The sequence below is a fragment of the Streptomyces sp. NPDC006385 genome (genome assembly GCF_040612485.1).
Lineage (GTDB): Bacteria > Actinomycetota > Actinomycetes > Streptomycetales > Streptomycetaceae > Streptomyces.
Genome location: NZ_JBEXQG010000029.1, coordinates 1 through 56,100 on the forward strand (window position 1 = coordinate 1; position 56,100 = coordinate 56,100).

Annotated in this window: 54 protein-coding genes and 5 pseudogenes (1 of these 59 only partly in view); 38 read left to right on the forward strand and 21 right to left on the reverse strand. The window is 69.6% G+C overall.

From position 1 onward, the window contains the following. The first annotated feature begins 105 nt into the window (after positions 1-105). Both ABZ078_RS22310 and ABZ078_RS22315 read left to right on the forward strand, forming a co-directional pair. Positions 106-594 carry a signal peptidase II gene (locus ABZ078_RS22310; RefSeq protein ID WP_356577690.1) on the forward strand — a complete coding sequence of 163 codons (489 nt, stop codon included), beginning with the start codon at positions 106-108 and terminating at the stop codon, positions 592-594. 148 nt (positions 595-742) lie between these two features. Next, positions 743-1,471 carry a ZIP family metal transporter gene (locus ABZ078_RS22315; RefSeq protein WP_356577692.1) on the forward strand — a complete coding sequence of 243 codons (729 nt, stop codon included), beginning with the start codon at positions 743-745 and terminating at the stop codon, positions 1,469-1,471. Between the two features lie 203 nt (positions 1,472-1,674). Here ABZ078_RS22315 and ABZ078_RS22320 read toward each other — a convergent pair whose 3' ends face one another. From ABZ078_RS22320 to ABZ078_RS22355, 8 genes and pseudogenes are all read right to left on the reverse strand, one after another. Continuing rightward, positions 1,675-2,364, reverse strand: coding sequence for a DUF305 domain-containing protein (locus ABZ078_RS22320; RefSeq protein WP_356577694.1), 690 nt, complete (start codon positions 2,362-2,364; stop codon positions 1,675-1,677). Then, a complete protein-coding gene (locus ABZ078_RS22325) occupies positions 2,361-3,017 on the reverse strand; it encodes a DUF3105 domain-containing protein (protein ID WP_356577696.1) in 657 nt (218 codons plus the stop codon). Before ABZ078_RS22325 ends, ABZ078_RS22320 begins: the two co-directional genes overlap by 4 nt. 117 nt (positions 3,018-3,134) lie before the next feature. Then, on the reverse strand, positions 3,135-3,584 hold the full coding sequence (locus ABZ078_RS22330; protein ID WP_356577697.1) for a hypothetical protein: 450 nt from the start codon (positions 3,582-3,584) through the stop codon (positions 3,135-3,137). A gap of 113 nt (positions 3,585-3,697) precedes the next feature. Beyond that, positions 3,698-4,957, reverse strand: coding sequence for an MFS transporter (locus tag ABZ078_RS22335; RefSeq protein WP_356577699.1), 1,260 nt, complete (start codon positions 4,955-4,957; stop codon positions 3,698-3,700). Continuing rightward, the gene (locus tag ABZ078_RS22340; RefSeq protein WP_356577701.1) at positions 4,954-6,108 is read right to left on the reverse strand and encodes a PLP-dependent cysteine synthase family protein; all 1,155 of its coding nucleotides are present in this window, start codon (positions 6,106-6,108) and stop codon (positions 4,954-4,956) included. The genes ABZ078_RS22335 and ABZ078_RS22340 overlap by 4 nt, the downstream gene beginning before the upstream one ends. Positions 6,109-6,225: 117 nt before the next feature. Next, positions 6,226-6,666: a hypothetical protein gene (locus ABZ078_RS22345; protein ID WP_356577703.1), complete on the reverse strand. Its 441-nt coding sequence runs from the start codon at positions 6,664-6,666 to the stop codon at positions 6,226-6,228. Positions 6,667-6,952: 286 nt separating this feature from the next. Further along, a pseudogene (locus ABZ078_RS22350) lies at positions 6,953-7,421 on the reverse strand (MFS transporter); the annotation flags it as partial. Positions 7,422-7,633: 212 nt separating this feature from the next. Further along, a complete protein-coding gene (locus tag ABZ078_RS22355; RefSeq protein ID WP_356577704.1) occupies positions 7,634-7,918 on the reverse strand; it encodes a hypothetical protein in 285 nt (94 codons plus the stop codon). 418 nt (positions 7,919-8,336) lie between these two features. Between ABZ078_RS22355 and ABZ078_RS22360 the strand changes: the two genes are divergently transcribed. Further along, positions 8,337-8,915, forward strand: coding sequence for a TetR/AcrR family transcriptional regulator (locus tag ABZ078_RS22360; protein WP_356577706.1), 579 nt, complete (start codon positions 8,337-8,339; stop codon positions 8,913-8,915). 302 nt (positions 8,916-9,217) lie between these two features. Here the strand turns inward: ABZ078_RS22360 and ABZ078_RS22365 are convergent, their stop codons facing one another. Further along, entirely contained in the window at positions 9,218-9,862 is a 645-nt protein-coding gene (locus tag ABZ078_RS22365) for an IS6 family transposase (protein ID WP_356577806.1), read from the reverse strand. On the opposite strand from ABZ078_RS22365, the gene ABZ078_RS22370 reads away from it, so the two are divergent. The 8 genes and pseudogenes from ABZ078_RS22370 to ABZ078_RS22405 all read left to right on the forward strand — a co-directional run bounded on the left by ABZ078_RS22370 (position 9,791) and on the right by ABZ078_RS22405 (position 18,823). Further along, the gene (locus ABZ078_RS22370; RefSeq protein ID WP_356577708.1) at positions 9,791-10,114 is read left to right on the forward strand and encodes a hypothetical protein; all 324 of its coding nucleotides are present in this window, start codon (positions 9,791-9,793) and stop codon (positions 10,112-10,114) included. The two genes, ABZ078_RS22365 and ABZ078_RS22370, sit on opposite strands and share 72 nt — an antisense overlap. Beyond that, positions 10,111-11,105: pseudogene (gene trxB / locus ABZ078_RS22375) on the forward strand (thioredoxin-disulfide reductase). Before ABZ078_RS22370 ends, trxB begins: the two are co-directional and overlap by 4 nt. 327 nt (positions 11,106-11,432) lie before the next feature. Continuing rightward, entirely contained in the window at positions 11,433-11,972 is a 540-nt protein-coding gene (locus tag ABZ078_RS22380) for a winged helix-turn-helix domain-containing protein (RefSeq protein ID WP_215188986.1), read from the forward strand. Next, on the forward strand, positions 11,969-12,496 hold the full coding sequence (locus ABZ078_RS22385) for a transposase (RefSeq protein WP_251100277.1): 528 nt from the start codon (positions 11,969-11,971) through the stop codon (positions 12,494-12,496). Before ABZ078_RS22380 ends, ABZ078_RS22385 begins: the two co-directional genes overlap by 4 nt. A 1,487-nt stretch (positions 12,497-13,983) precedes the next feature. Beyond that, positions 13,984-14,592 (forward strand): carbonic anhydrase, encoded by a 609-nt coding sequence (locus ABZ078_RS22390; protein ID WP_356577710.1) that lies wholly within the window; start codon positions 13,984-13,986, stop codon positions 14,590-14,592. 68 nt (positions 14,593-14,660) lie between these two features. Further along, positions 14,661-16,170 (forward strand): annotated as a pseudogene (locus tag ABZ078_RS22395) (SulP family inorganic anion transporter). A gap of 176 nt (positions 16,171-16,346) precedes the next feature. Then, the gene (locus ABZ078_RS22400) at positions 16,347-16,790 is read left to right on the forward strand and encodes a hypothetical protein (RefSeq protein ID WP_356577808.1); all 444 of its coding nucleotides are present in this window, start codon (positions 16,347-16,349) and stop codon (positions 16,788-16,790) included. 71 nt (positions 16,791-16,861) lie between these two features. After that, complete coding sequence (locus tag ABZ078_RS22405; protein ID WP_356577712.1) at positions 16,862-18,823, forward strand: copper resistance protein CopC; 1,962 nt, start codon at positions 16,862-16,864, stop codon at positions 18,821-18,823. Between the two features lie 323 nt (positions 18,824-19,146). On the opposite strand, the gene ABZ078_RS22410 is transcribed toward ABZ078_RS22405, so the two are convergent. After that, positions 19,147-19,896, reverse strand: coding sequence for a DUF1775 domain-containing protein (locus tag ABZ078_RS22410; RefSeq protein WP_356577714.1), 750 nt, complete (start codon positions 19,894-19,896; stop codon positions 19,147-19,149). Between the two features lie 227 nt (positions 19,897-20,123). Here ABZ078_RS22410 and ABZ078_RS22415 point away from each other — a divergent pair, with 227 nt between their 5' ends. Next, a complete protein-coding gene (locus tag ABZ078_RS22415) occupies positions 20,124-20,258 on the forward strand; it encodes a hypothetical protein (protein ID WP_275404711.1) in 135 nt (44 codons plus the stop codon). A 455-nt stretch (positions 20,259-20,713) separates the two neighbouring features. Here ABZ078_RS22415 and ABZ078_RS22420 read toward each other — a convergent pair whose 3' ends face one another. The 6 genes from ABZ078_RS22420 to ABZ078_RS22445 form a co-directional block, all read right to left on the reverse strand. After that, complete coding sequence (locus ABZ078_RS22420; protein ID WP_356577716.1) at positions 20,714-21,169, reverse strand: DUF3093 domain-containing protein; 456 nt, start codon at positions 21,167-21,169, stop codon at positions 20,714-20,716. Positions 21,170-21,211: 42 nt separating this feature from the next. Then, positions 21,212-21,778, reverse strand: coding sequence for a carbonic anhydrase (locus ABZ078_RS22425; protein ID WP_356577718.1), 567 nt, complete (start codon positions 21,776-21,778; stop codon positions 21,212-21,214). Positions 21,779-21,870: 92 nt separating this feature from the next. Next, positions 21,871-22,539 (reverse strand): hypothetical protein, encoded by a 669-nt coding sequence (locus tag ABZ078_RS22430; RefSeq protein ID WP_356577719.1) that lies wholly within the window; start codon positions 22,537-22,539, stop codon positions 21,871-21,873. Between the two features lie 520 nt (positions 22,540-23,059). Further along, positions 23,060-23,650: a group II intron maturase-specific domain-containing protein gene (locus tag ABZ078_RS22435; protein ID WP_356577721.1), complete on the reverse strand. Its 591-nt coding sequence runs from the start codon at positions 23,648-23,650 to the stop codon at positions 23,060-23,062. Beyond that, the gene (locus ABZ078_RS22440) at positions 23,640-24,413 is read right to left on the reverse strand and encodes a reverse transcriptase domain-containing protein (protein ID WP_356577723.1); all 774 of its coding nucleotides are present in this window, start codon (positions 24,411-24,413) and stop codon (positions 23,640-23,642) included. Before ABZ078_RS22440 ends, ABZ078_RS22435 begins: the two co-directional genes overlap by 11 nt. Before the next feature lie 115 nt (positions 24,414-24,528). Continuing rightward, on the reverse strand, positions 24,529-26,355 hold the full coding sequence (locus ABZ078_RS22445; protein WP_356577725.1) for a reverse transcriptase domain-containing protein: 1,827 nt from the start codon (positions 26,353-26,355) through the stop codon (positions 24,529-24,531). Positions 26,356-26,946: 591 nt separating this feature from the next. Between ABZ078_RS22445 and ABZ078_RS22450 the strand changes: the two genes are divergently transcribed. Next, positions 26,947-27,486 carry a winged helix-turn-helix domain-containing protein gene (locus ABZ078_RS22450; RefSeq protein ID WP_215188986.1) on the forward strand — a complete coding sequence of 180 codons (540 nt, stop codon included), beginning with the start codon at positions 26,947-26,949 and terminating at the stop codon, positions 27,484-27,486. Then, positions 27,483-28,010, forward strand: a complete 528-nt coding sequence (locus ABZ078_RS22455; RefSeq protein WP_251100277.1) for a transposase — start codon at positions 27,483-27,485, stop codon at positions 28,008-28,010. Before ABZ078_RS22450 ends, ABZ078_RS22455 begins: the two co-directional genes overlap by 4 nt. 581 nt (positions 28,011-28,591) lie before the next feature. Here ABZ078_RS22455 and ABZ078_RS22460 read toward each other — a convergent pair. The 4 genes from ABZ078_RS22460 to ABZ078_RS22475 all read right to left on the reverse strand — a co-directional run bounded on the left by ABZ078_RS22460 (position 28,592) and on the right by ABZ078_RS22475 (position 31,134). Then, positions 28,592-28,918, reverse strand: a complete 327-nt coding sequence (locus ABZ078_RS22460) for a hypothetical protein (protein WP_356577726.1) — start codon at positions 28,916-28,918, stop codon at positions 28,592-28,594. A 202-nt stretch (positions 28,919-29,120) separates the two neighbouring features. Continuing rightward, positions 29,121-29,630, reverse strand: coding sequence for an N-acetyltransferase family protein (locus ABZ078_RS22465; RefSeq protein WP_356577728.1), 510 nt, complete (start codon positions 29,628-29,630; stop codon positions 29,121-29,123). 31 nt (positions 29,631-29,661) lie between these two features. Further along, positions 29,662-30,033, reverse strand: coding sequence for a metalloregulator ArsR/SmtB family transcription factor (locus tag ABZ078_RS22470; protein ID WP_356577729.1), 372 nt, complete (start codon positions 30,031-30,033; stop codon positions 29,662-29,664). Between the two features lie 39 nt (positions 30,034-30,072). Beyond that, positions 30,073-31,134 carry an NAD(P)/FAD-dependent oxidoreductase gene (locus ABZ078_RS22475; RefSeq protein WP_356577731.1) on the reverse strand — a complete coding sequence of 354 codons (1,062 nt, stop codon included), beginning with the start codon at positions 31,132-31,134 and terminating at the stop codon, positions 30,073-30,075. Between the two features lie 109 nt (positions 31,135-31,243). Between ABZ078_RS22475 and ABZ078_RS22480 the strand changes: the two are divergent. The 20 genes and pseudogenes from ABZ078_RS22480 to ABZ078_RS22575 all read left to right on the forward strand — a co-directional run bounded on the left by ABZ078_RS22480 (position 31,244) and on the right by ABZ078_RS22575 (position 50,578). Further along, positions 31,244-32,557: pseudogene (locus tag ABZ078_RS22480) on the forward strand (NAD(P)-binding domain-containing protein). A gap of 40 nt (positions 32,558-32,597) precedes the next feature. Next, positions 32,598-33,047, forward strand: coding sequence for an ArsI/CadI family heavy metal resistance metalloenzyme (locus ABZ078_RS22485; protein ID WP_356577733.1), 450 nt, complete (start codon positions 32,598-32,600; stop codon positions 33,045-33,047). Positions 33,048-33,053: 6 nt separating this feature from the next. Further along, on the forward strand, positions 33,054-34,289 hold the full coding sequence (locus ABZ078_RS22490; protein WP_356577735.1) for an MFS transporter: 1,236 nt from the start codon (positions 33,054-33,056) through the stop codon (positions 34,287-34,289). Positions 34,290-34,419: 130 nt separating this feature from the next. Then, a pseudogene (locus tag ABZ078_RS22495) lies at positions 34,420-34,824 on the forward strand (DUF6884 domain-containing protein); the annotation flags it as partial. After that, positions 34,821-35,753, forward strand: a complete 933-nt coding sequence (locus ABZ078_RS22500; protein ID WP_356577737.1) for a hypothetical protein — start codon at positions 34,821-34,823, stop codon at positions 35,751-35,753. The pseudogene ABZ078_RS22495 and the gene ABZ078_RS22500, both read left to right, overlap by 4 nt. A 103-nt stretch (positions 35,754-35,856) precedes the next feature. After that, complete coding sequence (locus ABZ078_RS22505; RefSeq protein ID WP_051707805.1) at positions 35,857-36,438, forward strand: hypothetical protein; 582 nt, start codon at positions 35,857-35,859, stop codon at positions 36,436-36,438. 369 nt (positions 36,439-36,807) lie between these two features. Further along, positions 36,808-37,371 (forward strand): hypothetical protein, encoded by a 564-nt coding sequence (locus ABZ078_RS22510; protein ID WP_356577739.1) that lies wholly within the window; start codon positions 36,808-36,810, stop codon positions 37,369-37,371. Next, on the forward strand, positions 37,368-38,273 hold the full coding sequence (locus ABZ078_RS22515) for an N-6 DNA methylase (protein ID WP_030819404.1): 906 nt from the start codon (positions 37,368-37,370) through the stop codon (positions 38,271-38,273). The genes ABZ078_RS22510 and ABZ078_RS22515 overlap by 4 nt, the downstream gene beginning before the upstream one ends. Positions 38,274-38,350: 77 nt before the next feature. Then, complete coding sequence (locus ABZ078_RS22520) at positions 38,351-39,010, forward strand: hypothetical protein (RefSeq protein ID WP_355272746.1); 660 nt, start codon at positions 38,351-38,353, stop codon at positions 39,008-39,010. 346 nt (positions 39,011-39,356) lie between these two features. Next, a complete protein-coding gene (locus tag ABZ078_RS22525; protein WP_356577741.1) occupies positions 39,357-40,325 on the forward strand; it encodes an SAV_2336 N-terminal domain-related protein in 969 nt (322 codons plus the stop codon). Positions 40,326-40,518: 193 nt separating this feature from the next. Continuing rightward, positions 40,519-42,579 carry an NAD-dependent DNA ligase LigA gene (gene ligA, locus ABZ078_RS22530; RefSeq protein ID WP_356577743.1) on the forward strand — a complete coding sequence of 687 codons (2,061 nt, stop codon included), beginning with the start codon at positions 40,519-40,521 and terminating at the stop codon, positions 42,577-42,579. Between the two features lie 239 nt (positions 42,580-42,818). After that, the gene (locus ABZ078_RS22535) at positions 42,819-44,567 is read left to right on the forward strand and encodes a hypothetical protein (RefSeq protein WP_356577745.1); all 1,749 of its coding nucleotides are present in this window, start codon (positions 42,819-42,821) and stop codon (positions 44,565-44,567) included. A gap of 98 nt (positions 44,568-44,665) precedes the next feature. Continuing rightward, the gene (locus tag ABZ078_RS22540; protein WP_355272734.1) at positions 44,666-45,124 is read left to right on the forward strand and encodes a hypothetical protein; all 459 of its coding nucleotides are present in this window, start codon (positions 44,666-44,668) and stop codon (positions 45,122-45,124) included. Positions 45,125-45,614: 490 nt separating this feature from the next. Then, positions 45,615-46,229, forward strand: a complete 615-nt coding sequence (locus tag ABZ078_RS22545) for a TetR/AcrR family transcriptional regulator (RefSeq protein WP_030380988.1) — start codon at positions 45,615-45,617, stop codon at positions 46,227-46,229. Between the two features lie 47 nt (positions 46,230-46,276). Further along, positions 46,277-46,666, forward strand: coding sequence for a hypothetical protein (locus ABZ078_RS22550; protein ID WP_356577747.1), 390 nt, complete (start codon positions 46,277-46,279; stop codon positions 46,664-46,666). A gap of 108 nt (positions 46,667-46,774) precedes the next feature. Beyond that, positions 46,775-47,173: a hypothetical protein gene (locus ABZ078_RS22555; RefSeq protein ID WP_356577749.1), complete on the forward strand. Its 399-nt coding sequence runs from the start codon at positions 46,775-46,777 to the stop codon at positions 47,171-47,173. Between the two features lie 28 nt (positions 47,174-47,201). Beyond that, positions 47,202-47,558 (forward strand): hypothetical protein, encoded by a 357-nt coding sequence (locus tag ABZ078_RS22560; RefSeq protein WP_030819418.1) that lies wholly within the window; start codon positions 47,202-47,204, stop codon positions 47,556-47,558. An 88-nt stretch (positions 47,559-47,646) separates the two neighbouring features. Then, a complete protein-coding gene (locus tag ABZ078_RS22565) occupies positions 47,647-47,976 on the forward strand; it encodes a hypothetical protein (protein WP_356577751.1) in 330 nt (109 codons plus the stop codon). 216 nt (positions 47,977-48,192) lie between these two features. Beyond that, positions 48,193-49,179 (forward strand): hypothetical protein, encoded by a 987-nt coding sequence (locus ABZ078_RS22570; RefSeq protein ID WP_356577753.1) that lies wholly within the window; start codon positions 48,193-48,195, stop codon positions 49,177-49,179. 283 nt (positions 49,180-49,462) lie between these two features. Beyond that, entirely contained in the window at positions 49,463-50,578 is a 1,116-nt protein-coding gene (locus ABZ078_RS22575) for a hypothetical protein (protein WP_356577754.1), read from the forward strand. Positions 50,579-51,067: 489 nt separating this feature from the next. On the opposite strand, the gene ABZ078_RS22580 is transcribed toward ABZ078_RS22575, so the two are convergent. Beyond that, positions 51,068-52,558 (reverse strand): hypothetical protein, encoded by a 1,491-nt coding sequence (locus ABZ078_RS22580; RefSeq protein ID WP_356577756.1) that lies wholly within the window; start codon positions 52,556-52,558, stop codon positions 51,068-51,070. Positions 52,559-53,283: 725 nt separating this feature from the next. Here ABZ078_RS22580 and ABZ078_RS22585 point away from each other — a divergent pair. The 4 genes from ABZ078_RS22585 to ABZ078_RS22600 form a co-directional block, all read left to right on the forward strand. Then, on the forward strand, positions 53,284-53,766 hold the full coding sequence (locus ABZ078_RS22585) for a hypothetical protein (RefSeq protein WP_356577758.1): 483 nt from the start codon (positions 53,284-53,286) through the stop codon (positions 53,764-53,766). After that, complete coding sequence (locus tag ABZ078_RS22590) at positions 53,763-54,320, forward strand: hypothetical protein (RefSeq protein WP_356577760.1); 558 nt, start codon at positions 53,763-53,765, stop codon at positions 54,318-54,320. Before ABZ078_RS22585 ends, ABZ078_RS22590 begins: the two co-directional genes overlap by 4 nt. 242 nt (positions 54,321-54,562) lie before the next feature. Continuing rightward, a complete protein-coding gene (locus ABZ078_RS22595) occupies positions 54,563-55,276 on the forward strand; it encodes an HNH endonuclease family protein (RefSeq protein ID WP_356577761.1) in 714 nt (237 codons plus the stop codon). Then, on the forward strand, positions 55,273-56,100 hold the 5' portion of the coding sequence (locus ABZ078_RS22600) for a hypothetical protein (RefSeq protein ID WP_356577763.1). Its footprint extends 168 nt past the window's final position; 828 of the gene's 996 nt are visible here — the first part of the coding sequence; the start codon lies at positions 55,273-55,275; its stop codon lies off the right edge, out of view. The genes ABZ078_RS22595 and ABZ078_RS22600 overlap by 4 nt, the downstream gene beginning before the upstream one ends.

Here is a 56,100-nt window from a genome sequence, read left to right on the forward strand (position 1 = left end):
CTGCTCAGCAGGACTTCACCCTCGGGAAGGACCACAGGCTCCGTTCCGAAGTTGGTGACGCAGTGCCACTCGCCGGGGCGCCGGAAGTGGAGGACCCCGGCAGCGGTGGCTGCCGGGCGGACCCGGCGCCGCCTGGGGCTGCTGCTGGCGGCCGCCGCGATCGCCGGAACCGACCTGGGCCTGAAGGCGTGGGCCACCACCGCCCTCGACGGCCGGCCGATCGAGGGCGGGCCGGTGGACCTGCAACTCGCCTTCAACCCCGGCGTCGCCTTCTCCCTGGGAGCGAATGCGCCCGGCTGGATCGTGCTCGCCGTCACCGGACTGATCACCGCGGGCGTGGCCGTCGCTCTGTGGCGCACCGCGCCCGCCGGGCGGCTGCTGTGGGGGGTCGCGCTCGCCGCCATCCTCGGCGGCGCCGCAGCCAACCTCCTCGACCGGGGCGCCGACGGCGTCGTCACCGACTACCTGCACACCGGCTGGTGGCCCACCTTCAACCTCGCGGACGTCTTTATCGTCTGCGGCGGTCTGCTCCTCGTCGCCCTGTCCTGGCGCGCCGACCACCCCGGGCCCGCCAACGAGACACATGATCGGTAAGCGTGACCGGCAACCGGTTGCTCTGGCATCCAGACCCTGGCCGGGAAACCCGTGACCGCAAAGCGCCTCACTTGCCCCGGCGAAAGGCGAAATACCCCATGACATCCATCCACGGCGCGCCGCCGACCGGCTGTCCGGGGAGCCCGGGATGAACGGGCTGACTACCGTGCTGCTGCTGGCCCTGATTCCCGCCGTGGCCAACTTCCTTGGAGGGCTGCTGTCGGAGGTCGTGCCGTCGTCCGGGCGGATCCTCAGCGCCGCGCTGCACCTGGCCACCGGCATCGTCATTGCCGTGGTCGGCCTGGAGCTGATGCCCCGGGCACTGGAGGCCGATCCCGCCTGGGTGCCCATGCTCGCGTTCATCGCCGGTGCCGGGCTCTTCCTCGGCGTCGATTACTTCGCGGGCTATCTGCAGGCCCGCAGCTCTGACGGGGGCAGTGCCGCCCCGTACGCCATCTACGGCGGCACTGCCCTGGACCTGTTCAGCGACGGCGTCCTGATCGGCACCGGCAGCACCATCAACCCCACCCTCGGTCTGCTGCTGGCTCTCGGTCAGGCCCCCGCCGATGTGCCCGAGGGCTTCGCCACCACCGCCGCCCTGCGCCGCGCCCGCGTCTCCCGCCGGGGACGGCTGCTCTCCGCGGCCGGCTTCGCCCTGCCCATCCTTTTCGGCGCCACCTTGGGCTACCTCGCCCTGCGCAACGCCCCTGACCTGCTCACCCTCTCCGTCCTGGCCTTCACCGGCGGCGCCCTGCTCAGCGTCGTCATCGAGGAGATGATCCCCGAGGCCCACGAAGCCGCCGAAACCCGCTGGGACAGCTTCTACCTCGTCACAGGCTTCACCGTCTTCGCGGCTGTCACCACCTACCTCGGCTGACTCCCGGTACGCGAGTCCGCCACCGGCCTTGGTGCATGCGGCAGACAGCCCGGATGCCGCACGCGCCGCTCCACTCGCACGCCAAGGACTGGATGGCCCTTCCCGGAACCTTGAAAGGAGGAAGGGCCGCATCCTGACCAGCGGCGAGCCTGTGGGACCTTCCCGCCTTGATTGGAGGGAAGGTCCCATGAGTTGCGGCAGGATTACCTTGGCGCGGCCCCGCGCTCCTTCAGCAAGGCGGTCATCAACTCCACCTCCGACTGCTGGCCCTCGACCATGCTCTGCGCCAGCTTCCGCTCGGTGCCCACCTCGCACTGCGAGACACAGGCACGGGCCATGTCGACGCCGCTGATGTGGTGGTCGATCATGAGCTGGAGGTAGAGAATCTCCGCCTGAGCGTCTTCGAGCTCGCCGAGCCGGCCGAGTTCCGCGGGCGTGGCCATGCCCGGCATCAGGGCCCCGCCCTTCGGCTCGTGGCCCTCGTGGCCACCGGGCATCCACGTCATGTACCCGTCGGGCGAGATTTTCGGCAGCTCCCACAGATCGAGCCAGCCGAGCAGCATGCCGCGCTGGTTGGCCTGAGTCTGTGCGATGTCGTACGCGAGACGCCGGATGTCCTCGTCGGCCGTGCGGTCGCGGACGATGTAGGACATCTCCACCGCCTGCTGGTGGTGGACGGCCATGTCGCGAGCGAACCCCGCGTCGGCGGAGTCCGCAGCCGGAACGCCGGCCGTCCGCTCGTCCTCCTCGCTCACCACGACCAGGACCGACAGGGCCACGACCACGGCGACGAGGGCCGCCGCGCCGACGGCCAGCCAGCGGGTGAGGCCGGGCCGTGGGCCGGGTGCCCCTTCCGGCGCCGTGGCTCGTTCCGTCATGAGCGTGCCGGTCATGACGCCATCAGGCCGCCCGAGCAGGCGGCACCCGGCTCGGGGGTCTGGGGCCCTTGGACGTACTTGGTGAAGAACCGGTCGATCCGCGGATCCGATGCCTCGTCCACGGTGAGCTGGCGCCCCCAGGCCGACAGCATGATCGCCCCGGACTGGCCCTGGACCGGGCTCATCAGGCTGTACGGGGTCTTGGCGACCTTGTCCCCGAGAGTCTTGACGTCGGCGTCGGCGGCCTTGTCGTTGTAGGTGACCCAGACCGCGCCGTGCTCGAGCGAGTGGACGGCGTTCTCGTTCGCTATCGCCTCGGTGTAGACGGTGCCCTCGCAGGTCATCCATGCCTGGCTGTGGTCGCCGCCGACCGGCGGGCTCATCGCGTACTTCACGGTGCCGGGGACGTGGTTGCGGGTGAGCTTCTTCGCCTCCCAGGTCTTCTCACCCTGGACGGGCTTCTTCGCCTCGGCCGCCTGCTGCTCGCTCTTCTCGTTGGCGCTGTTGAGGGCGTACCCGCCCCAGCCGACCAGCCCGGCGACGATGACCGTGCTGAGCGTGATGGTGAGGATGCGGTTGCGGCGCTCCCGGGCTCGCTCGGCGCGACGCATCGCCTCGATGCGCTCCTTCCGGCTGGCGGCGGCGGCCTTCTTGCTGGTCTTGCTCATGAGTGAGTGTCCTCTTCTCCGCCTTGGTGTGGTCGTGCGGCGGCGGTGGGTGCGACGGGAGAGCGGATGGTGCTCGGTGCCCAGGTACGCGCGAGCGTGCGGGGCCCAGGCATCCGATCAGGTCCGCTGCACCTGCAGGACGTGGAGATCAGGAGCCTCGTCGGGCGGGGGGCGCGCGGCGAGGAGTGTGGGGCTGTCCGGTGGTTTGGGAAGACCCGGCGTGCGGGGCAGGATTGCCGGCACGGACTGGACGGGGGTGGCGAACACTGCGCCGCCGATGTGGACGGCCGGAGCACAGCACACGTCACCGGCAGGACAGTCGTACTGCTGCACGGACGACAGGGCGTGGTGCCCGGTCGAGCCGCCTGTCGGCGCCTGCCCGGACGAAACGCTGGTCATGGCCGTCATGGGGCTTGCGTGGCCGCCGACCCCGCCGTGCGCCCCGTACCCCAGGCACATGACCAGCGCGGCGAGCAGCAAAGCCAGGGCAGGGCCGAGCGCCGCGGGAGGAGTGGTCCACCACGCTCCGCGGTTGTTGCGCTGCGCCAGCGGCGCCCGGCTCTTCATCAGGGGAGATGCTAAGCGGTTCCTGGGGGTGATGGGGCAGCCCGGGCCAGAACATCGTTGAGCTTGACCGTGTACACGGTCTCCGGCCAGACGGCGCCGCGACCAGCCGCAGGTCAGGCGGGCGCGAGTTGCGGTTCCTGGCGTACGGCCAGGCGCCCGCTGCGGGCGAGCGCTGCGACGGATGACGCGCACGCCAGCCCGGTGGCGGTCAGGGCGCACCAGGTCAGCCAGAGGGCGTCGTGGCTTGCGGCGAAGTCCCAGAGAGCGCCGGTGGCGAGGTTGCCCAGGGTGATACCCACACCGGAGACGGTGTTGTACAGGCCGTAGTGCGTGGCGACGAGACGGTTGCCGGCGAGCGTGACGACGGTGTCCATCTCGAACGGGTAGACCACCGAGCTGCCGGCCGCGAGCAGTGCCACCGCCATCACAAGGGCGGCCAGGACGGCGGCTGTGGCGCCTGACGGAGTGAGAGCCAGGGGCAGGAAGGCCAGGCCCATCGCGGCCAGTCCGCGTACCAATGCCTGGGCGGGACTCCAGCGCTTCTTCGCCCAACCGGTCAGCCGTAGCTGGCCGCCGACCGCGACGGCCGCGGAGACCACGAACAGTCCGCTGGTCACCCACGTGCCCCTTGAGCCGAGCGCACCCTGCGCGGCCAGGGGCAGGGCGAGGTAGACCTGGAAGGTCAGCACGTACGAGCCGATCATCGCCGTGGAGAAGAGCAGGAAGGGCCGGTTGGCCACGATGGTGCGCCACTGTGCGAGCACCCCTCCCGGCGCGGCCGTGGCATCGGCGGTGTCGCCGCGGCGTACGGGCAGTGCCCGCCACTGCAGCACGGTCAGTACGGCGAAGACGGCAGCGGCCACCGTGCACACGAGGCGGAAGTCGGCAGCCAGGAGGGCGATTCCGACCAGCGGGCCGAGCAGCATGCCGGCCTGGTAGTAGACGTTGAAGGTGGCGAAGGCGTCCACGCGCCGGTCCCCGGCCTCGGCGGCGAGATAGGCACGGACGGCCGGATTGAACAGCGCGCCGGCGAAGCCGGTGGCCGCCGAGGCGGCGATCAGGGCGGGCAGGTTGTCGACCCAGCCGAGCAGGCCGAAGCCGACGGTGCGCAGCAGGCAGCCCGCCATGATCGGAGCCTTGTAGCCGAAGCGGTCGGCGATGGTGCCGCCGATCAGGAACATGCCCTGCTGGGAGAAGTTGCGCACGCCCAGGACGAGGCCAACTGCCCAGGCCGCCAGTCCGAGCCCGCCGGACAGGTGGGCGGCGAGGTAGGGCATGAGCATGTAGAAGGCGAGGTTGATGGCGAACTGGTTGGCCATCAGCAGTCGGGCCGCGGGCGAGAAGGAGCGGGTCTGCCGCAACAGGGTCATCATCGGGCAGCCCCCGCGAGGGCCTGCTCGATCGGCTGCTTCTGACCGGTCGCGGTGAGAGGGTTCGTGACGTGGGTGCAGCGGGTCCAGCGGGTGACGATTCGGTCGCCGGGGTGGGCGATCTCGTCCGGCTCGTCGGCGGGCAGGTGGCCGAGGATGCGCTGCTCGTGGCAGTAGGAGTCGTTGAAGACGGTGCCGACGTAGCGTTGCGGGCCGTCGGGGAAGACGGCGACGATCCGGTCCTCGGCGGGCAGTGTGCGGGACAGCCAGCGAGCCACGAGCGCCACCGCCCCGACACTCCAGCCACCGGTGGCGTAGTGGTCACGGGCCAGGCGCCGCGCCGCCCACACGGCCTCGGGGGCGGCGACCCAATGCACCTCGTCGAACAGGTCGTAGGCGACGTTGCCGGGGTGGATGCTGCTGCCCAGACCGCGCATCAGGCGTGGGGAGGCGGGCTGGCCGAAGATGGTCGATCCGGTGGTGTCGACGCCCACCACTCGCAGGCGAGGGAAGAAACCGCGGAGCACGGAGGCGATGCCGGCGGAGTGGCCGCCAGTGCCCACGGAGACGACGAGCGTGTCGATCCGGCCGAGTTGGGCGACGAGTTCGTGGGCCAGTGGGGCGTAGGCGGCCACGTTGTCGGGGTTGTTGTATTGGTCGGGGCACCAGGCGTCCGGGTGTTGCGTGAGGATCTCCTCGACGCGGCGGCGGCGTGCCTGCTGCCAGCCGCCGGTGGGGTGCGGGGTGTCGACGATTTCGATCTCGGCGCCGTATGCGGTGAGGAGCCCGGTCATGAGGGGTTCCATGCCGGGGTCGGTGACGACGGTGACCGGGTGGCCGTAGGTGGCACCGGCGAGCGCCAGGCCGAGGCCCAGGGTGCCGGAGGTGGACTCGACGATCCGTGCGCCGGGCAGCAGTTGTCCGCGCCCCAGGGCGGCGCGGACCATGTGCAGGGCGGTGCGGTCCTTGATGCCGCCGGGGTTGTGTCCTTCGAGCTTGGCCCAGAAGCCGCGTCCGGCGGCGGTGAAGGGTTCACCGATCCACAGCACCGGGGTGTCGCCGACCAGTCCGGCGGGCGTGTGCATCGGGCGCTTGGCGTCGGCCAGCAGCTGGGCGGGTGAGGCGGGGACAGCAGTGCGAGTGACGTCGTTCATGGCGTGCGTCTCCTGCGACCGCAGCCGCAGGGCGGCAGCCGGCCGTACGTGGGGGAAAGACGGACCTGATCGGGTGTCGCGCCGGAGCCATGGGGGAGGGCTCGGCAACAGGTCCGATCAGGTCCGCCACACGCCGAAGCAGGCCCGCGTCTGCCCGGCGGATGGCAGGCCGGGCATGAGGGACAAGGACTGCAGGGCTGGAGCAGCGGGTGGTAGCTGAACGCCGAGGTGCTCGGCGGCCGGGTCGTCGTGGACCGCGGGCCCGGCAACGGCGATATCTCGTGGGGGCTGGACCGTCGGCTCGTCCATCCCCCAGCAGTGCACACCGCTGTTGTGCGCTGGAGCCGTCTGCTGGGCCGTCGTCTGCTCCGGCCGCTCATGTGCCTGCCCGCAGGCGGCGGAGGAGACCAGCAGCAGGGAATCGGCGCGTCCCGCCGCACCGGCTGTCGGGCCGTGTGCGCACGCCAGCACATGCACGAGCGCGGCCAGAATCACCAGAAGTGCCGCTCCGGCCCGTGCCGTGGAGCGGCTGCTTCGAGAAATCGAGCCAGCCCGCATGAGCGCAAAGAGTAATCAAGCATGCGCATAAAGTTCCTGTCAGGGAGGCGGGTGGCCAGGCGGCCACGCACCGGCCCAAGCCTTGAGAATCCCCGCGTCGCCTGGATCCGTGCGCATCTTGGGTGCACGGCCGTACGGGCATCTCCCGTTGCCGAGGATCACCGCATCGGGTGAATCCGGGTTCCGGTCAGCGGTGTAACGACGCAGCACAGTTGGCAGATCAGCACGCTTGTTGGCACAGCGCTGCCAATCTTCTGTGGTTACTCAGCGGAGTGATCAGTTGTGGTCAACGACTGCGGGGCCGTCGTCCGGATCGGCGGCGTACGGCGCCGGTGGCTGTCCACGGTGCGATGAGCGCGGCGGCCACGGAGACGGTGGCCAGGAGGAAAGAAGAGTGGTCCGTAGCCGCCGAGGGACACGGCCAGGGCGGCGCCGGCGAACGGCGCGAGTGCTGCTGTGTGGGCGGGTGCGGCAAGGAGTCCGGAGAGGCGCCCGTAGTGGGCGGTGCCCCAGCGGTCGGTGACGGCGGTGGCCTGGAGCAGGGTGAGGTTGCCGCGGACCATGCCGGCCACGACCGACACGGCGATGAGCAGGGCGTACGGGCCGGGGGCGGCGGTGGTCAGTCCGCCGAGCGTGATCAGGATCGTGGTGCGGGCCGTGGCGGTGCGGCGGGCGAGGGCGGCGTACAGGGTGCGGCCGAGGGTCTGTCCCGCGCCGCCGATACCGAGGGCCCAGGCGGCCTGGCTGGTGGTACCCGCGTTCCAGGAGGACGGTTCGATAGACGTTGGTCAGGAGAAGCCTCCACTTTTAGAGGCCTCCGCTCTCGGCTCCGACGGCCTCCTAATGCCGGACGCCGTGCTGCACCTGCGCTACCCGAACCTGCCGCAAGTGTTACCGACGCCGTCCGGGCTACTGCGGCGAATCTCCGCGCCGGAAGGCGCGGAGATTCGCCATGTATGACCGACCGTCAGTCGTGGTCGCGGCCGTTGTCGTAGTGGTCGCGGCCGTTGTCGTGATCGCGGTCCTTATGGTCGCGGTCCCTGTCGTAGTTGGAGTAGGACCCGCGGTCGTGGCCGTTGTCGTGATCGCGGTCCTTATGGTCGCGGTCCCTGTCGTAGTTGGAGTAGGACCCGCGGTCGTGGCCGTTGTCCCCATCGCCAGCACTGGCCACGGTGGCCCCTGTGAAGGCCAGGACGCCCGAGGTGAACAGTACGGCGGCCAGACGTCCGATCCTGGACGCAGTTGCGCTCATGGTGCTCCCCCTTCTGGGGATCGTGAATGGGATTGTGCGGTCCGGTAGCTCCGGCCCCGCATGCATCGGACCTAGCGCAGAAGCCTGACGCAGGGATGCATTCGCGGGCCCTGCCCACGATCCGCCACTCACGCGGCGACGTGGTGAACGCGACACCCCCGCTGGCGTTGCCGCCCGAAACGGGCACAAGTCGGCGACTACAACCCGCCATCGCCCCGCGACATCCACACGGCTCCCGATGGTGATCCAGACGCTTGCACCGAAACAAGTCGTCTCGTTTACGCCACGCAAGACGCGGTGTGGCGCATAAGTCAATAATCATTCTAAAGCCTCTTAAAAAGGACAACGGATGATCAGTTCGTGGCCACGAGGGGAAAACGAAGTTCGGGCCTGCCCGCGCGGCGGCAGGCCACGCAGCGTGGAGTCCCACAACGCCATCATCGAGGCGACCCTGACCCTCGTCGGCGAGGTGGGCTACCAGCGGCTCACTCTGGACGCCGTGGCCCGTCGCGCGGGTGTGGGGAAGGCCACCATCTACCGATGGTGGCCAAACAAGTGCGCTCTGGTGGCCGAATCCCTGAAGAGCGGTATCCCTCAGCGTGAGATCATGGAGACGGGCGATCTGGCCACCGACCTGCGTACCGAGGGCCGGCTGGCGCTAGCGATGGCGTGGGCCCCGCACCTGCAGGCGATCACCCCCGCGCTTATCGCCGACATGCTGGAGGACCCGGCCGAGGCCGGGCACTGCCTAGAATTCCTTCAGCCGTGCCGCGCCACCCTGCTGCAGCTTATGGAGAACGCGCGAGACAGTGGACGGCTGCCACCCGAGGCAGACACCGCCCTCATGGCGGACATCTACGCGGGCACCGTCGCCTACCGCGCACTGCTCAGGAGGGAACCGCTCACCGAGACCACCATCGACCAGATAGTCGATCTCCTCCTGCACGGCACTGCCCCCACTCACCAAGACGGCGAGACCCGCACCGGCTGGGGGTGAGAACTGCCCGCCGAAGCGGGTAGGCCGTCACTGGAACCGTAGTGGACAATTAGGCTACAATAGTGGTTGTTCGCATGGAGTTGAGGGCCGGAACTATGGAAGTTCCGGCCCTCAAACCCATGCGGCGGGCGTTTCGCATGGCCCATACGCTCGTACCGTCATTACCGCCAGGACGTGCGGTATCGCTGGTCCTCAACGGGGACTTCGACTCCGTGACGCTGAAGAAGATCGAGTGGGGGCGTTGTCACGTTGGTGGGGTGTTGATCGGTTGAGGGCGCGTCAGGGGCGGGCGGGGGCCTGGGTCACGCTGTGGTGGGCGGGGCGATGGCGCCGGTGATCTGGTCCCAAATGGCGAAGCGGGCGCTCATCTCGGTGCGGTAGCGGGCGGCGGTCATCAGGTGGCGGGGCCGGAAGCGGGGTGAGATGCCACTGAACGCGGCCAGGAACCCCTGGGCTCCGCCGACGCTGCGGAAGCCTTTCATGGCGTGTTCGCGCCGGCGGGTGGGCTGGTGGCTGTTCTCGGCCCGATTGTTCAAGCCCTCGTGGGAACGGTGCTCGACCGAGGGCATGACCTCGCGGTGGGCCGAGCCGTAGGAGCGGAGCCTGTCCGTGACGATCACCCGTGGCACCGTGCGGGTCGCCTTCAGCAGGCGGCGGAAGAAGCGCCGGGCTGCGGCTTTGTCCCTTCGGCCCCGGACCAGAATGTCGAGCACGGTGCCGTCGGCGTCGACAGCCCGCCACAGGTACTTCGGCTCTCCGGTGATCTTGATGAAGACCTTGTCCAGGAGCCATTTGTCCCCAGGCCGGGGCCGGCAGCGGCGTAGGCCGTTGGCGTAGGTCTGCCCGAACTTTGCGCACCAGCGGCGGACGGTCTCGTGGGAGACGAGCACGCCGCGCTCGGGCATCAGCTCATCGACCTCCCGGAAGCCGCCGTCGAGGCCATGCAGAAAGTCGGCATCGACATCGCCAAGCCGAAGATCCTCACCACCGAGGTCGTCCAGGCGTCCGACTACGTCATCACCATGGGCTGCGGCGACGCCTGCCCCATCTTCCCCGGCAAGAAGTACCTCGACTGGGCCCTGGAGGACCCCGCCGGCAAGGGCGTCGACTCGGTCCGCCCGATCCGCGACGAGATCAAGACCCGCATCGAAGCGCTCATCGCCGAGATCGACGCCCAGCAGGAGGCAGGAACACCGTGACCCACCAGGACGACGTGCGGGACGTCATCGTCATAGGCTCCGGCCCCGCCGGATACACCGCCGCCCTCTACGCCGCCCGCGCCCAGCTCAAGCCGGTGCTGTTCGGCAGCTCCATCTTCGTCGGCGGCTCGCTCACCACCACGACCGAGGTGGAGAACTTCCCCGGCTTCCCCGACGGCGTCGACGGGCCGGTCCTGATGGAGAACATGCGGGCCCAGGCCGAGAAGTTCGGCGCCGAAATGATCGACGACGACATCGTCGAAGTCGACCTCACCGGTCCCATCAAGCTGCTGACCGACTCCGCGGGCACCGTGCACCGCGCCAAGACGGTGATCGTCGCGACCGGCTCCGGCTACCGCAAGCTCGGCCTGCCCAAGGAGGAGGAGCTGTCCGGCCGCGGGTGTCCTGGTGCGCGACCTGCGACGGGTTCTTCTTCCGTGACCGTGACCGTGACCGCGACATCGTTGTGGTCGGCGGCGGCGACACCGCCATGGAGGAGGCCACCTTCCTGACCCGCTTCGCCCGCTCGGTCACCGTCGTCCACCGCCGCTCCACCCTGCGCGCCTCCAAGGTCATGCAGGACCGGGCCTTCGCCGACGACAAGATCTCCTTCGCCTTCGACAGTGAGATCGCCGAGATCAAGGAGACGAGCGGCATGCTGGGCGGCGTCGTCCTGCGGGACGTCCTGACCGGCGCCACCCGCGATTTGGACGTGACGGGGCTGTTCATCGCGATTGGCCACGACCCGCGCACCGAACTCTTCAAGGACCAGCTCGACCTCGATGCCGAGGGCTACATCAAGGTGGTCTCGCCGTCGACGCGCACGAGCCTGCCCGAAGTGTTCGCCGCCGGCGACGTCGTCGACCACACCTACCGCCATGCCATCACCGCCGCCGGCACCGGTGCAGCCGCCGCGCTCGACGCCGAGCGCTACCTCGCCGCCCGTGGCGCGACAGAGACCGAGCTGGCGACCGCTGCCGTCCCGGCCTGAGCGGCATTCGCAGGCGGGGCCGTCCGGAAACTCCGGGCAGCCCCGCCGCTGTCGTTCTCACACCGGCCGTCACCGGGGAAGCAGGAGGTCTTCTCGGGGTGGGCCGCGCCAGCGGCCTCATTCAAGATCCAGTCCTGTCGCAGGCCATCCAGCGTCAGCGCCTTGGGCAGGTGTCTGTGAAGCACGATCATGCTGCTGGTGCGATGGCCGGTGTAGGACCTTGCGTAAGCCGATCACAGTCGGTGACCACGACTTGCCAACTGCTGACCCTCAAAGCGTGGTGTCGTAGGGGCTGACGCCTCGTGATCCCTGCGGTATGCCGACTGCATGAGGTATGCGCAAGGGGGCGGACTGACCGGTGAACGGCGGGTCTTCCGCGAAAAGTTGAGGATGGAGGCGGCCGAGCGGTTCGCCCAGGGCGATGAGAACTCGGTCATCGCGCACGACCTGCGGGTCAGCGTCCGATCGGTTCAGCGCTGGCGCAGAGCCTGGTCGCAGAACGGGCCCCGGGCTCTGGCCTCCAAGGGTCCGGCGTCACTGCCGCTGCTCAGTGACGAACTGTTCGCCGTGCTCGAGCGGGAACTGGCCAAGGGGCCAGTGGCACACGGCTGGCCGGACCAGACCTGGACCCTGTCGCGGATCAAGACGCTGATCGGGCGCCGCTTCCACAAGAGCTACACCGTGCAAGGAGTGGCCGCCCTGCTCAAGCGGCACGGCTGGAGCTGCCAGGTCCCCGCCCGCCGGGCACTCGAGCGGGACGAGGCGGCGGTGGCCGGCTGGGTGAAGGAGACCTGGCCGAGCGTGGAAGAACCGTGGCGGCGCTCGACGCCTGGCTCGTCTTCGAGGACGAAGCCGGATTCTCGATGACGCCGCCGACCACCCGCACCTGGTCCCGCCGCGGCCACACCCCCGTGATCCGCGTCCGGGGCCGCTCCCGCCGCCGCTTATCGGTGGCCGCCCTGGCCTGCTACAAGTCCGGCGAACCCTCCCGGCTCATCTACCGCCCCTGCCCGGACGCCCGGCCCGACGGGCGCAAGAGCTTCTCCTGGAAGGACTACCGCGACCTGATCCAGACCGCCCACCAGCAGCTCGGCGGCCCGATCGTGCTGGTCTGGGACAACTTGAACACCCATCTGACGGCCGGCATGCGCCGTTACATCGCCGACCGCGACTGGCTCACCGTCTTCCAACTGCCGCCCTACGCACCCGACCTCAACCCGGTCGAGGGCATCTGGTCCGTCCTACGACGCACCACCACGGCCAACCGCGCCTTCGCCGACCCCGACGATCTGATCACCGCCGTCCGGCGCGGCCTACGCCAGCTCCAGTACCGCCCCGGCGTCCTCGACGGCTGCCTCACCGGCACCGGCCTCCGGCGCCAGCCACCATGACGACATCACGCATTCAAGGTCAGTAACCTGCTGCCCCTTTGCCAACTACGCAGCTACACAACCTTCGGGCCAGCAGCAACCTGCGCCGCTATTTGCCCACAAAGCTGCGTTGTCACAAGCGGTATTCGAACTCCCCGTTCGGGATCCGGTGGTCCTCTGTGTGTGAGTACGACGAGAGATCGGGATGCGGCACGCCATCATGGAAGGCGGGCCCGCGGTAGGCCGCGGCCTGGGTGCTGTAATGCTGCTCGCGCTCCTTGCCCTCCTTCATACGACGTTCAGCCCTGGCTCGTTCCATCTGTCCGGGATCCACCCGGACGGTTGTCGGATGCCTGCCACCACCGCGAGCACGTACGACTACGAGACGGTGGCATCCGAGGTCGTCACCGGGGCGGATGCCGAAGGCCGTCAGGGTGGTGATGCGTCCCCGTCCTGCGACGCGTCCGGTTACGGGCCACGCCAACTCAGAAAATTCTCCTACGCCCCGGCCACGTCCGGTGCTGCGTGCGGCGTCTCCACAGTCTTGGCGCCGAGCGTCACGTCGCCCGCCATGGCGGACGCTTCAGCCCCCGGCTCCCCTTCGACGCGGTCGTCCTGCGCTGCTGAGCGGGATCGGCTGCTCGCCCTGCCCTGCGGGCCGACTCTCGCAGTTTCGCTCGGCGGTCGCGCGCGAGCTACAGCGACGGTTCCGCGCGGACTCAACCCCGCTTGCGGACGGCTCCGCATCGGCGCTCAGTCCTCACCGGCTTCCTACATCCGGTAAGCTTCCTCGAACCGGCTGATTGCTCTTGTGACGAGCGTGTCGATGTAGCTCATGCCACCTTTTCCATGCGCGACTTCAGCATGTTCCAGGGGCGCAGAGCGATAGCGTTTCGGCGTCGGCACGAGTGGAAGGCCGGGGACCAGTGGTGATACGTCGCATGGCGGCAGCGGTCGTGCTGCTTGTCGCGGCTGTCTTGCTGCACTTCGGAACGCCCCACCATTCCTCGGTTACTCCCAGCTCGGTGTTCGCCATGGCACCCGCAGTCGACGCGGAGTCCCGGAAGACGCAAGTCTCCGCGTCGGTCGGACCGCACGCCGGCACTGGCTCGTTGCAGCATCAAGACGAGACCGAGGCTCTCCCCTTGCCGCCGCGAACGGGCCATCCCCTCGAAGCGCTGTCGCTCGCCACCGACGCGACCGCGGACGAGGCGTCCGTCTCCCCCGTCGTGGTGTCCGGTCCAGCACATCCCCGCACAGCGAGAGACGCCCGGAACCCAGCCGCCGGACTGACCCCCACCACGAGCACCCTTCAGACCTTCCGCTGCTGATCGGCAGCGTGCTGCCCGCGCTCCTGCCTTCCGTACAGATCATGACAACCGCCGCGGTGTAAGCATCCAAACAAACGCTTGACCCCGGTTCGTTGACGGCTGTCCGGACGCGCGTAGCACGCACTTCTTCGCACCCCTTCGTCCTTCTGCCCCACGAAGAGTTACGAGGCCGAACCCATGCACACTCTCATCGAGCACGCCCGTGCCTTTCCCGCGAAGATCGTTGACCAGCAGGAGCGGTTCGCGCGACTGGCCGACGGCCAGCAGCCCCAGGTCCTATTCATTTCCTGCTCCGACTCCCGCGTCATCCCCTCGATGTTCACCGGCGCCCGCCCCGGTGATCTCTTCGAGCTGCGTACTGAGGGCAACATCGTTCCGCCCTACCGAGCGCAGGCTGTCTGCGGTGTCGCCGGATCCCTCGAATTCGCCGTCCAGTCCCTCCACGTGCCGGACATCGTCGTCTGCGGTCACTCGCACTGCGGTGCCGTCGAGGGCCTGATACGCCCGCAGCACGTCCAGACGATGCCACTCGTACGCCGATGGCTGTCCCGGGCCGGGCGCCGCCCCAAGGCCGGCGAACCGTGGCAGACCCAGGGGCTGGGCCAGGATCCGACCGAGGCGACCCAGCAGCACGTACTCACCCAGCTCGACCACCTCCGCAGCTACCCGTTCATCGCGCGGCGCCTGTCATCGGGGCGGCTGCGGCTGCACGGCTGGTACTACACGGTTGAGACCGGACAAGTCCTCTTCGCGGTGTCCGGTACGCGCGTATTCAAGCCCCTGTGACCCGCTCGGACCACGGTCCCGCACACCCGCCTGTCACGCGAGGTTCCTTCCCTCACAGAAAGAACGCCATGACCTCATCACTTTCCTTCGTCCGGTCCGCCCTGCGCACCGACCTCACTTCGTCCCTGGTTGTCTTCCTCGTCGCCGTGCGTGGGCGTCGCCGTCGCTTCTAGGGTTCCGGCCGAACTCGGCCTGATCACCGGCATTGTCGGCGGCCTGGTCACGGGGCTGCTGCCCGGCAGCAGTCTGCAGGTCAGCGCCCGGCCGACGGCCCGACGGTGCTGGTCTTCACCGCCGTCAAGAACTACGGCCTGCCCCCTCTGGACATCATCGCCCTTGTCAGCGGGCTGCTCCAACTGGCTCTCGGTGCACTGCGGCTTGGCCGTTTCTTCCGGGCCATCTGGCTGTCCGTGGTGCACGGCATGCTCGCTGGCAACGGTCTGGTGCTGATCGCCGGACAGGTCTACGCGCTCACCGATCTGAAGGCACCGGGCAGTGGCATCTCGAACATCGTGGGTCTGCCCGGACTGGTGGCCGACGTCCTCGGCTCGGGCACGGCCCTGACCACCGTCGGCATCGGCGCCGGGACCGTCGCGGTCATGTCGCTGTGGAAGAAGCTGCCGGCAAAGGCGCAGTCGCTGCCGGGGCCGCTGATCGAGGTCGGCGCGGCGACCCCCGCCACCGCCGTGCTCGACCTGCTCATTGCCCGGGTGGAGGTCAGCGGCTTGGTGAAGGCGATCCAGCCGCCCGGCGGGAGCGCCCTCGGACAGCTGGCCGAGGTCGGGCTGCTGACCATCATCGTTGTTTTCACACTGATCGCCTCCGCCGAGTCGCTGTTCAGCGCTGCGGCGGTGGACCGGCTGCACGACGGCCCGAAGACCGACTACGACAAGGAGTTGATGGCCCAGGGGGCGGGCAACACCCTGTGCGGCGTATTGGGCGCGCTGCCGATGACCGCGGTGATCGTCCGCAGCGCTGCCAATGTCCAGGAGGGTGCCCGCACCAAGGTCTCCCGTGTCCTGCACGGTGTGTGGCTGCTGCTGTTCGCCGCCCTGCTGCCCGGCACCCTCGGCGTGATCCTGACCGCCGCGCTCGCCGGCGTGCTCATCCATGCCGGCTACAAGCTGCTGCCGGTCGAGGGAGCTGCGGCCGCTGTGGCGTGAACACCGTGGCGAGGCCGTGGTGCTGATGAGCACGGCGGTGGCGATCCTGGGCACCAACATGTTCGAGGGCGTCCTGATCGGGCTGCTGCTGGCGGTGGTGAAGGCGGCTTGGGAGACCCCGCACATTCACATCGACGTTGTCGACACGAGCGCGGACGCGGTACGGGTGCGGATCCACGGGCATGCGACCTTCCTGCGTCTGCGGCGCATCCTTGAAACCCTGGAGCTGCCCACCGATCGGCCGGTCGAGCTGAACCTCGCCGGAGTGCGGCACCTCGATCACCCCTGCATGAGTGCCCTGCAGCACTGGGCGGACCAGCACAACGCACGCCCCGTGCAACCCGGAGGCTCGCACCTCGGTACAGGGCACGGGTCCGTGGGGCGGCGTTGCGGCGGCCCCACGGACTTGCGGTGACCGACACGGTGAACATCCACCGCTGTTCGCCCGTATCCCTTGTCGTAGTCGTACGCCTGGCCGCTGGTGCGGACAGAAAGAGCCCGGATACGGAGAGGCACGTGCCCCAGCAACCCGAGCAGTCGGAACAACCGCAGCAAGGACGCACCGGCCGTAACCTCACCACGGCCCGCCGGATGCGCGACGTCGTACTCGCTGCCACCCTGGTTCTCCTGGCCACGGCCTGCAGCAATGGCGGCGAGGACGAGCCTTCGGCGAACAGTGCCCCGCCGAAGATGGCCGCCGCCCCCGCCGCTGGCGCGGTGGCACCGGCGAAGGTGGAGGTGATCGCCAATCTGACCGGCTGCAAGGCCAATATCCGCACCGAAGCGGAAGAACTGCGCGAGGGCTTGTGCCACACGAAGCAGGGCGACTACCTCATCACCACTTTCCCCGAGAAGAAGTACCAGCAGATCTGGCTGGAGACGGCCAACATGTACGGAGGCAGGTACCTCGTCGGTACGCGCTGGGTGGTCGCCGCGAAACCGAAGATGCTCGAGCAGTTCCGCTCCAAACTCGGCGGGACCATCCAGCAGATGCGGGGCATGGGCCCGGCGGCCCCGACCCCGAGCGCGTCGTAGCGGCGGCCCCGTCCCCCGCCACCGCACGGGTTACGCCCGCCATGTACGCCCACCCATCCGGAGGCTCCCTCATGCCCACGGCATCACGCCGGACCAGGACTCCGCTGACCGCCCTGCTCCTGGCCGGCGTCGTGCTGGCCCTCCTCCTCGGCGGCGCCGGACCCGCTTCCGCCCACGCCATCCTGACCAGGTCCGACCCGGCCGACGTCTCCGTCCTCAAAACCGCCCCGGAGCAGATCACACTCACCTTCAACGAAGACGTCAGCCTCGCCGGCGGCTCCCTGCGCGTCCTGTCCCCGAAGAGCTTGCGAGTCGATCGTGGACCGGTCACGCATGCCGGCGAGAAAGCGGACACCGCCCAGGTGATGCTCCAGGACAAGCTGCCCGAGGGCACCTACACGGTGTCCTGGCGGGTCGTCTCCTCCGACAGCCACTCGATCTCGGGAGCCTTCACCTTCTCCATCGGCCGGCCCTCCGCCGCCGCCTCGGTGCCGACGGCGTCCTCGGAGAACACCGCCGCATCCCGTCCCTACGGCTTCTTTCGCTACGTCGCCTACGGTGGTCTCGCCCTGCTCATCGGCGTGGCCCTGTTCACCCTCGTCTGCTGGCCGGGCGGTGCGGCACTTCGTCCCCTCCGCAGGCTGCTGCTGACCGGCTGGACAGCGCTGTTCGCCTCCACGATTCTTCTGTTGTTGCTGCGCGGACCGTATGAGACCGGCAAGGGCCTCACCGCGGTGTTCGACCTGTCGCTGCTGGGCCGGACCTTCACGGGCAGAGCGGGTCTGGCTCTGGGGGCACGGCTGGTGCTGCTCGCGGCAGCAGGGGGACTCCTCGTCCTGTGCGCGACCCGGCTCCGTCGCGAAGCCCAAGAGCCTCCGCGCCTTCCGGCCACCGAGGCCAAGGCCGGTCAGCTCGTCGGGAAGCCGCAGTTCAGCGTCGGTGTACGAGCTGCGGGTACGCTGCTCGCCGTGGGCCTGGCCGTCACCTGGGCCGCCGCCGAGCACGCCTCCGCCGGTATCCAGGTCCCGCTCGCCATCCCCGTCTCCGTATTGCACCTGCTCGCCATGGCGGTCTGGTTGGGCGGACTGATCGCGTTGGCCGTCGCCCTCTTTTGGGCACCCGCCGAAACGGCGATCCCGGCCGCGGCGGTCACGCGCTTCTCCCGGCTGGCCTTCGCAGCGGTCGTCGTCCTGGTCGTCACAGGCGTCTACCAGTCCTGGCGGCAGGTCGGCTCCTTCGAGGCGCTGTCCACCACCGACTACGGCAGGCTCCTCGTCCTCAAAACCATCGCCGTCATCTCCGTGCTGATCGCGGCCTCCTTCTCCCGACAGTGGACCGCCCAGCTCGTGCACCAGCGACTGCCGGAACCTCCGTCGGCAGCCGCGCACCAGCGCGTACACGTGACGCGGACCGTCGGCGTTGGCGCCTCCGTAAGCCGAGACACGGGCCAGGTCACGGACGACACCGCCGGACCGACGGCTCCGAGCCGTCCGGCCGACGGCCCCGGCCCGTCCGGCTCCCCGTCCGATTCCGACCACCACCGGCGCGGCCTGCGCCGCTCGGTCACCGTCGAGGCCATTCTCGGAGTCGTGGTCCTGGCGCTCACGACGCTGCTCACCGGCACCCAACCCAGTCGCGCCGCCGTCCAGAGCGCCGCCTCGGCGGCCGCAGCCCAGGAACCCAGGGCGCGGGTGGTCGTGATCCCCTTCGACGTCGGTGCCCCCGCGGGATATGGCAAAGTGCAGATCACCTTCGCGCCTGGACGCGTCGGCGACAGCACGGTGGAGGCCCTGGTCTACGGGGCCGACGGAGGCGTCACCGCGGTGCCCGAACTCCGTGTCACGCTCACTCACCAGGCCGAGCGGATCGGCCCGCTGGATGCGAAACTCGTCGACCGAGGGGGCTATTGGTCCGCCGACCGCATGCGGCTTCCCTCTCCCGGTACCTGGACCGTGCGTGTCACCGTGCGCATCACCGACATCGACCAGGTCACCGTCAGCAAGAACATGACCATCAAACCGCCACTGCTCTGACCGACCACACAGCCACGCTCGCCGGCTCAACCGCGTCCCGGGCGGAACATCCTCCGTCAGCGAAGCGGAACACCGGCGCTGACATACCGCCGACAGCGATCCCGAACATCAGGATGCTGTGGCTGGGGCGGCCGCCGATCGCAGAGAATCCGCGCGGCAGCGGATCGAACGGAACGGGCACGTGCCATGGCGGTCTCTTCTCACCTGGCTACCGCTACGAGGCCGATCAGCCTGAAGGCGTTCGGGCGCACCACGGCTCGTCCGCCCGACTGTCTGTGGGGCGGACGAGCCGCCGCCCCACAGACAGACACGGCAGCCTGGGGTCAGCTGGGCGACGAGGTGGAGCGTCGCTTCAGCAGCCACCACGCGCCGCCACCCAGGGCGAGCAGTGCCACGACGATCCCTCCGATGATCAGGCCCGTCGAGCTGCTGTCGTCCTCCTCGGCGGCTTTGGTGTCGGTGTCGGAGCCTGCGGCTGCGACGTCCGACTCGGTGGCCGACGGGGTCGGGCTCGGGGCCGCACTGTCACTGGGGCTCTCGCTGGGGCTGGGGCTCGCCGGCTTGGCGCCCGGAGCTGCGGCCTCCAACTTCAGGAGTGGAGCGGGCTGTGCGGGCTTCGCGCCCCCGCTGGGCAGTTCGATCCAGCGGGACACCTCGCCGTCGCTGTAAGTCTCGACGGTCTTGAACGCAATCTCTTGCGCGTCCGGGAGCTGCCTGACCTTGATCTTGTGCTCGGCGTCGACACCGGCCTTCAGTGAGGGGCCGGCGACGGTGTACCCATCATTGGTGGCCTTCAGCTTCCAGCCCTTGGGAGCCTCTTCGAGGGTGACGTCGGAGGGTGCGATGCCCTTGGGAAGAACGACACGCAGTTCGCTGAAGCCCGCGGAGGCGGACTCGGCCTCGGAAACGAAGCTCAGGGTGACGTTCTCCGCCAGAGCCTGCGGACGGTCGGCCTCGACCTCCGCATGCGCGGCCGCCGGCGCGGCCAGGGCGAGTGTGGCGGTCAGCGCGACGGCACCGGCGAGTACGAAACGTCGGCCGGCACGCGCCAGTGGACGGGTTGACTTGGGCACAGGGGGACTCCTTGCTGATGCGGGAAGATTCGGCCCCGCGGTGCCGGGGCCGGGTGGTTACCGAAGGGTCCTCCCGCCGCGGTGGGCCCCTGCGCACCACCGCGTGCTTCAGTACTTCCTCCCACGCCGGTGCTGCCACCGGGAAGAGCCCATGGACTCCCCGGCCGGGCAGCCCGGGCAGTTTCGGCTCCGGATCGGCGACAGGTCGTGGCAGCGTTTGGGCCAGTGTGGCCACGGCGGCCCTGGCCAACGTGCGCAGCGTGCCGAGTGCGGCCGTCATCCGCGCGTCCGCCCGGTGCAGCAGCCAGGCCACCACCAGCGCGGCGACCGTGTGGACGACCATCATCGGCACTTGCGCGTGATGCCAGGCGTGCCCGTCCCCCGGCGCGGCCGCCAAATGCCCGGCGTGCATCGCGTGCTCCGGCATCGCCGCCGGTGGGTCACCGTCTGCGGAGGACAGCGCGAGATGCAGCACGCACTGCATCGCCAGCGTGACCGCGACGGTCGCAGCAGGTACGTAGCGGCGACGGGCGAGGGGCCAGACCGCCGCGAACTGAAACACGACGAGCCCGCCCACAAGCCGCCACGGCACAGCTGTCTCAGCGATCGCGTGGTGCCCGAAGATTGCGAGCACGGTGCCGAGCACGGCGAACAGGCCGGCCCGCGCGCACGCTCCCGCACGGCTGGCCCGGCCTGCTCCGGCACGCTCCTCGCGCCCGGTCGCGTGATCAGGTGGCACGGTCGCCCATCATCTCCTAGCGGCCGGCCGCCCGTACGAGAAACCGCCGTACGACGCCCAGACGTCCAGGCCGCGTCCTCACGGCCGTGGACCGAGCGCCTTGGCCAGCAACTCGGGCGTACGGGTGGACAGGTAGAGGTAGGGCGTGGGGTCGTCGGGATCGAGGACCTCGACGCGCACCGCGCCGGGGACGAAACTGCGCATCACCATGAAGGCCCGCAGATCGGCCTTGTAGGTCCGCCAGGCCCGCGCGTCCTCTCCGTGGAGGGCCTCCGGCTGCCCGAGGGCCACCAGAGGGATGCGGGCGTCGGCCACGAACAGCATGTCGGCGGTGACCCGGATCCGTGTCGAGCCTTGTGCACTGACGTACATCCCGGCCAGGCAGGTGCCGACGGCCAGACCGATCAGTGCGGCGACGAGGCCGTAGGGAAAGAAGACCAGGGCCAGGGCAATGCCGAAGAACACGGCTATACCCCACCAGGCTTTCGGGGCGGTCAGACGTTCGTCGTAGACGAGCCGGTTGTCGGGGGTCACGGGCGATCACCTTGTCGTATACGTCGGAAGGGGCGGGGCTGTTCACAGGGGCAGGAAGGAGCTGGCGCGCGGGACGTACTGAAGGGTTGCGCCTGTCTCGATCTCGTGGAACCAGGCGTGCAGGTGCAAGGACCGGTCGGCGAGCCGGTGCACCACGCTTGGATGGTTGCTGAGCGCGTCGAGCTGGGCGAGCACGTGCCAGTGCCCCGCGGCGGTGAGGTCTCCGGTCAGCGGGGTCAACCCCTCGCCGGGGCCGTCGATGCCGGCCGCGGTCAGGTGGTCGTGCAGGGCCGCCGTGACGACCTCGCAGTACGAATGACCGCAGACGATGATGTCCGAGACGACCAGCTCGTCGACCGCGTACTCGATCGTCCGGGACTCACCGGTCGGCCCCTCCGGGTCGTAGGGAGGGATCACCCCGCCATATGTGCGCAGTTCGAAGAGGTCGCCGGGGCGGGCGGCCGTGATGAGAGCCGGTACGACGCGCGCGTCGGAGCAGGAGATGAACATCGCCCGCGGCTGCTGGGACTGTGCAGGTGCGCCCAGGCTCACGTCGTGGGCCGCCGCGCGGGCGGGGAAGACGCGCGCCTGGTCGATCAGGTACTGCATGGTGTGGGACTCTCTGTCCCCCGGCGGGGCTGCCGCCGGGACGAAGACGAAGGGGACCGACGCGTCCGGCGGTCATCCTCGCGTCGTACCCCTCAGGGCAGACTCGGACCGCAGAGCGGCATCGGCCGGAAAACGACGAACGGACTGCGCCCGTGCCTGGGGGGAGCCCTGCCCTCGTGCAACCGCACGAGCAGCGCCGACACCCTCGGTGCGCTGCTCTCGGGAAACGTGATCTGTGGGCCGGAACCATGACGGCCGCGCAGCAGCGGCCACAGGAACACGAGCAGGCGTTGTACGACCGTCAGCAGCGACCTGCTCTGCCACAGAAGCCGCTCGCCCAGGCCGAGCAGGCGGACAGCGAGCAACAGAGTCACCAGATGTCCGGCCATCAGTACGCCGGCCGGCGGACCGGCCACCGCGTCATGCTCGATCAGCCGCGCCAGACCGCCGCCAGGCTTGTCCGCGGCGACCGCCGCGCAGGCCCCGGGCAGCGAGTAGGCCGTGTGGTAGGCCAGCTGCGTGGCCGCGAACACGGCCAGCAACTGGGCGTCCGTCAGCTTGTGCCGGGTCAATACCGCGGCGCCTGGCACGGCTACCGCCGCCGTCCCGGCCACGATGATCCACCGGGGCGCATGGCACTGCGCCAGTACGTGTCCGGCGAGCGGCAGCAGCACACACAGCACCGCCAAGGCACCCGCCCGAAGCCCGCGCAGCACGCCGGACGCCGGGGAGGCGGCTCCTTGCGGGCGGTGCGGTCGCATCAGGATCGGGCTTTCAGGAGCCCGTCCGGAGTGGACGGGGAGGCGGGCTGCGGGCACGGGGGTCCCGTATGCCCTGGCAGGGTACCGACCTCCCGACCGACAGTTCACGACAGGGTGGCACTCGCGAGGGTGCCGCCGCAGCCTTATCCCTGTCCGACGCGTTTGCGCGGGTCAGGAGGCCTCTTATCGGACATGACAACGGTCACCGATGCAGCCTTTGATGATGGGAGCAAGCGTGCGTTTCACTGCGGGCAAGGCATCCGTCGCGAGGGGGAAGGCGTAGGCATGAAGCTTCGCTGAGTAAGCCCGGGGCGCGGTGTCGGGATTGCTCCCGGTCCGTTTCCCCGGACTTCTCGCCGAACCGGACATGCGCCTCTCAGCGCATCCGGCTCTCCACGGAGACTGTCGTGGGCTGGATCGTTGGCCATGGGCTGGGGATCTTCGCTCCTCGCCAGCGGTAGCGGGTGACCGCGACCGTCTGGAGATCGAAGAGGTCGGTCCCGTCCGCCGAGATCGGCCGCTAGTGCCCTTGCGGGGTGACGAACCGGCGGCGGATGTCCTTCCACGTCCAGTGGTGCCGGACCTTGAGCATCCTGATCAGCCGCCACCAAACGAAGTGGGCGAGCGCGCTGAACTGGTTCTTGGCGACGGCATGCTGGAAGTAGGCGGACCAGCCGCGCAGGATCTGGTTGATCCTGCGGAGCACGGACTGTAGATCCTGTTGCGACTGCCTGCGGGTCAAGGCCCGGATCTTCGCCTTCAGCTGCCGGATGGGACGTTGGCTGATGAAGGTGTAGACGTGCCATTTCTCCGTCCCCTTCTTGCGGCGCCACTGGATGTGGAACCCCAGGAAGTCGATTCCGTCGGCCAGGTTCGTGATCTGGGTCTTTGCCTCGGAGAGGTTCAGACCCAGAGGTTTCAGCACCCGGCTGACGTCCTCGCGGACTGCTTCGGTGTCCTGACGGGTGCCGTTGACCAGGACGACGAAGTCGTCCGCGTAACGGACCAGCCGCCAGTTCGGCAGTCCTCGGCGACGCCGATACCCGCGTTCCCAGGCGAGCGACATCGCTCCGCCCGGCTTCCACGGCCCCATCAGATGCTCATCGAGCACTGAGAGAGCGATGTTGGCCAGCAACCGGGGAGAGGATGCCGCCCTGCGGTGTCCCGGTCATGGTCCCCTTGTTCTCGCCGAGTTCGGTCAGAATCCCGGCCTTGAGGAATGCCTTGACCAGGCCCAGGACGCGTTTGTCCTTCACCCGGTGTCGCACGCGGTCCAGCAGGGCCGTGTGGTCGATCCGGTCGAAGCACGCCTCGATATCCGCGTCCAGCACCCAGCGATACTGCTTGGTGCCGAAGTGGTGGATCTCGGCGATCGCGTCCCAGGCCCGCCGCCCGGGCCGGAAGCCGTAGGAAACCGGCGTGAAGTCGGTCTCGAAGATCGGCTCCAGTACGAGTTTCAGCGCGGCCTGCACGATCCGGTCCGCCACCGTCGGAATCCCGAGGGCGCGGACCTTCCCCGACCCGCCCGGCTTGGGGATCTTGCGTTCCCTGACCGGGAGAGGCCGGAACGAGCCGTCCTTGAGGGCGACACGCAGATCGTGCAGGAACCCGGGCACCCCGGTGTACTCCTCGATGTCGGCGACGGTCAGGCCGTCGACGCCGGGAGTGCGGGAGCCCTTGTTGCCCGCGACCCGCTCGAATGCCACGATCAGCGTCGCCGGGTCGTGCACGAGGTTGAACAGGTCGTCGAACCGGCGGCCGGGATCGGCCGCCGCCCAACGGTGCAGCTTGGCCTGCATCTCCGATACCCGCTTCCGGGGACCGACGGTCCCGGTGGGCGGAGCGCTGCCGTTCGGCGGCGCGTCTTTCGGCATTGCAGCCTCCTTGTTGCTCGTCTTCCGCTGCCGCCGCAGGGTAGGCCGCCGGCGAGGTGTCCGCTGATGCGGACCCTTTTCCGACGACCCCCCACCGAACCGGGCATGCGACTTATCACCGCACCCGGCTCTCCAGCGTCGATTCCATCGATTCCTGCCGAACGGAAGGTCCGCTGTGGATTCCGCTGTGACAGTCACGGCAGACGATCAGGGTCTTGCGGCGGCGTGATGCCATCTGCTTTGCCCAGTCAGGCTGTTGAGCCTGACTCCCGGGGCGGAGGTCACTCAGACGTCGAATGTGGTGCACTTTGACTTCTATTTGCGCCTTGCAGAGTTCGCAACGGCCGGACATGAGCCGGTCGATGAGTTCTGCGGGACGCTTCCTCCATACCACCGGAAGCTCGTCTTTGAGGGTTACCCTCGTGGTCCTTCGTGCCAGCGAGACTCCGCCCCAACGGGCGACCAGCGGCTTCTTTCCATTGCCGCGTTCGACTTTGACCTGGAGGCCCCTTCGGGGGCCAGCAGGTGTCTGCCAGGTGGCACGGTAGCGATTCCAGACCTTGTTGACGCTGATCTTGTTCTTATGCCCCAGCGTCTTGGTCAGGGAGCGTTCCGTAATCCACCTCAGCAGGCCGAGGCGGTGCCGGTTGTAGGCCAGCTGGTAATACTCCGCGAGGCCCCGGAACTCTGACTGAAACCGCGTGACGATCCGGAAGTCCGAGTCGTGCACGCGCTCCAGCAGGGCGGCCGGTTTGCCGCGGCGCATGTAAGGTCTGCATTTTCCGCGCACGACGTCCATTGGCACTTTCAGGCCGATCTGCCCGTTGATAGAGCGATGACCGTTCCGATCGCGCTTGGCGTCGTCGTGCAGGACCACGATTTCGTAGCCGAGGAAGCAAGCGGCCTGTGTCCGCCCGTGGGTAATCAAGGTCTTCGGCTCGGAGAGCTCCAGCTTCAACCGGTTACGCAGGAACTTCCCGATCTTCTCCTTGATGTACTCGGCTTCCCGTCGCGTCCCGGAGAACCCCAGCAGCCAATCGTCCGCGTAACGGACGTAGTGCAGCCGCCGGAAGCCCGGATCATTGGGATCGTGGGAGGGGAGCCGTTGCAGTTGACGACGCAGCTGCCGTGCTTCCTCCCGCTGTCCGCGCTTCTCCAGTTTCCAGGTGGCCTTGTGTATCCGCATATACGGCAGATACGGCTTGCGGCCGGCCCCCTGGTTGAAGACGGGTAAGAGTGTTGTCTCGACGTACTTGTCCAACCGATCCAGGTAGATATTGGAGAGTAAGGGGCTCAGAATACCCCCTTGTGGCGCACCACTCAGTGTTTCGTGATAACGCCATTCCTCCAGGTACCCGGCCTGGAGAAGTCCGTCGATCAGCCGCAGGAAGCGACTGTCGTGAATGTTCTCGGCCAGGATGGAGTGCAAGACTCCGTGATCCAGCCGATCAAAACACTGGGAGATGTCTCCCTCGACGAACCAGGTGACACTACGCCACGTCTCAGATATCTCCGTGAGCGCAGTGTGACATCCCTTTCCTGGCCTGAAGCCGTGAGAGCGGTCGGAGAACTGCGGCTCGTAATACGCTTCCAGCAGGGAGCGAATCACTTCTTGCAGCAGCTTGTCCGACCACGAAGGCAGACCTAGAGGCCGACGCTTCGCGGGTGATCCCTTCTTGTCGATGTATACGCGTCGCACCGGGGTCCATCGATATCGCTCATACCGCAGCGCATCGATGATCGTCTGAATCTTCTTCAGACTCATACCGTCCACGGTCTCCTGGGTGGAGCCGGGCGTCATAGAGCCGTCGTTGCGATAGATTTTCCCGTAGGCCCGCAAGTACAGCTCCGGGTTGAACAAATGCCGGTACAGCCTCTCCAGGGGCAATCCTCTCTTGCCGCGTTCATGGATGATCTCCATCAGGGCTTCGGCTCTCTGCATTACGCGTACCTTGCCTCTCCGGATATCGTGGACACCTGTGCCACTTGGCCCTGTAAGCGGCTCTCCCGCTCTCCCTGGTGGGGCATTACTCCCACGACTACTACTGGCACTCCGTCACCGTAGGGCTCGCGCCCCTTAGGTGATCCCGAATTCCTCTTGCATTGGACGTATCGAGCGTGACGTAGGCGGCCTGTCCGTTCCCTTGAGTGAGCTCGTTACCCACCGTCCACCAGCCGGAAGGGTTGGGGCGAAGCAAAGGGGATTCGCCTGATGCTGATGGCTCCGCTCCGGGCGTTGTATGTCGGAGGATGCACATTTCCATCCCTGGGAACTTGGCTTCAAACAGTCTGGTCTTCGCCATATCACACGGACTTTGCGCGGCAGCGCCATAAACGCCTTCACAACGCTCCACGCTTTCCCGCCATGCTGTTGTCCCCTCGCGCTTTCGCGTCCAGGTAAGGCGGGTAGTCCAGAGGTTTCTCCTTCCGAACCTCTACTCTCTGAGAGAGTGATCCAACGCCGAGTTACTGACCCTCAAAGCGTGGTGTCGTAGGGGCTGACGCCTCGTGATCCCTGCGGTATGCCGACTGCATGAGGTATGCGCAAGGGGGCGGACTGACCGGTGAACGGCGGGTCTTCCGCGAAAAGTTGAGGATGGAGGCGGCCGAGCGGTTCGCCCAGGGCGATGAGAACTCGGTCATCGCGCACGACCTGCGGGTCAGCGTCCGATCGGTTCAGCGCTGGCGCAGAGCCTGGTCGCAGAACGGGCCCCGGGCTCTGGCCTCCAAGGGTCCGGCGTCACTGCCGCTGCTCAGTGACGAACTGTTCGCCGTGCTCGAGCGGGAACTGGCCAAGGGGCCAGTGGCACACGGCTGGCCGGACCAGACCTGGACCCTGTCGCGGATCAAGACGCTGATCGGGCGCCGCTTCCACAAGAGCTACACCGTGCAAGGAGTGGCCGCCCTGCTCAAGCGGCACGGCTGGAGCTGCCAGGTCCCCGCCCGCCGGGCACTCGAGCGGGACGAGGCGGCGGTGGCCGGCTGGGTGAAGGAGACCTGGCCGAGCGTGGAAGAACCGTGGCGGCGCTCGACGCCTGGCTCGTCTTCGAGGACGAAGCCGGATTCTCGATGACGCCGCCGACCACCCGCACCTGGTCCCGCCGCGGCCACACCCCCGTGATCCGCGTCCGGGGCCGCTCCCGCCGCCGCTTATCGGTGGCCGCCCTGGCCTGCTACAAGTCCGGCGAACCCTCCCGGCTCATCTACCGCCCCTGCCCGGACGCCCGGCCCGACGGGCGCAAGAGCTTCTCCTGGAAGGACTACCGCGACCTGATCCAGACCGCCCACCAGCAGCTCGGCGGCCCGATCGTGCTGGTCTGGGACAACTTGAACACCCATCTGACGGCCGGCATGCGCCGTTACATCGCCGACCGCGACTGGCTCACCGTCTTCCAACTGCCGCCCTACGCACCCGACCTCAACCCGGTCGAGGGCATCTGGTCCGTCCTACGACGCACCACCACGGCCAACCGCGCCTTCGCCGACCCCGACGATCTGATCACCGCCGTCCGGCGCGGCCTACGCCAGCTCCAGTACCGCCCCGGCGTCCTCGACGGCTGCCTCACCGGCACCGGCCTCCGGCGCCAGCCACCATGACGACATCACGCATTCAAGGTCAGTAGACGGCGCAACTTCCCCATGTGGCCGGCTTTCCCGGCCTCGGAGTACTACGGCGGCTCCGCCCCGTCCCCGGCCGATCGACGGTCGATGCGCCCAGCCCCCGCCGCCGCGCTGGAGGCACGGGCGGAGGCGAGGCCGGGGACGGTTCCCACGTTCACCGTGATTCGCTGGATGGAGGAGGAGCCCGGCTGTGCCCCAGCGGCATCGCCACGAGTACGCCGTAGACCTTCCTCGTGGCCTCCCACTCCGCAAAGGGATACCTCGTGGGAGTTCTCCCGTTTTCGGTACTTCCTCCGAACGGAGGATGCCCGTCAACGCGATACGCACCGCGTCCGGCCCAGATCCGCCAGGTTCGAGCCGGTGTCCAAGTTGAAGGACGTAACAACGCCGGTTCCTCGCGTACTCCTCTCCATCTCGCCGACCGGACCCGCACCATCTGGCAGTACTGGCACGTCCCGGTCGTGTCGGGGCTGCTTGCCGCCCTTCCCGGCATCACCCGGATCAGGCTGCCCCCAGCTTCAATCCACCTGCTACGACAGGCAGATGACGGTGGTCTTTCACCTCCGTACGAACCACAGCGCCTCGTGGCGCAACCCTTGATGTTGGACACCTGGAGACTGGGACATGAGGTTCCAGAAGAAGTAGTGCCAGGTGGGAAGCAGGAGCAACCGCAGCAGGCCGCGGTGGGTGGCAGAGGCGGCGGCTTGCAGCAGGGAGGTGAAGGTGACCGCTCCGGTGGAAGTACCCACGCCGTAGACGGTCAGCGCGCCTGCGGCCACGGCCGGGTGGATGGTGACGGCCAGCGTCAGATCGATACCGCCGTGCACGGCGAACGGGCCGAAGACATACAGCGGGCGCCGGGAACCCTCAACGCGCCGCAGCACCAGCAGCGGCCCGGCCGCACGCCGTCCGCGACCTGCTCGACGCGCGCCTCGCCGAGATCGACGCGACCATCACAGATCTCCTGGCGCTGCGCCAGACTCTCACCGAGACCCGCAGGGCCGCCGACGACCGGCCCTGCGGTGAGCCGGCCGCGGTCTGCTCGATCATCGAGGACGCCTGAGCCCCGCCACCTTGCCGTGCCGGCTACGTGACGGCCGGGCTGCGGCGCTCGACCAGGACGACGTCGCGCCACACGCCGTGGTGGCGTCCGATCCGCTCCCGCGTACCGATGGTGCGGAAGCCGTGGCGCTGGTGCAGGGCGAGGCCGGCAGTGTTCTCGGGGAAGATCTCGGACTGGATGGTCCAGATTCCGGCCTGCTCGGTGGAGTCGATCAGCGCCTTGAGCAGGGCGGAGGCGATGCCGCGGCCGCGGGCGGCGGGGTGGACGTAGACGGAGTGCTCGACCACGCCCGCATACGCGCACCGGTCCGAGACCCTGCTCGCGGCGACCCGGCCCAGCACCGCCCCCTCGCCCTCGTCCAGGGCGGCGAAGCGGTGCTCGGGCAGCTTCGCGGCGTCGTACGCCTCCCAGCTCGGCGCGTTGGTCCCGAAGGTGGCGTTGCCCTCGTCGATGCCCGCCCGGTGGATCGCCGGCACCTGGTCGGCGTGCTCCGCCGCCAACGGCACGACCACCGCACGGGGCGCCCCGCTCACCGTTTTCCCCTCTGTTCTGTCCGTCCGGTCGTCAGGCCGCGGCCGGCATGGCCAGCAGCTTGCCCATCGCGGCCAGTACCGACGGCTCGACCCGGTAGTACACCCAGGTGCCGCGCCGCTCGGAGGTCAGCAGCCCGGCCTCCCTCAGCTTCTTCAGGTGGTGGGACACCGTGGGTTGGGAGACGCCGACATCGGAGATGTCGCACACGCACGCCTCCCCGGCCTCGTGGGAGGCGACGGCGGAGAACAGCCGCAGCCGGACCGGGTCGCCGAGCGCCTTGAACATCCGCGCGGCCGTCTCGGCCTCCTCGGCGGTCATCGGCCGCTCGGTCAGCGGCGGGCAGCACGGCGCCACACCCTGAGCGTTGGCTTCGAGCAGCGGTAGCACCTTCGCATTCGACATGCATCTATGTTGGCACATGTCGAACCAAAGCGAGGTCCGTCACCGGCGCGCGAGGTGGGCGGCCAGGCGCCGGGCGATCCGGTCCGCGTCCCGGCCGACGCCGCGCAGCGAGTTGGACGACAGGCTGCGCTGCCATTCCAGCCCGACGTACGCCAGCCCCGGCACTCCAACCGAGAGTCCCTCCCGGTGCCGGGGGTTCCCGACGGCGTCCAGAGTGCCGTCGAGGCGGGCGAGGTAGGGCAGGTCGGGGCGGTAGCCGGTGGCGAGCACGATCGCGTCGACCTCCTCCCGCTCCCCGTTCGGCCAGACGAGCTCGGCTCCGTCGACGCCGGTGAACAACGGCCGGCGCTGCGGCCGTCCGGCGGCCAGGGCCGTCCGGTAGTGGCCGTCGTCGAGAACCGGCTGCGCCGGAGGGCGCGGGAGGAGCCGGCCGAGGGGCGCGGTGTCCAGGCCGGTGCGGGTCAGCCAGAAGTGCAGGTCGCGGCCGAGGGCGCGTTGCGTCGTGAACTTCACCGGCCCGCGGGTGGCGAGCGTGACGCGCGCGGCCCCGGCGAGCTCGGCGGCGATCTGCACCGCCGAGTTCCCCGCCCCGACCACCACCACCCGGCGGCCGGTGAACGGGGCCGGGTTGAGGTAGTCGGCGGCGTGCAGCACCTGGCCGGTGAACTCCTCCAGGCCCGACAGCGCCGGCCGGTGCGGGCGGCCGAACGACCCGGAAGCCGCCACGACGGCCCGCGCGGACAGCCGACCGCCTCCCTCCAGTTCCACCTCGAAGGCGTCGCCGGTGCGGCGGACCGCGCTGACGCGGCAGCCGGTGCGGATCTCGGCGTCCAGGTGGCCGGCGTAGGCAGTGAGGTAGGCGACAACCTCGTCGCGGTGCGGATAGTGGTTCCGGTCGGCGCCGGGGAACGGCATCCCGGGCAGAGAGCTGTACCGGGTGGGCGAGAACAGCGTGAGGCTGTCGTAGTAGCGCGGCCACGACCCCGCCGCAAGGTCGGACGCCTCCAGCACCACCGGCCGCAGCCCTCGGCGCAGCAGGGCGTGGGCGGTCGCCAGTCCGGACTGGCCGCCGCCGATCACGGCGACGTCGACGTGCTCCATCAGCAATCCCCCCGGTTTCGATGGATGTCTATGTTGACACTCATCAATACAGGTGCCACGCTGGATCGCGCAAGCCATCGACAGATGTCGAAACGCGCAAGGAGTCGCCGTGACCGCGCCCGCCACCACCGAGCTGCCCGTCGTCGTGACCGGAGCAGGTCCCGCCGGTCTGGCCGCCGCCGCCCACCTGATTGACCAGGGCCTCGAGCCCCTGGTCCTGGAAGCGGGCCCGGTCGCCGCCGCGGCCGTCCGCGAGTGGAGCCATGTGCGTCTCTTCTCCACCTGGGGCGAAGTCGTCGATCCGGCCGCCGAGAAGCTGCTCGCCCCGACCGGCTGAGTGCGGCCCGCCGCGGACACCTACCCCTCGGGCGGCGACTGGGCCGAGCAGTACCTCCAGCCGCTCGCCGACGTACCGGGCGACCGGGTGCGCCTGGGCGCCCGCGTGACCGGCGTCTCCCGCGCCGGCCGGGACCGTATTGTCGACGCCGACCGCGAGGCCCAGCCCTTCGTCGTGCACGTCACCCACGCCGACGGCCACGAGGAGCGGATCCTCGCCCGCGCGGTGATCGACGCTTCCGGCACCTGGACCACCCCGTCCCCGGCCGGTGGCAGCGGCCTGCCCGCCCTCGGCGAGAAGGCGGCGGCCGACCGCATCACCTACCGCCTCCCCGACCTCAACGACCCGACTGTCCGCGCCCGGTACGCGGGCAGGCGCACCGCCGTCATCGGCTCCGGCGCCTCCGCCTTCACCGCGCTGGCCCACCTCGCCGACCTGGCCAAGGCCGACGACGGCACGGGCACGCACGCGGTGTGGATCCTGCGCCGGGGCATCTCCGGCTCCACCTTCGGCGGCGGCACCGCCGACCAGCTCCCCGCCCGCGGCGCGCTCGGCCTGGCGGCCAAGGCCGCCGTCGACGAGGGCCACGCCGACGCCGTCACCGGCTTCCGCACCGAGACGATCGAACGCGACGGCGACGGCCGCCCGGTGTTGGTGGGCGAGGACGGACGGCGGCTGGAGCCGGTGGACGAGGTGATCGTGCTGACCGGGTTCCGCCCCGACCTGACCTTCCTGTCCGAGGTCCGCCTGAACCTGGACGAGCGCCTCCAGGCCCCGGTCGAACTCGCGCCGCTGATCGACCCCAACCAGCACTCCTGCGGCACCGTCTACCCGCACGGCCACCGCGAGCTCTCCCACCCCGAGCAGGGCGTCTACCTGGTCGGCATGAAGTCCTACGGCCGCGCCCCGACCTTCCTGGCCATGACCGGCTACGAGCAGGCCCGCTCCCTCGCCGCCGCGCTCGCCGGCGACCTCGAGGCGGCCGACCGCGTCGAACTCACCCTCCCCGAGACCGGAGTCTGCGGCGGCGCGGGCCTGTTTGACACCCCCGACGCCCAGCAGGCCGACGGCGGCTGCTGCGGCTGACCCGAACCCCTCTCCACCCCCACTCAGGAAGAGGTACGTCATGTCCCGCGTACAACTCGCCCTCCGCGTCCCCGATCTCCAGGCGGCGATCACCTTCTACGGCAAGCTGTTCGACACCGAACCCGCCAAACTCCGCGACGGCTACGCCAACTTCGCCATCGCCGAGCCCCCGCTCAAGCTCGTCCTCTTCCAGGGCGAGCCGGGCGAGGACACCCGCATGGACCACCTCGGCGTCGAGGTAGCCACCACCGACGAGGTCCACACCGCCACCGCCCGCCTCGCCGACGCGGGCCTCACCACCCGGGAGGAGAACGACACCACCTGCTGCCACGCCCTCCAGGACAAGGTCTGGGTCCAGGGCCCCGGCAGCGAACGCTGGGAGGTGTACGTCGTGAAGGCCGACGCCCCAGCGCCGGCACCACCACAGAGCGCCTGCTGCACCAGCTCCACGCCGGTGAAGGAGGCCGCCGCAGCCGGTGGCTGCTGCTGACCGTTCATGACCAACGCGCTCACCACCTCGGCCGCGACCGGAGCAAGGGACCGGTCGCGGCCCCGCGCCGTCCTGCCCACCCTCTGTCTCACGCAGATCACCAGCTGGGGCATCGTCTACTACGCTTTCCCCGTCCTCAACCCGCAGATCACCGCCGCGACAGGCTGGTCGGCCGGAGCGACCACCGCGGCGTTCTCCCTCGGCCTCATCGTCTCCGCGCTCGCCGGCATCCGCGTCGGACGGATCCTCGACCAGCGCGGCCCGCGCGCCGTCATGACCACCGGCTCCGTGGTCGGTGTGGTCAGCCTGCTGATCGTGGCTGCGGCCCCGAACGTCCCGGCCTTCATAGCCGGTTGGGCGCTGGCCGGGCTCGCGATGGCTGCCACCTTCTACCAGCCGGCGTTCGCCGCCCTGACCCGCTGGTGGGCCCCCGACCACGTGCGGGCCCTGACGGTCGTCACCCTCGCCGGCGGGCTTGCCTCCACCGTATTCGCGCCCTTGACCGCGACCCTCGCGGACCATCTGTCCTGGCGCCACACCTACCTGGTGCTCGCCGGCATCCTCGCCGTCGTCACCATCCCGGCTCACACCCTGACCCTGCGCGCACCCTGGCCCGACGCCCCCACGGGCCTTGCGCACGCGGCCGCAGGCGTGGCCACGGTTGGGCGCAGTCGGCCGTTCCTTCTGCTCGCCGCCGCCTTCACCCTGTCCAGCTTCGCGCTGTACGCCGTCGTAGTCGCCCTCGTCCCGCTCCTTCTGGAACGGGGGTACACCACCAGCCAGGCCGCCTGGGCCCTCGGCATCGGCGGTGCCGGACAGACCCTCGGCCGCACCCTGTACGCAGCCCTCGCACGCCGCACCAAAGCAACGGCCCGCACAACGATTCTGATTGCCCTCGGCGGACTGACCACCGCCGCCTTCGCCGCCGTCACCGGCCCCTACGCCCTGATCATCGCCGTATCCGTCGCGGCCGGCATGGTCCGCGGCAACGTCACCCTCCTCCAGGCCACCGCCATCACCGACCGCTGGGGCACCGCCCACTACGGCCGTCTCTCCGGACTCCTCGCAGCACCGGCAACCACCGCGGCAGCCTTCGCGCCGTTCGCCGGCGCCGCCTTGGCCGTGCCGCTCGGCGGCTACGGGCCCCTCTTCTTCCTCCTGGCTACCGTCTCCGTGGCCGCCACGCTCATCGCACCGTGGACAGCCACCGGCGCCGTACGCCGCCGATCCCCACGGCTCTGACAACCGCCGCCCCCCTGCAGGCACAGACGAACCCGCCCTCGTTACCGGCTCCAATTCGGCGACGACGCGCGGGTTCAGCGGCTGACCCCTCCGGGAATTCGCGAACTCGCGCGCTTTCGGCTGCGGAAAGGCCAAGCAGGACCGCCGCGTGACCGCTGGCGCGATGTACGTCGGCACCTTCCACGGCTCCTGCCGGGAGACGGCCAAAGCCCTGCTCCAGGACGGCGGCCGCCAGTACATCCTCTCCGCTGCCCACGGGCTCCTCGACCTGTCCACGGAGATCGACCCGTACGACATCACCGTGGGCGACCCCGGCAGCGTCAACGCGGACTTTGTGCAGGCGCAGGTACGGGAACGCGGCATCGAGTCGGCGGAGGTGACGGTGCTGGCCGGCAGCAAGTACGTCGCCCTCGCGAGGCAGTCCTGGCCGGACCTCAAGGCACCCCTCGCCGGTGCCAGCGGGATCGGGGAGATGAAGCAACGCCTTTCCCAGATCCGCCTCGCCGCGCGAGCCGAAGCCGGGCAGCAGCGGTGAGCGCGCCGCTCGGGCCCGCTTCGGCGCAGTGGGAGACCATGGCCGCCGGCCGCGCCGAGGGCTGGACGCAGCGCTGGAGCGGCGGTGTGCCGACGTGGGTGCACACGTCGCAGGGTGGCTTCGACCGGCGCCGGTACGAGGTCGTCGAGCTGGCGGAGGCGCCCGCCCGGAAGTACATCCAGGCGAACCACTATCTGTCGGGGTGGCCGCCGGCGGTCCACCGATTTGGGCTGGTGGACCTCAAGCCTGCAGAGGACGACCACGGCCAGGAGGTCGACGGCGGTCTGCTGGTTGGAGTTATCGTCCTGGGCGTCCCAATGAGCCGCCGGGCTCTGACCAGGGTTTTCCCTTCCCTGGAGCCCTATACCGAGGCCCTTGAGATGTCTCGGGTGTGCTTGTCCCCCTCGGTGGCGAGCAACGGGGAGAGCTTCGCGGTCGCGGCGGCATTGCGCCTGGCCGCGGGGCACGGCGTACGGGGAGTGGTCACCTACGCGGACCCCGTCCCACGGCTGCGGACCCTGTCGGACGGACGCACGGCCGGCTCGCCCCGAGGGCACCTCGGGATCATCTACCAGGCCCTCTCCGCTACCTACACCGGCCGCAGCACGGCGCGGACGGTCATCGTGCTGCCGGACGGCCAGGTGCTCCCAGCGCGGTCGATCGCGAAGTTTGTCGCCGGTGACCGCGGTGCCGACGGGTTCGAGCGGCGCATCGTGGCCCTGGGCGCCTCGGAGCGACCTGCGGGTGCTGGCCGACGGGCCTGGCTGCACAACGCGCTGGAGCAGATCGGAGCACGGCGCTCGCGGCACCCTGGGACTCACCGCTACGCCCTGCCTGTGGGGCGTAATCGGGCAGAACGGTCGAGAGCAGTCTTCGGCATGCCCGCACTCCCGTACCCGAAGTGGGCAGACGCCCGTCCCCCTGCCTAGCTTGTTGCTTATTTGTGTTCAAATGTGTAATGTGATGGTTGTGATCGAGCGGCGCCCGCGCTGCTCTCACCGTCATCTCTGACCGTCACCCCGAGGAACAACCGTGGACACTTCCATCCCCGAACGCAAGGCTGCTCGCTACGCCGCGGCGCTGGAGGCCGGCGTCAACATGGATTCCGCGCGGGAGTGCACCCTCGCGGACCGTGCCGCATGGGCCAGTGCGGCGCTGGAGGCCTACAACAGGCAGGCCCCCAATGCTCTGTTGCCCGTCCCCAAGCTCGCCGAGCGGGTACGGCTCGGCGTCCTCGCGGCCGAGACGATGGCCCAGATCGCCTTCCACCGCCCCGACGAGCGGGTCGTGAACGACCAGGAAAGCGCCGATCGCGTGATCGGAGATCTGGTCGCTCAGGTCTTCTGCCTGACGGACGGGCGGGTCACTGCCCATGAGCTCCACCAGGCTGCTGAGGGACTGCGCAGCGAGGCATATCCCGTGAAGCTCGACGTCCTGTGCGCCGTCGCTGCCGCGGGGGCTGAACGGGAAGCTGCCATGCTCGCGGCGCTCCTGGACGCGGCCCAGTCCTTCGGGTGTGACGTTCCCGGGTTGGTCGACAGCGCCCGCGCCTACTTCGAAACCCTCAAGGCCGAGGAGGAGGGAGAAGTGGAGACCGAGGCGGCGCGCGCCTGAGTCCCGCCGGGGAGCGAGGGCGGGCCCCGGCTGCTGCGTTCGCTCCCCGGCTTGGCCGCCCACAGGACACACCTGATGAAGCTGGTCATCCCTACCTTCGAGCAGCACTGACGCGTCTCCGCACTCGAGTCACCGCGACGAGGCCACTACCGAGATCACCAGCCGCCTCACCCGGGACGCCTTCTACGTGCCCGGACGTGATTGGCAGGGCGCCGAAACTCGCAGGTGCATGGCCGAAGTCTTGGGCCTCACCTACGGCACCGGCACCGGCCTTCACCGCGCCCGGCCTCGCTGCCACGCCGCACCCACGAACTGACGCGCTCGGCACGGACCATTCGCCAGCATCCCGCCGCCCCCAGGAAGGGCCCCATGGACACCATGCACCCGGACACCCATGCTCAGCAGCACTGGTACCTCGCCACCCTCGGTCACAAGGCGCTGGTGCGGGAGCTCGCCTCGCTGGGGCTCCCCGCCTCCGCCGCTACTCACGATCCGCTCTCCCTCGCCGGACGGTGCCTGATCGCCGACCCGATCGGCTACCCCGAAGCTCACCGGGCCGCAGAACTGGTCCTGGCCCCGCTGCACACCGCCCAGACGTTCACCGCCACCGTCACCGACGAGGACAACGCCCTAGAACACACCGGCGTCGTGCCGGTCCTTGAAGAGCGCCAGGCCGGAGCCGTCACCGGCTGGTACGCCGAGCTTCTCCTCTTCGAGCACAGCACGCGGCTCAACAAGGCCGCTTACCGCCTGTCCCGGATGCCCGGAGACCCGACCTGGATCATCGACAGCGACTTCCTGCCCAGCGGCCATCCCGGGATGCTGCGGCCCTTCGGCTCGCGGCGCCCGGGAAGCGGCAAGCGGACCCTCCTGCCGCCGTTCGTCGCCGAGCTCGACCGTCTCATCGCGCAGGGGCCTGGGAGCGCGGCGTGACCCTATACGGCATCCCGCCCGCCGGTATGCGCCGCGCCATGGCGCCCGAAAGCGGGCGGGACCACGCCCACGCCATCGCCGAGGCCGCGCACGCCTGGTGGACCTCCAACCGCGGAGGCTCCAGCGACCGCGCCATCGCGGTCGGCACCCTGGCCGCCCTCGCCCTCTGCGCGCCCTCACGACCGGACGGACCCGACTACGGCCCGCTCCTGCTCCCCCTCGACGACGAACAGCTCGTCGACACGTTGCGAGCCGGCTGGAACTCGTTCTGGACCTACGACCCGGACCTGACCGAGGCCGCCCGCCCGCTCCACGACTGGCTCTCCCACCCCACCGACAACGCCATCCGCGGCCTGGCCGAATACGCCAGGATCCTCCTGCGCGCAGGACTGCTGGAGTACTGCTCCGACACCGCCCGCGCCGAGGCCGACGATGTCCTCGGCCTGCTCATCACCCGCATGCGCAGCTACAGCGAACGGCAGAGCACCGGTGAGTTCTTCACCCCGGCCGTCGTCACCAACTTCATGGGCGACACGCTGTTCTCCGCCGACCGCAAGCCCGGTGACCTGTTCCTCGAACCCGCCGCGGGCACAGGGGCGATGGCCCGGTCAGCTGCCGCCACGATGCGGTTCTTCGGCACCGACCCCGCCCTCTACCACTGGTGGCTCAACGATCTCGACCCGCTCAACGCCGCCTGCTGCGCCGTGAACGCCCAGCTGTGGAGACTCGGCAGGCAGGTGACCGTCTCCTGCGGCGACGCCCTGAACCATCCTCGGCTCCTGGAGCAGGCCGTACGAGAGCGCGCCGAGCGGGCGACGTCCAAGCAGAAGGCCCGGCCGGTGCTGTACCCCACCACGACTCGCCCGCCGTTCTGGCCGTGGAACTTCGTTCCGCCCTCCTGATCCGACCCGGTCGGCCGTGCCGCATCCCGCCGCCGGCCACCGCTCACCCTCACCCCTGCTCGATACGGAGCCTCCTCATGGTCATCAACACCACACCCTCGCCCGCCATCGCCACCTTGGTTCCCGACTCCGAGGGGCACGGCACGGTTCTGAGGATCGTCTACGCCCATCACCTGGACGGCGAGTCCCTGGCCTTCCAGCTCTTCCACCGGTACGTCCACCGCCTGCAGGCAGGCTCCCCGCTCCCGGACGAGATCACCCGCTCCGAGGTGATGACCCTCCTCGGCGAACAGGGCGCGGACTGCGCCGAGGGCTGGCACTCCTCTGCGAACGAGCCCACCGAGGAGGCCTCGGCCGAGGCGTGGCAGTGGGTCTGCGCGCAGGTGAACCGCCTGTTCCCCGGCCTGTCCTGGAAGGTCGAGCCCGACCGGCGCATGAACATCCCCGGGGTAGACGACGACAAGGTCGCCGACATCGTGATCCGTGCCCGCCCCCTGGCATCGGACGTGACCCGCCCCGCGACCATGTTCGATCCCGCGCTCACGTACTACGCGGACGGAACGCACGTGGTGATGCGGGCACGGGGGACGGAGCGCTCTGGGCGCACCTTCGGTGTGGCGGAAGGTGCCGCCCCGTACGCCTACCAGGCCGTGCGCTGGGACGACGTGGGAGCCGACTTGGTCGCCCCCCACGTGCTGCGTCGCGCCGAGAGCACGCCCCAGGACGGCGTGGCGTAAGCGGACGCAGGGGCCGGCGTTCGGAAGGCGGCGTCCGTGGCTTCTGGGATTCTCCGACGGCCGAGTCCGGGAGAGCGCAGGAGCCACGGTCCACCCCGGCGATCAGGCGCTCGTGACGGACTCAGGTCAGGGGAGCGACGCACAGTCTGTTGCGTATTGCTGCTTCAATATGTATAGTAGTTGTCGTGAGGGCGGGAAGCGCCCTCGTTCAAGCCAATCCGAAGGAGCCGCTCACGCGGCTCGCCCTGGCCGTGGCACTCCCCTCGGCGGCCGGGGCCGCGAGGCCCGGACCGACTTCCCTCCGTGGTCCGGGCCTCGCCCCCTCCACAGGCCCCAAGGAGACGACGTGACCATAGGGACGGACACAGACGCAGCCCTGAACAGCGCTTCGGGGTACCGACTGCGGCTTGTCTTCGATGCCGGTCCCACGATGCCGATGTGGCGGCCGCTGCTGCGCAAACTGCGCCAGTCCCTGGCGCAGAGCGGCCACTTTCAGAGCGTGACGGTGTCCGTCCTCATGGCCGACGGCACAGTGCGCGGGCGAGAGGGTGCCGGCGACCGACTGGTTACCCTCGTGCTCAGCGACTGCTCCGGTCCGCAGTGGTACCCCGGCCCGGCTGGTGAACGCTGGTACGGGACTTTGGGCGCCTGGGCGCGTGTGCGGCCGGTGGCGGTGGTACAGCCGCTGCCGGAGCGCATGTGGCAGCGCACTGCACTGCCCGTGATGCCCGGTCTCATCCATGCCCCGGCCGCCACAGCAGCCAACTCCGAACTGAGCTTCACGGCGTACGACAACGCGCCGGACATGGGAGCGGACAGCATTCCTGTTCCTGTCCTGGAGCCCGCTTCTCCCTGGCTGGACAACTGGCTCGCGCTGATCGATGGCCGTGCCGAGGTCCCGGCGGCAGTCGCGTTCGTTCCGCCCGCACTCCCGGCCGAAGGGGCCACCTCCCCGACGACACTCACCGCCGAGGAACTGGTCCTCCGCTTCCGTGCCACTGCTTCCCCCGAGGCATTCCGTCTCGCGGGCCACTTGGCGGCAGGCGTCCCCCAGTTGCCCGCGATGCACATCGTGCACAGCTCTGTCGAGACGACTCCGTGCCCGAGCCACCTGGCCGAGGTGATTCTGAGCGGCATGCTCCGCGCAGTCCCCGGTTCCCCCGGCAGCTACGCCTTCCGAAAGGGCGTTGCCTCCGTGCTGCTGCGCACGGTGCCGCGTTCCTCGCTCGCCCGCACGGTGGCTCGGCTCAGGGAAGCTGAGTCGTCAACGCGACGCGCTCTGGTGAGCGAGGAGGCTTCGCGACCTACCGGCTAGGCGTGCGGTCTCCCGATCCATCACTATCTTCCGCTGCTGCCTCCCTTCCCTCTTCAACGCGCTTGGGGCGTCCCGCGTAAACGGCCGCCCCGGAGCGAAGTCAGCCGCCCATCTCCGGTGGCCCGTGTTGCCCTGCCCGCCGTCGCATCCGGGCCGGCGGCGATTGTCAGACCCCTAAGAGAGGATCACCCTCATGACGACTCTTCCCGCCGTTCAGGCGCAGTTTGCCGTGTCCAGCCGCACCCAGTACGAGGCTGCGATCGAGCGTCTGCGTGAAGCCTCTCAGGCGTATGAAAAGGGCGTCAGCGTCCTGGACGACGCCTCGTACGACCAGCTCCGGCGCTCCGTGCAGGCCTGGGAGCAGGCGAATCCCGGTGAAGTGTCCCCCGACTCCCCTATCGAGCTGGTCGCCGACGGCGCGGTACCGGGCGGCGACGTCGCACACACCACGCCTCTCCTGAGCCTGAACAACGCCTTCGACGCCGACGACCTGATGAAGTGGGGGGCGTCGCTCCAGAGCCGTCTGGGGCGCGCGCCGCAGGGCGGGTACGCCGTGGAGCCGAAGATCGACGGCGCCGCCGTGGCCGCTCGGTATCGTGACGGCCGTCTGGTACAGCTCAGCACTCGCGGGAACGGCAGCCACGGCGAGGACGTCAGCCACGTCATCGGCCAGATCGACGGTCTTCCCGAGCAGCTGGCCGTGCCTGCCACCGTCGAGGTCCGCGGTGAGGTCGCCTTCACGCAGGAGCAGTTCGAGAAGGCGAACGAGGTCCGTGCCGCTCACAACGCGCAGGTCTTCGCCAACCCCCGCAACGGCACGTCGGGGACGCTGCGGGCTAAGGACCGTCCGTACCGGCTTCAGATGACGTTCTGGGCCTACGGCGCAGTCGAACTGGACGGCGTATCGTTCCTGCCCGCCGGAGCCACGCACGCCGAGACGCTGGCCGCTGTGGCCGCAGCCGGTATCCAGACGACCGCGGACTCCCCGGCCGGACTCCACGTCGTCGCCGACCTGGCCGCCGCCCAGGAGCGGGTTGACGCGATCGCCGCCATGCGTGCGGGCCTGCCCGTCGGGATCGACGGTGTGGTGATCAAGATGGACGATACGGCGGAGCAGGCCGTGGTCGGGGTCGGCACCCGTTTTCCTCACTGGGCCATCGCGTTCAAGCTTCCGGCGGTCGAACGGCACACCGTGCTGGAGGACGTCGTGTGGGAGACCGGGCGCACCGGGACCCTCGCGCCGACCGCGATTCTCGCTCCGGTGGAGATCGACGGCTCCACCGTCACCCGGGCCACGCTGCACAACCCCGCCGACATTCGCCGGCGCGACCTCCACATCGGTGACACCGTGACGGTCTACAAGGCCGGCGACATCATCCCGCGGGTGCAGGGGGCCGTGGTCCAGCTGCGTCCGGAGGGGGCCTTGGAGGTGCCGCTGCCGGAGGTTTGCCCGAACTGTGGCGGTGAGATCAACAAAGCGCAGGAGCGGTGGCGGTGCGCGAAGGGCACCGCGTGCGCGCTCCCGGCACTCATCGAGTACGCCGCGCAGCGGGAGATGCTCGACATCGACGGCCTCGGGAAGACCTACGTGGCGGCCCTGGTCGCGTCCGGCGACGTCAGCGACGTCGCCGATCTGTTCACCCTGACCGTCGAGCAGCTCACCAAGGCGGCCAAGAGCGCCAAGCGGGCCGCCAAACTCGCCGAGCAGATCGAGGCCGCCAAGGCCCTTCCGCTCAGCCGGGTCTTCTGCGCACTGGGCGTGCTCGGCACCGGGCGCAGCATGTCCCGCCGCATCGCCCGGCACTTCGGAACCATGGAGGCCATCCGGCAGGCCAACGCGACCGCTCTGCAGGGCGTCGAGGGCATCGGCCCTGAGAAGGCCCCGGTCATCGTCGAGCAGGTCGCCGCCCTGGCACCCGTCATCGACAAGCTGATCGCCGCGGGCGTCAACATGACCGAGCCCCAGGAGGCGTCGGCGGCGGAGGGTGCAGGTCCGCTGGCGGGCAAGGTCGTGGTGGTCACCGGCAAGATGAGCGGACCGCTGGAGGCTTACGGACGGTCCGAGATGAACACCCTGATCGAGAAGGCCGGCGGCCGTCCGGGCAGCAGCGTAAGCACGAAGACATCCATCCTCGTCGCTGCCCCGTCAACTGGAGGCAAGCCGAGTTCGAAGGCAGTCAAGGCGGCCGAACTCGGCGTCACGGTCCTCACCCCCGAGGCCTTCGCCGAGCTGGTTGCCGACTTCCTGGCCTGACGCAAGGGACCGGGGCGGGCGTCGCACAGTAAGGGCGGCCCCGCCTCGCCGCCTGCGCGGCCCAGCGCACCGAACGGCCGAGCCAGGACACGTGCCCGCTGACCGGGTACCGGCCGGGCGAGGCTCCCACTCCGTGCGATGTTGCCTATTCCAGATTCAATGTGTACTGTCATTTCATCGCCTGGTGCTCGGCACCCGCGACCTTCTCCCCAACTCCCCCGCGTCCAGGTAGGGATGGCATGCACTCGAACACGCCCGAGCTGTCGGATTCCGAACTTCTGGCGATCGCGGCCCGGGCCGCCAAGCGGGCCCCGAAGAAGCCCAACGATCTCCTGATCCTCACCCAGCTCCAGTTGGAGCTCTACCGAGAACTGCACGCATCAGTAGGTCAGTTGGTACGGCCGCCCGTCCCGGCCGAGATCTCACCGTCATCCTCGGCGCGGGTGCGGAGCGCCATCGACGCCATCCTCGCCGAGGAAAAGGAGATGGCCGTCTTCCGGCAGATGTACGACCACCTGGCCCTCGCGGCAGGAGACCGCCAGGTGGCCGACCGGATGCTTGCGCTGTCCAGCGGCCAGCACGGTCCGGGCGGCTCGTTCCTCAAGCGCATGCTGCGGTTCGCGGTGGCCGACGCGTACGCGAACACGGTCCAGATGCTCGTCGTCGACTTCCTGAGAACTGCGGACAAGCAGACGATCCGCGCGGTGCTGGCCCAGCTCGCGGGCATGGAGTGGACACTTGATCCGGACGACAGGCACCAGCGAATGACCCCGCCGGACTTCGTCGTGAACGACGCCGACGCCGAGATCCGCCGTTTTCGCGAACTCGGCCTGATTCCCGGTGACGCCCACCCGGGCCGGAGTCTGGCACGCTCGGACGAAGCGACCTGGGAGGTCCCCGACCAGCACCGCATCCGAACCTGGCGGCGCCGGTACGTGGAGGCCCACAGGCAGAATCTCGACTGGGCCCGGGCGAAGGCGGAGGAGTACCGCTGGGAGCGCGAGCGGCTTGCTCCCTACGGGCACCCGGACGGCCTGGAGGCGGCCGTCGTGTTGCAGCTCCGACAGGAAGCCGACCGGGCCGCCTCCGCCCGTCTCTTCCAGATCGACGATTCCCTCGGCCGGATGGCCTTGCGCCGCGTGATGCGGCGGGCGGAGAAGACGACGACCCCGTTCGATCCCGCCCACCTTCCGACCTCGCGCGGCATGCTGTTCCTCGACACTCCCCTCGCACTGCCCACCGGCCGCCGCATCGTCGGCTATGTGTGGGGCCCGTGGTCGCCCAGGGCCGAAGAAGGCTGGTGCATCGTGCGGCCGGACCAGTTCCTGGAGCCGGTGGACCCTCCGCACGACGACGCCCCCTGGACATGGGTCACTGCGCTGACGTGCGACCAGTCGCTGCTGAAGCTGCCGTTCTCGCCGTACGAGACCCTTCTCGCGCGCCCCGGCGACGTTCTGGACCCCGAGACCCGGCATCGCGACCCGGCCAACCCTGAGCGCTACCTGAGCGGCTCGGGCCGCCAGGGCTGCCAGGAACTGATGCTCCGCCACGTGCGGGCCCTGTGGGAGCTGCTGACCCAGCACAAGCGGTCCACAGTGCGGGTTCTCGCCCACCAGGTCCACCAGCTCAAGCCCAGCAAGCGCGATGCCGAACGGCGACGGGGCATCTCCGACTCCGGCCAGGTCGAGAACTGGTGGGTGGACCCGGACGCGGGCGAGCGCTACCAGGAGCAGCAGCCGCGCCAGCCGCGCGAGGGCGGAACCGGCCGCACGCTGGCCGTCCGCTACTGGCGGGATGAGCATGAGCGCCAGCAGTGCCCGAACTCCCACCAGCACGCCGCCCTTGAGGCGGTGAAGCCCGGCAGCTGCCCGCACTACGAGATCACCATCCCCGAGCACCCCGTCGGACCCGCCGACGCTCCGTGGTCCGACCGGCTGCGCCACGCCCGGCATCGCCCCTCGGCGCCCCGGCGCACCTCAGACACCTGACAGCCCCTGTGGCCGGGCGGCCCCGTCCCGCCCGGCCACAGGCCACGCGGTCTGCTGCATCAGGCCGACATCCCCATCGCCCTCAGCCGAGGAGAGCCATGTCCGAAGAACTGCGTCCCCGCACCGTCCAGCACCGCCGCTGCCAGCCGCTGCACACCGTCTACGGGTTGGTGGCACTGCTGGCCGGCTGCGGCGTCCTGCTGGAGCAGCCCGTCATGTGGCTGTTCGTCGTCCCGCTCGCTGTCCTTGTCGTCGGAACCCGCCGGCTCGCCTGGAACCGGGCCTGTACCGCCCTCCGCAGGCGGGAGGAACGCAAGACCGCACCAGCACCCCGCTGGGTGTGGGGCGCTGCTGCGGCCGGTCTGGACGCCGCTCTCGTGGTAGGCGCCTTCGCCCTCTGCGCCGTGCTGCTGCTCGGCCACGGTGACGCTCTCGTCCTGCGCGGACGGGCAGCGGACTATCTGGTCCTCGGCGCAGGGGCGGTGTTCGCCGGCGCCCACGCGCTCGCTCACTGCATGTCCGCCCACGCCCGGGAGACAGAGGAGTCCGGGGCGTGACAAGTCCCTTCTGTCGCACTGTGCCGTCCGATCGCCCGGCACGCCCCTTCCCTCAAGCCCGCGGAGTGACCGCGGTGTTGCTTCACCCCGAACGGCTCGGCCGCGGCACCCCTGTTCCGCGTATGGTGCTCCCTGCGCGATGCCGGTCCCGGGCGCCGCCGGAGGCCGCGGAGCCGGCCCGCCCCCTGCGAAGGTCGAGCCGCCCGGCGCGTAAGAGATCTTCATGGTCCTCGGGCTGAGAGACGACCACGCCGGCGCGCTGGCGGACGCCGTCGCCACTCGGGTGGGCCGGCGGATCGACACCTTCCACGCTGAGTCGGAGGGACGCGGCAGGGCCGCGCGAGCGCAAGTCGAAGGCGGTGACTGCTGAGATACCCCACGCTTGTTGCCTATTCGCGTTTCAATGTGTAATGTGATTGAACGTCGGGTCCGGAGGCAAGCCCCAGACCCGGACCACGTCCCTTCCCCTCCTCCAGCCCAGGAGACGACTGTGCCCACCCGTGTCGTGACCCGCACCCCCGACCGCCGCGTGCCCAGCCAGCGCGGCCTCCAGACCCGCCAGAAGCTGATGGACGCGACGATCGAACTTCTTGCCACGAAGTCCTACCGCGACATCAAGGTGCTGGACATCGCCCAGGCGGTAGGCACGTCGCCCGCGACGTTCTACCAGTACTTCCCCGACATTGAGGGCGTCGTCCTCGAAGCGTCCCGGCTCCTGGTCAAGGAGACGAACGCGGCACTGGACAGCTTCGAGGACGGCTCCTGGTCCTCGGACGGGCTGTCCGGCGCCACCCGGCTCGTCGACGCCGTACTCGACGGCTGGAGCGATTACCTCCCCCTCATGCGTGTACTGACCGCCGTCGCGGCCGAGCGGGACCCCCGCTTCGTCAAGGCGTACTTCGCGGCCACCAGGCCCATTGTCCGGGCCCTGACGGCGGCCACGCCCAACGCCGAGGGCAAGGAACTGGTCCACGCCCTCGTGTCCAGCCTGACCGGCGCCGCCGGACACGAGAACGCCGGAAGCCTCCAGGGGCTGTCCAAGCGCCAGCGTCGCCGGGGCCTCGCCCGCCTCGTCCACGCCGCCGTGACCACGGCCGACGCCTAGGCCTCCCGCTTCACCACCAGCCCGGCCGCAACCCCAGGGGGAACACCTTGATCCAGCCAGCCTCTCTCGCTATCGGCTTCGCGCTCGGCGTCCTCAGCGTCCTGCTCCGCGCCCTTGCACTGCGCATCCGGCCGCGCCGCCCGCAGGTCCCCCTCTCGGTCGCCTCGCCGAGCCCCGAACTCGTCACCGCACTGTCTCTGGCCGTCGCCGAGCGGTACCCGAACCTCGGAGGGTTCGACTACGCCACCGTCAGCGTCTTCGAGCACAACTCACCGGAGAACACGGTGCACCTCTACCCCGCACGCGGGCCCCACAGGGGCGCCATACGCCTGGACCCGAGCGACCCGAGCAGCCCCAGCGGCAAGGCCGCCCGACTGCTGGCCGAGATGAACCTGCCCCAGGTCGGCGTCCTGGTCATCCCCCTCAGCTCGCGCTGACCCGGATCTCGCCGCCCCCGCTCGACTCCGGGGCGGCGTCCGACCGGCCTGCCGTGGACGCCAGCCGCCCTCTCCCATCCCCGATCCCCGACCCGACAGCGAGGAACCGTGACCACCCCTTCCCGCCAGATGTTCAAGTACGGAGGCTGGGTGTTCGACATCGACCGGGCCATGCGCCTCCTGGAGGAGCACCCCCGCGCCGTCGAGCAGACCTCCGTGGCCGACTGGTCGGCGGCCTACCACTTGAACCTGCTCAGGCCGGACTACAACGGCCCGTCCTGGTGCCCGATCTTCGGCCCGGACCAGTCTCACTTCGACGTCGAACACGCCATGGGCACCGACCTCGACCAGCCGGTGATCATCGCCACCCTGGAGTTCGACAGCGGCCCGGCTCGCCTGCTGATCGACGGAGTGCACCGCATGTACCGAGCGATGACCGAAGGACACCCGACGCTGCCCGCGCACGTCCTGACCATCACCGAGACCGCCAAGATCCGCCTCGACTGACGCCGCCCTCCACCCCTAGGAGTCCCGCATGACCTCCATCGGCACCGCCCGTCACTTCCAGCCCCACGGCACGCCTGGCCACGTGTGCCGCGACCACAACCGGGCAGTCCTGGCCCCGGCTGTCGCCGTTGAGGCCCTCCGCCAGGGCCTTGGGCCCGACCTGACCGACGCCCAGCTCGACCAGTGCGCGGTGATCGCCGAGCGCAACCCCCTGTCCGACACCTCCCGCGCCGCCGTCCGTACCGCGCTGGAGCCCGCGCTGTCCGTGCGCAACTCCCCGGCGACCGTGCACCATCAGCTGTTCAACCTCCCGCCCGGACACCCTCTGCGGGTCCGCGTCGGCGACACCGAGTACTTCCTCGTCCCCATCCCCATCACGCTGTGAGTCGCCGCCCAGCCCCGCCGGCGCCGAGGGAACGACTCCGAACACCGCCGAAAGCCGATACGGTCGGCATTCAGGATTGGAGTTGCCGATGATCGCCACCAGCGCCACCCCGTCGCTCCTCGACGTACGAAACGCTCTGCGGAACGCAGGCCTGCGCCAGGCTGAGGACCACCCGGGGCTGCCCGTGGTGCCGGAGGTTGAGACGTGGGCCTCCAACGGAGAGATCATCATCAAGATCGGCGTGGCGCCCCATGAGCGCCTGGGTGCCGATGCCATCCCGGCGCGCGTTCACGATGCCCTCCTGGCATGCGGTTTCGGCCTCAGCATGACGACCCGCTGCGATGACACTTCGGACAGCCGCTCACCAGCCGCTGTCCTGGCTTCAGGAGATGACGTCGCCATCATCTGCACCCGCTAGCCATCGCGGCCGCCGTGAGGCGACCCGCTCAGCATGGGAACACCCAGGAACACCCCTGCCGTCCGATGACAGCGACCCGGGTCAGGAAGTTCGTCGGGGCTCGCAGGCACGTGACTGGCTGAATCGGACACCCCCCACAAACGCGCCCGGCCCCGGCCGGGCGCGTTTTGGCATGATCCCTCTCAACCGAGATCCGGTACCTGACGAGGGGGAACCATGTCTGTGCGCCTGCGCCACGCCCTTCCGGCCGTGCTCCTTGCCGGCACGGTCGTGATCTCCGGCTGCGCCGGCTCCGACAGCGGGCCCAAGGCCGACGGCAAGCCGACGAACAGCGCCCCGGGGCCCAGGCCGTCGCCTTCCACGGTGCTGCCGGACGGCATCGCCAAGCCGGGGACCGCCCTTCCGGTCGGCGATGGGGCATGGACGGTGACACTGCGGGGCTTCGAGCGCCTGCCCGCCGACACCGAGCTCGGCGTGCCGGCCGGCTCGAGCGCGTACAGGGCGCGGGTGACCGTGGCCAACCAGCGGGCGCAGGTCGCCACCGCGCCCCGGACTGCGGTCACCGCCCGTTACGGAGCTCTCGGGCGCACGGCTGTGGAGGCCACCGACAGCGGCGCTTCCTCTTCCACGGACGAGCCGCAGCAGGTGCGCCCCAACGGGTCCGTCGACAGGGATCTGAAGCTCGTGCTTCCCGATCAGGCCCAGGGCCTGCCGGTCACGGTGACCGTGGAAGCGACCGAGGAGGGGCTGGCCGAGCCGGAGCTGCTGTTCTTCGAGGGCGCCCTGCCGGGCAGGGCCGCCACCTCCCCGGCCCCGCAGGCGCCGCAGCAGGGTGCGCCGGCCAGGCAGTCGGTTACGCCGGTTGGGCAGTGGAACGGCAACGTGCGCGTGGGCAAGGTGACGGTGAGCGGCGAAGGGTCCTCGCGCGCTGCGAGCTTGGAGCTCAGCGTGGTCAACCGCTCCGGCGACCCGATGCCCGGCCTGGGCACCACGCTGCGCATCCTGACCGGCGAGGACCTGCGTCTGGCCGCCACCGTCCGTCCTGTGTACGGGTACCGTGACGCGGCGATCGCGCCGTTCCGCACCGCCACGCAGACCGTCTCCTTCACCGTCCCCGACGCGGCCGTCGGCGGCCCGGTGACGGTGGAGGCCGTCGACGCGGCCGGCTCCCGGGTCACCTTCGAAGGCGTCCTCGGACAGTGATGAGAAGGGGCTGGATGGTGCCGGCGCGAGCAGGACCGTCGTGCTACACCCGAGCCCGCGATTCAAGTGCTGGCCCGGTAGCGATGAGGACAACCCCGATCACATTGCGGAATTCTATGAGTTTGGCTAATCTCGCTTGCGAGGCCGCCCCCTGCACTTGCCGGCCAGCGCCTCTGGATCCGGCTTACGGAGCCGCGACGCGCGACCACTGCAGAACCCGGCGCCTCACATGGGCGGACCGGCATGACTCGCCGGCCCGGCTGGCCACGGACGGAGCGACATGATGCCCGCAGGCACCGATCGCACGTATACGAACTTCGACAAGATGGCGGAGCGGTACGGCGTGGACCGTACAACGTCCGCCAAGTGGTCCCGCGAGGAGGGGTTTCCCGACCTCCTCTTCACCGAGGGCCAGGGCGGCCTCCATGTCTACGACGCGGAAGATGTCGACGCCTGGGTCCGCGATCACCACTTCGGCTCGTGGTTCCGGTCTCGGCAAGGCAAGGACAACCCGCTGGATCTGCCCAAGGGCGGGCCCCGTGACCTCCTCTCTCTGCGCCAGATCGGCGAGCTTGAGGGACAAGCCCTGAACCGGCCTCCCACGTCGATCACCACCCTGCGTACCTACCTGTCCCCGTCCAAGAGAGTCCTCCCGCCGGCCGACAGAACGCCGGGCGACGGCCTGCAGCCGACGGTCTCGGAGCCAATGTGGTTCCGCGAGACCGCCTACACCTACATCTGCCGACCTCGCCGCACGCGCCGTACGACGCCTGTTGAGGCGAAGCAGCCGAGCGGGCGGAAGTCGGCGCCGAAGCAGCGGGCGGCCGGCGCCTTGCTCGACCTGGATCTGCCGGACGGCGCGGACACCGACCTGCTGACCCTGCAGGAGATCGGCGAGCTCGACGGGAAGGCGCGCGGGCGCGGCAAGGCCACCACCGTCGGTACGTTGAAGAACTACCAGTCGCAGGAGCTGCTGGCGAAAGCGGACCGGACGCCTGGCGACGGCCAGGAGCCAGCCGTCGATGAGCCCATGTGGTTCCGATCCACCGCCTACCGCTTCATCCGCCGGCCGGGACGCCTGGGAGCAGCGGCACGTGCTTCACGCGAGATTGTCGACGCCTCCGAGCCGCTGCGCGAGGACTTGAAGCTCCCGAAAGGGGCGGACAACGACCTGCTGACCTTGCAGCAGATCGGCGAGCTCGACGGGAAGGCGCGCGGGCGCGGCAAAGCCACCACCGTTTCGTCGATGCGGACGTACCTGTACAACGGACTGCTGGCGGAGGCGGACCGGACGCCTGGCGACGGCCAGGAGCCGGCCGTTGACGAGCCCATGTGGTTCCGGTCCACCGCCTACCGCTTCATCCGCCGGCCGGGACAACTCGGAGGATCCCGCAGATGACCCGCACTTCGATGCCCGGCCACCGCCGACCGTGGGCGGATGCGTCAGGAAGTGGAGCTACGAGCTTCGGCACGCCTTGACGGACTTGTCCTCCACGGTGGGGTCGCAGGAACGACGGCAGTACGTCCTCGCCTTTCCGCGGCGCTGGGGGTCGAGGCGGTTCTCATCGGGCCCGACCCGGTGGTTGCCGACGAGGCAAGCACCGGCCCCACGGCCGCGGTGGCCACACCGGCATGAAGCCGGACCTCACCGGGCCGCTCGCGATGGCCGCCCCGCCTGGGTGACGCTGGACTGCGGCACCTGCGCCCCGTACTCGCCAGCCGGCCACGCACCAGCGTGGAATCGGCTCGCCGCGCTCTCCGTCGCATACCTGAATGTGCCTGGCGTCTCGCTGCGTAGCCAGCCCGGGAAGCGGATTGCGCAAAGCCCCGGCGCGACACGGCCGGGGAGCCGGTCACGCCGGGGCGCGAAAGCGTTTGTCCGGGCGGGTTACGCCGCTGTCGGGGCGCGCCGGACGCCGCCACGGCGGCCCAGTCCATGTGCGGTCCGGTAGACGTCGGGCATGTCGAGTTCCCCAGTGGTACGGCGGTCCAGCACGCCTGCGTCGACCAGTTCCTCCAGCAGAAACGGGTAGCTGGTCGGGTGACGCGGTCCGGTCCGGGAGCGGCTGGCATCCGCCACGGCCCGTCGTGTCATCTCCTGGAGCCGGTCAGCCAGACCGATGTTCGCCCACAGCTCGAAGACGTCCTCCTCCCGCATCGGGAGCTGCTGCCCGGCCAGCGGTTCCAGGGCCAGCCGGGCCCACGGCAGCGCCTGGTGGAGTTCCTCGGCCCGCGCACCACAGCTCACGCCGTGACGGAGATCGTCGTAGTGCAGCGGACGGTCGTGCCCGGAGTGGCTGCGGCTGGTGTTCTCCAGCGCGGCAGCCAGGGCGGCGAGGAAGGGGCGCGGGGTGATGGTGCCCAGGGCGTCCTGGAGGTAGCAGAACAGGTAGTTGTAGGTGAAGCCGTTGCGGGCGTTCACGCCCATGTATCTGCCGACGAGGGTGGTGAAGACCTCTTCCTGCGCCTTTCGGTCCCGGCTGAGTTCGTCGGGAGCGAGGAACCGGCCGTCGGCGTCCTGCTGCCAGGTGGGCCAGGCCGCCCGGAAGGCGGCCGCCTCGGCACTGGGGTGGTTGCCCAGAACGTGGAAGAGCAGTCCGAACAGGTCGGCCCTGTCGAATCGGTGGAGGTAATGAGTCCTGCTCCAGGAGAGGTCAGCGGCCCGCGCGGTGAGAAATGCGCGGTCGGCGCGCGGGACACCATTCAAAGCGCCGTCCAGCATGTCCGGGCGGATGAAGACCTTCGCCCGCAGCCGGGTGGTGCGCCGGGACAGGGTGGCGGCGAGGTTGAGCACACCGGAGGCGAGGTGTTCGGCTACGGTGCGGTCGGGGTGGAACTGGTCGAGAGAATCGAACAGGACGATGCGGACGGTGTCGGCGGTGCGCGCGGACGCCTCGATCTCGGCCAGAGAGCGGTCGGTGGCCCCGGGGTTGCGAACCAGCCAGTCGACGCGTTCGGTCCACGTGGTCAGGGTGGCAAGGTCAGGCACGCCGAGGGCCGTCAGGGCGACCGTGGTCCACAGGGTGGTCGGCTGGACGCCCCACGCGGTCAGAGCCCGCAGTTCCCCGGATGACGGCTGGAAGGTATCCGGCCGGGCACCGAAACCGGTGGCCGCTTCGGTCCGTTCCAGACGGGGCAGGCGGTACTCCCGGGCGGCAACCGCGCGCAGCTTGGGGTCGGTCAGGGCCCGGGCCCAGAAGGTCTTGCCCTCCCCCACCGCTCCGCGGACCACGGTGCTGTCCGCGTACAGGGCGGCCCGGTGGGCGTCCGGGGTGTACATCATCGGGATGGGGAGCGTGAGGGCGTCCGTGGCATGGGCTGCGGACAGTGCGTCGTGCAACAGCGTCCGGTATTCCGCGACGGAGAGTGTGCGAGACATCTTGTCCTTCCATTGCCGCTGCGCGGCTCAACTTGCGCGGCTTGCAGCGATGTTGCGGGATGCGGCCCAGTAGGGCGTACCGCAAACATACGCACACTCATAGAGTTAAGCAACTCCCGGCGGCGCAGCCGATCCAGCCGCGGGGGCGCATCCTGCAAGAGATTGCTTAATTCTATGAGTCTCGGTAGTCTTTGAGCCCCGCCGGGGCCCCAGAGCCCAGGCGGGCCCGGACCGCGCGGGCACCGAAGCGTCTACCACCCGGTCCCGAACGCGCACGTCGAGCACCACACTCACCGGCTCCCGCCCGTCGAGACCGGCACCCGCGGCGGGACCGGACATCGCCAACTCCCCTGCCTTCGCTCGCCATGCATTCGTCCGCGATCCGTCGCTGGGCCCCATGTCTGTCGAGCCATCCCTCAGCGACAAGGAGAAGAATCCGTGGAACCCGAGTTCAGTGTCGGAGACCGCATCAAGGTCGTCCTGTGCACCGACGAGCACGACCCCATTCCCGCCGGAGCGACCGGCACCGTCACCCACTGGAACCCCCCACCCGCTGGTCCGTCAGCTCGGCATCGCATGGGACGCCCCGCACGCCCACCGTCGGCTGATGCTCACCCTCGTCGGCGATGGCGACCGCGTCGCCCGCCTCTGACCGGCTGCCGGGCGGCCCCGGCCGCCCGGCAGCGCCTCAGCCCCGCCTCCAACACTGCGAGAACCGACTCACCATGTTCCGAAGCACCATCGCTACCGCCGCCGGCCTCCGCGCCGAGATCGACTTCGAGTCCGAATACGTCCTCCACGTCCGCGAGGACGGCGTCTGGACACGCCCCAAGAACGCCGAGCACCGCACACTGCACGGCATCGACGTCTGGCACGCCATCCGACGCTCCCCCCACTACGGGGCCAACGTCCACGTCTTCGAATCCGGCGTCCTCATCCTCGCCAGCTCCACCGCGGCGCTGCGGTTCATCCCGGCCGGCACCTACGAGGAGTACTTCTGCTCGGGGGAGGACTGCGACGACTACAGCGCCGACGGCGAAGGCTGGGAAGGCCTGTGCGGCAACTGTGCCGACCGCGCGTACGCCGTCGAGTGCGCAGGGGAGGAGGACTCGGACCTCAATGCCGCTCCGCTTACGCCGTCCCAGCCCGCCGTACTTCCGACAACGTCCTGCCCCCGTCCGTACACCATTACCTGGAGACCTTGGTGACCTCTTCGCCCAAGCCGCTGCCGGATCAGTGGACGATCAATCTCCACCCCGTCGCCAACCTGACCATCCTCACCCTCCTCGACGATGCCGGAGTCCAGCGCGAGATCGGCTTCTCTCCCCTTACCCCGCCGGGCACGACCGACCGCACCGTGGGCGCGCTGTCGGAGATTGCCGATCCCGGACTGCGCGCCAGCGCACAGAAGTTGATCAGCACCTTCTACGAGCGCACTGCGCGGGCCCAGGCGAACGCCGAAGCCTTCGGCGCGGCCGTTCCCGACCAGCGGCACCTCTTCGACCGGCTGCGCTCCGTCGTCCCCGGCTGTCTGATCGAACTCGACGTAGACGACGAGACGCTGGCGGTCATCCTCAAGATGACCGCCACAGGCTCGGCGGCAGGGGCTCTGCTCTCCTTGGTAGCCCGCTGGCCCGGCTCCATCACCGCGGACGGACAGGCCGACGGCATCACCCAGGACTTGGACGGTGGTGACCTGACCATGCGGCTCGACCAGGCACACGCCGAGGACTTCCTCACCTGGTTCCGCAGCCAGCCGTGAACTGCAAGGCGGAAGCCGATTACGACGGTCAGATACTCACCAGCGTCTTCACCGCGTCCACCAAGTAGTCAGCCAAGGAATGAGCCGCCGCGGCACTGCTGGAAGCGGTCAGCGGCCCCTGAAGCGCCGAGGCCAGGCTGCACACGGGCAGAAATTTCGGACCGAGTGTCACACCGTCAGCCAGCGCCGCACCTGTAGCAGGTGAACGGTGTTTCCTCCGACACGAACAGGACTCTCTGCCCATGGCCCCTCGCATCTCGGCCGCCGCCCTCGTGCTCGCCGGCGCGCTCGCTGCCTCCGCCTGCGGCCCACTGCCCGCTCCCGGCTCTGCGGCTGAAGCCGCACCCGCTCACGGACCAGTCGCGGCTGGAGACGGAACGGCGCTGACCCAGCTGAACAACCTGACGGTCCGAAAGCGCGTCCCCCTCGCCGGCTACAGCCGCGACGCCTTCGGACCGGCATGGAGCGATGAGGGCACCGTCGAGATGTCGGGAAACTCGTGCCCCACGCGTCAGGACGTCCTGGCCCGCGACCTGGACGACGTCGCAAGGGCCGAGGACGGCTGCACCGTGCTTTCCGGCGTTCTCCACGACCGGTACACGGGCCGGACGATCAACTTCAGGCGCGGCCCCCGCACATCCATGGCCGTGCAGATCGACCACATCGTGCCCCTGGCGCTCGGATGGCGATCGGGGGCCCGGGAGCTGACTGCCGAGCAAAGGCTGAATTATGCGAACGACCCGGATAATTTGATTGCGACCGATGGTCCGACGAACGCGGGCAAGGGGGCCAAGGACGCCGCCGCGTGGATGCCCCCGCAGGCCGAGGCCCACTGCTGGTACGCGACCGCGCAGGTCCGCGTGAAGACCAAGTACCGCCTGTCGGTCACGCCGGCGGAGAAGACGGCCCTGCGCGCCGCGCTGGAATCCTGCCCGGCCGAGGCGGGCCCGCGATGAGGCCGTCCGCACAGCCGCTGCCCTTCGATGCGGACCGAGACCGGTGGACCCACGCCGTCCGGGAAGCAGCCCGGCTCCACCACGCCGTGCGCGCCGAGCTGGCTGGCAGGCTCTCGGCCCCGGCCGCCGTTCGGGCCGCCATGGAGGCGCTGCTGCTGATACGGGAGCGGACCCGGGGTGGGTGGCTGCGCTGGGACGTCTTCGGACCGCACCCGGGGGGTGTGCTGCGCGAGGCGGGCGTCTTCGACCCGGGGCAGCACCGGCTGGGGCGCTGGGCGTGTCGGACCGTGTGGGGGCGCCGTGCTCCCCTGCACATCTGGACGCTGGGAGGCCTCGAGCTTCCCCGCCCCCTCCCGGTCGGTCGGACCGCGCTGTTCACCGTGGTCGCCTTCGCCGCTCTGGGCCCGGCGGCCTCCCTGCTGCCGGCGACAATCGGTCTCCTCGCGGCCGGCGCGGTCGGTTTGGCCGCGGCCGTCGGACTGCCGGCGGCCGTCCGGCGCCTCACCCGGCATCGCGTGCGCGTGGTCGAGTCGGATGAGGCGTACGCGGCGGTCTTCTTCCGGCTGCTGGCCGACGAGCAGCGCTTGCGCATGCTTGCCGAGCGCAGCGGGCGCTACGAGCTGACGCGCGCGGCGGCGGCGTTGCCGCGGCTGGTGTGGGACACGGCCGGGCTGGTGCCGCTGGCGGCGAACGACGTGGAAGCCCGTGAACTTCTTCTCGGATACGCCCAGTCGCTCGCGCTCCTGGTCGACCAGGCCGTCGAAGTCGAGCGGCAGGAGGAAGCGGTGGAGTCGGCGATCCGCGAAGACGGCGCGGCCGCCGCG

What these genes read in the sequence shown, in the direction of transcription:
- ABZ078_RS22315 (WP_356577692.1), top strand. Translation starts at nt 743, where the DNA reads ATGAACGGGCTGACTACCGTGCTGCTGCTGGCCCTGATTCCCGCCGTG.
- ABZ078_RS22320 (WP_356577694.1), bottom strand. Translation starts at nt 2,364, where the DNA reads ATGACCGGCACGCTCATGACGGAACGAGCCACGGCGCCGGAAGGGGCA.
- ABZ078_RS22325 (WP_356577696.1), bottom strand. Translation starts at nt 3,017, where the DNA reads ATGAGCAAGACCAGCAAGAAGGCCGCCGCCGCCAGCCGGAAGGAGCGC.
- ABZ078_RS22330 (WP_356577697.1), bottom strand. Translation starts at nt 3,584, where the DNA reads ATGAAGAGCCGGGCGCCGCTGGCGCAGCGCAACAACCGCGGAGCGTGG.
- ABZ078_RS22335 (WP_356577699.1), bottom strand. Translation starts at nt 4,957, where the DNA reads ATGATGACCCTGTTGCGGCAGACCCGCTCCTTCTCGCCCGCGGCCCGA.
- ABZ078_RS22340 (WP_356577701.1), bottom strand. Translation starts at nt 6,108, where the DNA reads ATGAACGACGTCACTCGCACTGCTGTCCCCGCCTCACCCGCCCAGCTG.
- ABZ078_RS22345 (WP_356577703.1), bottom strand. Translation starts at nt 6,666, where the DNA reads ATGCGGGCTGGCTCGATTTCTCGAAGCAGCCGCTCCACGGCACGGGCC.
- ABZ078_RS22355 (WP_356577704.1), bottom strand. Translation starts at nt 7,918, where the DNA reads ATGAGCGCAACTGCGTCCAGGATCGGACGTCTGGCCGCCGTACTGTTC.
- ABZ078_RS22380 (WP_215188986.1), top strand. Translation starts at nt 11,433, where the DNA reads ATGAGGTATGCGCAAGGGGGCGGACTGACCGGTGAACGGCGGGTCTTC.
- ABZ078_RS22385 (WP_251100277.1), top strand. Translation starts at nt 11,969, where the DNA reads ATGACGCCGCCGACCACCCGCACCTGGTCCCGCCGCGGCCACACCCCC.
- ABZ078_RS22390 (WP_356577710.1), top strand. Translation starts at nt 13,984, where the DNA reads ATGCACACTCTCATCGAGCACGCCCGTGCCTTTCCCGCGAAGATCGTT.
- ABZ078_RS22400 (WP_356577808.1), top strand. Translation starts at nt 16,347, where the DNA reads ATGCGCGACGTCGTACTCGCTGCCACCCTGGTTCTCCTGGCCACGGCC.
- ABZ078_RS22405 (WP_356577712.1), top strand. Translation starts at nt 16,862, where the DNA reads ATGCCCACGGCATCACGCCGGACCAGGACTCCGCTGACCGCCCTGCTC.
- ABZ078_RS22425 (WP_356577718.1), bottom strand. Translation starts at nt 21,778, where the DNA reads ATGCAGTACCTGATCGACCAGGCGCGCGTCTTCCCCGCCCGCGCGGCG.
- ABZ078_RS22430 (WP_356577719.1), bottom strand. Translation starts at nt 22,539, where the DNA reads ATGCGACCGCACCGCCCGCAAGGAGCCGCCTCCCCGGCGTCCGGCGTG.
- ABZ078_RS22440 (WP_356577723.1), bottom strand. Translation starts at nt 24,413, where the DNA reads ATGCCGAAAGACGCGCCGCCGAACGGCAGCGCTCCGCCCACCGGGACC.
- ABZ078_RS22445 (WP_356577725.1), bottom strand. Translation starts at nt 26,355, where the DNA reads ATGCAGAGAGCCGAAGCCCTGATGGAGATCATCCATGAACGCGGCAAG.
- ABZ078_RS22450 (WP_215188986.1), top strand. Translation starts at nt 26,947, where the DNA reads ATGAGGTATGCGCAAGGGGGCGGACTGACCGGTGAACGGCGGGTCTTC.
- ABZ078_RS22455 (WP_251100277.1), top strand. Translation starts at nt 27,483, where the DNA reads ATGACGCCGCCGACCACCCGCACCTGGTCCCGCCGCGGCCACACCCCC.
- ABZ078_RS22470 (WP_356577729.1), bottom strand. Translation starts at nt 30,033, where the DNA reads ATGTCGAATGCGAAGGTGCTACCGCTGCTCGAAGCCAACGCTCAGGGT.
- ABZ078_RS22475 (WP_356577731.1), bottom strand. Translation starts at nt 31,134, where the DNA reads ATGGAGCACGTCGACGTCGCCGTGATCGGCGGCGGCCAGTCCGGACTG.
- ABZ078_RS22485 (WP_356577733.1), top strand. Translation starts at nt 32,598, where the DNA reads ATGTCCCGCGTACAACTCGCCCTCCGCGTCCCCGATCTCCAGGCGGCG.
- ABZ078_RS22490 (WP_356577735.1), top strand. Translation starts at nt 33,054, where the DNA reads ATGACCAACGCGCTCACCACCTCGGCCGCGACCGGAGCAAGGGACCGG.
- ABZ078_RS22510 (WP_356577739.1), top strand. Translation starts at nt 36,808, where the DNA reads ATGGACACCATGCACCCGGACACCCATGCTCAGCAGCACTGGTACCTC.
- ABZ078_RS22520 (WP_355272746.1), top strand. Translation starts at nt 38,351, where the DNA reads ATGGTCATCAACACCACACCCTCGCCCGCCATCGCCACCTTGGTTCCC.
- ligA (WP_356577743.1), top strand. Translation starts at nt 40,519, where the DNA reads ATGACGACTCTTCCCGCCGTTCAGGCGCAGTTTGCCGTGTCCAGCCGC.
- ABZ078_RS22535 (WP_356577745.1), top strand. Translation starts at nt 42,819, where the DNA reads ATGCACTCGAACACGCCCGAGCTGTCGGATTCCGAACTTCTGGCGATC.
- ABZ078_RS22540 (WP_355272734.1), top strand. Translation starts at nt 44,666, where the DNA reads ATGTCCGAAGAACTGCGTCCCCGCACCGTCCAGCACCGCCGCTGCCAG.
- ABZ078_RS22560 (WP_030819418.1), top strand. Translation starts at nt 47,202, where the DNA reads ATGACCTCCATCGGCACCGCCCGTCACTTCCAGCCCCACGGCACGCCT.
- ABZ078_RS22565 (WP_356577751.1), top strand. Translation starts at nt 47,647, where the DNA reads ATGATCGCCACCAGCGCCACCCCGTCGCTCCTCGACGTACGAAACGCT.
- ABZ078_RS22570 (WP_356577753.1), top strand. Translation starts at nt 48,193, where the DNA reads ATGTCTGTGCGCCTGCGCCACGCCCTTCCGGCCGTGCTCCTTGCCGGC.
- ABZ078_RS22575 (WP_356577754.1), top strand. Translation starts at nt 49,463, where the DNA reads ATGCCCGCAGGCACCGATCGCACGTATACGAACTTCGACAAGATGGCG.
- ABZ078_RS22580 (WP_356577756.1), bottom strand. Translation starts at nt 52,558, where the DNA reads ATGTCTCGCACACTCTCCGTCGCGGAATACCGGACGCTGTTGCACGAC.
- ABZ078_RS22585 (WP_356577758.1), top strand. Translation starts at nt 53,284, where the DNA reads ATGTTCCGAAGCACCATCGCTACCGCCGCCGGCCTCCGCGCCGAGATC.
- ABZ078_RS22595 (WP_356577761.1), top strand. Translation starts at nt 54,563, where the DNA reads ATGGCCCCTCGCATCTCGGCCGCCGCCCTCGTGCTCGCCGGCGCGCTC.